Genomic DNA, 57,671 nt, shown 5'->3' on the forward strand with positions numbered 1-57,671 from the left:
AGATTTTAGATTTTAGATTTTAGATTTTAGATTTTAGATTTTAGATTTTAGATTTTATCATAAAAAAACAGCTAAATTTTAATAAAATTTAAGCTGTTTTTTTATTCAATCTTTGCCGAATAACTCATAACTTATAACCCATAACTCATAACTCATAACTCATAACTCATAACTTATAACTTATAACTCATAACTTATAACTCATAACTTATAACTCACAATTAAGAAAGATTAATATTTCCTTCTACCCAGTTCAGGGCTTTGTTGAAATTTTCTTTTTTAAATCCATGGAATTCGCCAGGCACAACAAAACTAAATCCGTTTGTGAAAGATATAATATCTTCGGAGTCTGAGATTATCGCTGCTCTATTCCACTTTCCTAAATGTTTTATTCCAAGCAATGCGTCCTGAAGCCAAGCTCCCGCAGTAAAATTTTCGATATCTGTATCTAGAACTAACAAGAAATTAATTTCGTTGGTTTGTTTTACCAAATGTTCCACCGCAGGAACAACCACGCGCAAAAAATCTTCTTTTGTAACTTCCGCCAATGCTCTAAATGCAACTATATTATCAGTAGTGTCAATTTGATGTATCATGATAGTATTAATTTTGAATGTTAATTAATGTTGCGTTTTCTATATAAAATGCATGTATAAAACTCCAATCAAAAATACTTCTTGAACCTCGTTTAAGTATTATAACATCTCTTTGGAATTTTATAAAATAACGATGTTATAGTGTGGCTATGCATTTTTCCAAAAATAGCCATTGCTTAAAAACAATAAAGCGATAATAAATTATTATCGCTTTTCTTTATTTATGCTTTTGTCAATTTTGTTTTATCTATTTCATCAATAAAAGGAATCTGATCTTGAATCGCCGCTCTTATTGTCACTTGAAGATATTGCTCAATTTGAACAAATTTTGCTGCATTAAGTCCGCCAACTGCTTTTTTAAGCTTTCCATAAGTTTTAGCTAGCAATTTGTCATAATCACCAACATTTTTTAAACTTGCTTCTGTAAGCTGCGCAGCTTTAGCATCATCAAGAGTAGCATAATTATTTCCATAATCGTTTATGATTTGAACTTTTTGTTGCCCTAAAGCTTTTCTTGAAACTTCATATTCATCATAAATCTTTTGAAATGCCGAAGCTTGTGGTTCAGACAAATTCATGTATTGTCTCACTAAATCTGCTTTAGACTTTCCATAAATAGATTGTATCACTTCAACATCTTCTTTTAAAGTAGATTGTGCAAATGATTGTACCGAAATCAATATAATTGCGAATAAAAATACTCTTTTCATGAGTTAAATTTAAAATTGAGATTTGTTACTTTTTGAAATCGTAGCTTATCACAGCTCCTAGACCAAATTGAAATGTTGATGCATAATCAGTAACAGCAATAGGTCCCCAGTAGTAATCCCAATAGTAATCATATCCAACAGCAGCCGACATCGATTGCAAGTAAGCATTAAAATTAATTGAGAATGCTGAATCAGTTTTTACCTTTACACCTGCTTTAATTTCCCATGCAAAATAAGTTCCGCTTCCACTTTTTGGCGATTCAAGAATGGCAACCCCTAAACCTCCACCAAAATAAGGAAGCGCTTTTTGAGAACTTGACCCAAAATAATAAGTATAATCTGCTAAGATGTAGTTAATAGCACCTTTATCATCTCCAGCATTAACTTGACCTCCAGCAGGAATACCTGCACCAGGTAATGCAACTCTTGTGTATAAAGGCATACGAGTATCTAGTCTGTTATATTTTAATTCTACAGATGCATTATCCATTACAAAATATTCAAAACCTACTCCATACTCAAAACCGTCTTCAACTTTTGCATATGAAGAATCGAATTCTACTTTGTCTGAAAAGGTATAACCTCCATATAAATTAAGCAAAAACGAACCACTACTTTGTGCCGACAGTGTCAGCGAAAATAAAAAAACAACGAATAATAAATGATACTTTTTCATAATTTGATTTTTTTAATTGGTTTGTTAATCTGGTTTTCTTTTTTAAGATCTCTAAGTCCACATATATTCTCAGAACCTATTCTATTTATTTTGTTCAAAATTATCCAAATTGGCAACGGCGACCCCTAAATTGAAGGGTGATATTGGTTGCAAATTATAATTTGAAACCAAAAAACTCCTTAAAAAGCAATAAAACGTTAATTTAAAAACACTTTTTACAAGTACATATATTTCTGATTTACATATATTTACATACAAAATAACGCAGAAAAATCTGTAATTATTATATCAGCAACCAAAGTCTAATCATTTTATTCAAAAAGTATGGCAGACATTTACAAAGTAGTTATCAGTCTTTATGCCGATGTTTATAAAAGCATTGGTCACGATGGAAAACCTAAAGGAAAAAACAATACAATCCTGATGGGTTCATTTGTAAAAATTTTACCAGAAGAAAACAATAACTGGCAAAAGATTTTAGCTTTTGGAAAAGAAAGTTGGATCGACAAAACCTGTATTGGACTTTCTGCTGCATTAAAATGTTTTTATGTTGATGTCGGTCAAGGCGATGGCGCGCTTCTTGAAGTTGGTAATGATGAAAACGGACTCAAAATAATTATCGATGGAGGGCCAAATGATAACTTAAGTCGATACTTGAGTAAATGGCAATACAAATATTATTTTGACAAAAACAAAAAAGTACATTTAGATTATATTTTTGTTAGTCATTTTGATAAAGATCATTATCAAGGTTTGATTGACATCATCAACGACGATCATTATACCATTGGCACAATTTATCATAACGGAATTGCTAAATTCAACAATGAAAAAGTGAATTTTCCTGATGAATACAACACAAAACTGGGGAAGAAATTCAAATATGAAAGCGAATATTATCTTGAAACCTCTTTCAACACATTGGCCGAATTTAATGCTTTACAAGTCAAAGGCGGCATGCTGGATTTACAGGAAAAATTTCTGAATGCAGTTAATACTGCCACAAGTCAAGGCCGAATTTCTAATTTTATCCGTCTGGATCATACCAGTACAATTCCATCCAAAATAATCAATAATAGAGAATTTTCGATTGAGGTTTTAGGCCCTGTTACTTCAAAAATTGACAACAAACTGGTTTATAAATACTTTGATGACGAAGCACATACAATTAACGGCCATAGCATTGTTTTGAAAATCAAATATGGAAACCGCTCTTTTTTATATGGTGGCGATTTGAATATTCCTGCAGAAGATCATTTGTTAGCACATTACAATACTTCTAATCCATTTGAGGTTGATGTGGCAAAATCTTGTCATCACGGAGCATCGGAATTTACAACCGATTTTATGGAAAAGGTAAATCCGTACGCCACTGTAATTTCATCAGGAGATAACGAAACCTATTCTCATCCGCGTGCTGACGCCATTGGCTGTGCTGGAAAATATACAAAATCAAAAAGACCATTAGTATTTTCAACTGAATTGGCTCGATCATATTCAGAAGGAAGTACCAGAGTCAAATACGGAATGATCAATATGCGTTGCGATGGCGACAATATTATTATGGCACAAATGAAAGAAGCCGTAAGCAGTGGAAGCGTTTGGGATTTATATGAACAAAGTTTTTTTAATGTTTGATTTGTTTCAGGTTTCAAGTTTCAAGTTTCAAGTTTCAAGTTTCAAGTTGAAATGCGGCTTGGATTGAGCTGAATTTAACCGCAAAGGTCGCAAGGTTTTTTATCTCAGTTTGTCTACAATAAGCGCAAAGTTCGCAAAGCTTTGCGTTTGTAAACACAATCTGTGTAAAAAACCTTGCGCCCTTTGCGGTTAAACTACAACGAATAGCAAACCTGAAACCTGAAACTTAAAACAAAAAAAATAGAAGCCTGTCTTTTTCAAGACAGGCTTTTCTAAAAAAATAAATAAAAATAAACTAACACAAACTTAATTATATCCTTGATTCTGTGTGAACTGTTTTGTAACATCAATTGTAGATTGCGGAATTGGGAATACTCTTCTGAATGGCTGTGAAGCTGGTTTTGCAGTTCCAGGCAAATCAAATTTCCCAAAACGAATCATTTGTGGTCTTCTATATAATTCCCAATACAATTCAAAACCAATTTCATTATACAATTGCGTTGCATCAAGTGAGGTAAGTGCTTTTCCGGGAACACTTCCAAACAAAGCTTCTCTCTTTCTGCTTGTACGCAATTTGTTTAAATCATCCATTGCAAGGCCTACACTTCCTTTTCTGAAGTAAGCCTCAGCTCTCATCGTATAAATTCCACCTAAACGGAATAATGGAATATCAACATTACTGTTACCGTTTCCTCCTTCTGGATCAAATTCATATTTAAATACACGAGCACCTTGATTGATTTCGTTTTGAGCAAAAACAGCTTGAGCTGGATTTTTAAATGTTAAAGAAGGCGTGAAATCCATTCTTGTCGTAGTACTTTTTTCCATATATAATGGAGAAACTTTTATACGTCCGTTAATCATTTCTAAAGAACCTGAAGATAATAATATTGGTCCGTATTGTGGTCCGTACTCAATTCCTCTATTGAAGTGAAACCAAGGCAAATTAGCACTTTTAGGAACAATATCCGTTGCTGGAACACTTACGTCTGTTCCGTCATTTTTAAACCAAGTCCCGTCAGAATATTGGTATTTTTGCTGAAATCTTGGATCATCATGGTTTCCGTTCCATGTTGCGAAAAATTCTGGAGTTGTACACGCAGCGTTTGTTCCTCTGTTTGCTGAAGATGTTCTTTGGTTACGCTCCATACATACGTAAGCAAAACTGTTTGAACCATTTCTGATGTAATCAATCTTTTGAGAAATCGCAAAAATCAGTTCTTTTCCTTTATCATTATCTCTTGCAAAGTTTTTGAAATAATCGCTTTCTAAAGAATATTTCCCAGAATTGATCAATAAAGATGTATAATAAATTACACGATCCATATCAGTTCCGCCACCCGAAACCGCTGCTTCACTAAAATTAAAGTTTGAAGTCGCATTAAAACGATCTTTGAATACAGCACGGTTCAAATACATTGTTGCTAAAAATCCGTAAGCCGCTTCTTTAGTAAAACGCCCGTGGTGTGTTTGCTGTTCGCCCATACTTGCCAAATCAGGAATCAAAGCTTCAACATCTGTAATCAATTTATCAATTTGAGTATCGGCTTTTAAAATTTGCAAAGGCGCGTTTGGATTCATTGGATCTCTAAAAGGCGCTTGTCCGTACAAATCCAAAGTCGTGTACAAATAATACGCTAAAAGTCCTTTAGCTTCAGCCAAAAATAATTTTTTCTCCGGAATTGAACTTTCTTCAACCGATTGAATTGCAGTCAACGAACGTGTAATTCCGTTTGTCAATTTATTCCAGTTGTCACCAACAATTGCATTATCAGGTTTCCATGTAAACTCATGCATGTCTCTCCATTTTCCACCATCACCCCAGTCACTTCCACGCGTTGGCAAAATTGCTTCATCTGTTGTGTATTCCTGCAAAGAGAAAACACCACCATGATCTACAAAAGTTCCGTCTCCTAATCTGTCATATGCGGCCGCAAGTGCTCCTGCAGGATTTGAAGCATTGTCTCCTAAAACTTCGTCCAAAACCACTTCATCAAGATCTGTACAGCTGGCAAACAACCAGATAAACGAGAATAATGCGATTATTTTTATACTAAAAAATGTATTTGTCTTCATAATAAATTATAGTTTTAAAGTTGCTCCAAAACTGAATGTTCTAGAAGTTGGATAAGCAGCATAATCAATACCAATTGACTGATTTCCTCCATTTGATTTTGGACTGTTGATTAATGGGTCAAAACCTGTGTAATTTGTAATTGTCACCAAGTTTTGTCCTGTAACATAAAGTGTCAAACCATTAATCCAATTGATTCCTTTTAAGTCAAAATTGTAACCAATTCGCGCCGTATTCAATCGAATGAAATCAGATTTTTCTAAGAAAAGTGTCGACAAAATTGGTGAGTTTGTTGGATTTGCACCTGATTCATAATAACCTGTTGCCACGTTTCTATCAGAAGCCAAGTTGTTAATATTTAAAGCATTCAACCCTGTGTTGTTCAATAAATAACCACCTGTTTGACCAATGATTGAAAAAGAGAACGTAAAGTTTTTATATCTCATATCACTGTTGAAACCGTAATAGAATGTTGGCAATGCACCTTCAATAATGATTCTGTCGCTGTTGTCGATTTTTCCGTCTCCATTTTGATCTTTAAAAATATTTGCTCCGTTGGCATCAAAGCCAATGTGTTGCAATAAATAGAAAGAACCCGCAGCATAACCACTTTTATAAATATTAGCATTAACTCCAGATTGTCCAGGACCTGAAATTGTTCCTGTCAAAATTTCTGAAACCGGTAAATCTTCAATTTTGTTGTTCAAAGTCGCACCGTTCATGTCGATGTTCCAAGAAAAATCTTTTTTATCAATAATTTTTGAACCTAACATAAATTCAAAACCTTTATTGATGATTTTTCCGTCGATGTTTGTCCAAATTGTTGTTGTTGGGCTTAAAGCTTGAGACGGAACATTCAAGATCGCATCGGTAGTTGTTTTATTGAAATAATCAAAAGTTCCGTACAATTTGTCATTCCATAAATTAAAATCCAAACCTAAGTTATATTGCGTAACCACTTCCCATTTCAAATCAGGATTTGGCGTTCTGTTTACTGAAACTCCATTTACCAAATTCAAATCGCTGTATAAATAATATCCATCAGCTCCTGAAAGTGAATAACTTGCTTGTGTAATTTTGTTTTCAACTTCCTGATTTCCTGTTTCTCCCCAGCTTGCTCTTAATTTCAAATTGTTAACCGCTGTAACATCTTCTAAGAATTTTTCTTTAGAAATATTCCACCCCAAAGCAAATGATGGAAAATAACCGTATTTATTGTTTTCTCCAAAACGAGTCGAACCATCAGCTCTCATCGAAGCAGTCAAAAGATATTTATTGTTGAAAGTATAGTTTAATCTTCCAAAATAAGATTGAAGTTCATTTTCCTGCGCATATCCTGAAACTCCAGATTGTGTTCCTGTAAAACCAGGATTTACTGATGGAGGAACTCCAACACCTTGATTTGAGATTCCGTCAACACTGAAAGCTGTTCCTGATCTTTCAAATTTTTGGTATGAAAATCCACCTAAAGCCTCAATTTTATGTTTATCCAAGTTTAAATTATAAGTCAAATAATGCTCGATCAAAGAGTTTCTTGAATCTAAGTTATTTTGAACATATTTCCCTTTCGGATTCAAATCGGTCAAGTTTGGAAAAATGGTCGTATTTCTTTCTGATGCCGAACGGTCAAAACCAATGTTTAATTTGTATTCTAATCCGTCAACAATTCTTAATGAAGCTTCTAAATTTCCTAAAACTCTCAACGTACGCGTTACGTCATCATAAACGCTTAACAAGTAAGCTGGATTATAATGCGCATTCATGTTGAAGTTGGTGTAATTGCCTTTTGAATCAAAAACCGATCTTGTTGGGTTTGCCATCAAAGTATGAACAATCAATTGTCCGTTAGAACCTCCGTCATCACTTGTTGGAACGCCATTATCTTTAGTCTCACTCGCTGTAAGATTCATTTTTACTTTCAAACGTTTGTTATCCAAAAATGATTCTGCCGCATTGATTCTTCCCGACATACGTTTGAAATTACTTTTGTTGATAATTCCCTCCTGATTCATTTGTGCAATCGAAGCATAGTAATTTCCACTCTCCGTTTGTTTTGAAAAAGCCAACGAATTATTTGTTGTAATAGCAGTTCTAAAAATTACATCTTGCCAATCTGTATTTCCTCCGTGATCAAAAGCTGGATCTTTGATGGCTTTTCTATATTGGTCAGCATCTAAAACGTCTAATTTATGTGCTACATTTGAAATTCCAGTATAAGAGTCAAATGTCAATGTCCCCTCGCCTTTTGATCCTTTTTTAGTCGTAACCAAAACAACTCCGTTTGATCCTCTTGCCCCATAAATTGCGGCTGCCGAAGCATCTTTCAAAACGGTAATCGACTCGATATCACTTGTATTCAAAAAGTTCAATGGATTCTTAGCCGATGAATTTCCGAAACCAACATTGCTTCCAGACGGACTCACATCATCATTTGACAATGGCACACCATCCACAACAAACAAAGGCGTACTGCCGCTTCTGATCGATCCAACACCTCTAATCGTAACATTTACTCCTGCACCTGGCTCACCACTTGTATTCACTACACGAACTCCGGCAACTTTTCCCTGCATTAAATTATCTACAGAAATATTTACACCCTGTTTGAAATTTGCTGCTTCAAGTTGTGTAACTGCGCCCGTTACATCTTTCTTGGATTGTTTTCCGTAACCAACAACTAAAACTTCACTTAATTCAGAAGTATTTGGTTCTAACTGAATGGTCATGAAACTTTTTTGTACGGCAACCACTTTAGTTTTGTAACCTAAATATGAAACTTCGATTGTTTTTCCGTCGCCCACCGTAATTTCAAATTCACCGTCAAAATTAGAAACCGCGCTGTTTGATGAACTTGTTTCCATAATTGTTGCACCTGGAATTGGCACGTTGTTTTCATCAACTACCTTCCCTTTTACCTTAACTCTGTCTGCCGTTTTTGTACTAGAAATTTTTGGCGCAGCAGTTTTCTGAATCAAAACTAATTTTCCGTTGATATTATAATTGAAATTTGCTTTTTTTGAAAGATCATTCAAAATTGTCGAAACGGTTTCTCCCGCAAAATTTACTGTATAGGCTGTATTATCAGCAATTACAGCTTGCCCGTAGCTGAATTTGTAATCGGTTTGTTGGCTTAATTTTGAAAATATAGAAACAAGAGTTGCTTTTTCTATTTTATTTTCTAAATTTGATTTTTTTACTAAAACTGTTTTACTGTAACCTGTCTGCAAGGCCAGTAAAGCCAGAACTAAAAAGAAAAGACTCTTTAGATTTAAATAAGAAGTTTTAAAATACATGATTTAAGTTATTGGTTTTTTACGATACTTAATTTATTCAAAGGCAGTTGTTCTCAGCAACTGCTTTTTTGTTTTAATCCACTTTTACTATTTCGCCATAAACTCTGAATTTAAGGTTGGTGATATACTTTATTTGCTCTAAAACATTCTCTAATGTTGCGTCTTTCTTGATAAATACCGTTAACGGCGTTGCTAATACGCGTTCATTATCATATTCAAATGAAACTCCGTATTTATATTGTAAAATCGTAATAACTTGTTTAAGTGTGGTTTGATTTAGCGTAACATCAGTGTTGTACCAATTCACTAAAAAAGATTTGTCGGCCTGTTGTCTGCTCAGTTTATTTGATTCGAACAAAGCTTCTTCATTCGGAACCAAATCAACGCTTTGTTCTTTTGAACTCACGTTTACTTTTCCAGTTACGACAATCACTTCACATTTTGATTTCGAAAGCTGAACGTGAAATGATGTCCCAACTACTCTAGTTTTGATTTCCCTTGAAGTAATAATAAAAGGATGCTTTTTGTCTTTGGCGATTTCAAAAAATGCATTTCCTTTTAAAAGAGAAACTTTTCTTTCCTCTCCCTCAAATTTTTCAGGATATTGGAATAATGAGTTTGCTGCCAGATAAATTTTCGAGCCGTCACTTAATTGGATAGATTTGGGAATCGATGACGTTTTAAATGTTAATTGCTTTTCTGAAGCAATTTCAGGTTTAAACCAAAAGCCTAAACCGACAAGAAAAAGAATACTGGCAGCAGCTATATATTTTAAGTAAGGATAAAAGCTTTTCTTTTTTCCTATTCGAAGCTGAATTCCTTCGTATATATTTTGAGAAACTTCATCAGAATTTCCCATTGAAACTTCATCCCATTTTGATTTTTGATATTGATTGAAGGCAAAATCATTCAGCAGATTTTCTTCTGCAATTGAAGTTTTATTTCGTGAACTTTTATCGATAAGATATTCTAAACTATGCTTGATTCTTTTTATCATACTACTTTGTGTAATTTTTTCAACACATAGAAACATAGTTTTACTTACTTATTAAAGGCGTTTCACTTTGCATTAATAATCATAACATTTTGCTATGTGTAAAAACTAGTTTTTCTAAATCTCCTTTTTCAAAAAAAAATACTATGTTTCTATGTGTTAAAAAAAACCGATTCAATTAAAAAGGTTTGTTATTACAAGTAAGTACCAGAATCCTGAAATCGTACTATCCGGAAATATTATGAAAACGTCAACTGAAGGTTATCTTAAAAGTTTTTATGAAAAATAATAAACGGCGCCAGCCAAGCCAAGTCTTTCAAGCCTTCGCGTAATTGTTTTATTGCCGATGAAATTTGGTTTTTCACGGTTTGTTTCGAAATTCCGAGTTCGTCTGCAATCTGGTCGATTGACATATCTTGAAACTTGTACATCAATAAAACTTCTTTTCTTTTCTCTGGAAGTTTATCTAATGCTGCATAAAGCAGATCCATCAATTCAGGATCAATCGACGCAAAATTGTCTATGATGTAATCCTCAAACTGATCTTCTAAAATTGTCTTGTCAAAACGATTATTTTGATAATGTTTGAAAACCTGATTTTTTACGGCACGAAATAAATAAGGTTCGATCGCATTAATATTAAGGTCGTCTTTTCTTTCCCATAAATCAATAAAAACATCCTGTACAATATTCTGTGCCAAATCTTTGTCCTGAGTCATCGTATAAGAGAAAGCATTAAGCTTTTTCCAGTATTGCGTATACGTTTTTTCAAAAATTTCAGGATTCTTCATGGTGCCTTTTGGTAGTATTTGGAGATGTAAAATAAGGAAATACGGCACCAATATTTTTTTCCTCAAAGTTATCTTTAAATTAAATTACGAATGCATTTGCTTTATTAATACTACTATTTTCGGGCAAAAATGATATTTGGTTTGAAATTTCTTTTCGTTTAGCTAACACAAAAAATAAATTGCAATCCTACTTTAGTAATCTCTAAAAAAAGCAAATTCTCTTTTTGCTGCGTCCTCTTAATTCCAAATCTTAATTTCATCAAAATCATGAAACAAATTCTGTTTGCAATACTATTTGCAGGAACTTTTCAATTTAGTCAGGCGCAAAATGACAATTTAAAAATCAACCAAATTCAAGTTATTGGCTCGCACAACAGTTATCGCCACGCCATCGAAACTGATTTATACAATACCATTCAGGCAAAAGATACTTCGCGTTCTTTAAAAGGCTTACAATACACGCACATCAGTATCACAGAACAATTAAATAGAGGTTTGCGCAACTTAGAAATTGATGTTCAAGCTGATTCGAAAGGTGGAAAATTTGCGCATCCAAAAGGTCTTGATATTGCAAAATCACAAGAGGCTTACGATCCGAATGGAGAAATGAAAAAACCGGGTTTTAAAGTTTTTCATATGATCGATATCGATTTTAGAACTTCTTGCTACACGCTTCAAAGTTGTCTTGCAGAACTAAAAAAATGGTCGAATGCAAATCCTGATCATGTTCCGGTTTTTATCACTTTAGAACCAAAAGACGACGATAGTTACTTGGGCACAAAAGCCGAAAAATTCACACCTGAACTTTTTGATGCTTTAGACAAAGAACTTCGCAAAGGTTTAGGAAATAAAATCATCACACCAGACATGGTTCGCGGCAAATACAAAACACTTGAAGAAGCCGTTTTGAACAATAATTGGCCAACTCTAAAAGAAGCGAAAGGAAAATTTATATTCTTATTAGATAATAACGGCGCAAAAAGAGATTTGTACGCATTGAATCATCCGTCCCTTATGGGACGCGCCGTTTTTATTAATGCCGAACTAGGAAAACCAGAAGCCGCTTGGATGTTTAGAAATAATTCTGAGGATCCATCAATTTCTGATTTGGTAAAAAAAGGCTATATCATAAGAACTAGAGCGGACTCTGATACAAAAGAAGCACGCGCCAATGATTATTCGCATTTCGAAGCCGCGAAAAAATCAGGATCGCAAGTCATCAGCACCGATTATTATTTGCCGAGTACTTTCTTCAATTCTCCTTATCAAATTAAATATAATGATGGAACTTATGTGAGAACGAATCCTGTTAATGTAGAGTAAATTTTAGTTTTCAGTCACGGTCACAGTTTTCAAGATTGTGACTGTGATTTTTTTAACGCAAAGTTCGCAAAGCTAAAGTATAAAGCTTTGCGGACTTTGTTGCTTAAATTTGCTCGCAAAGACGCAGAGTCGCAAAGCTTATAAAAACTTTGCGACTCTGCGTCTTTGCGAGATTAAAAAATCTGAATAATATTTTAAAAAGACTTTGCGTGCTTTGCAGTTAAAAAATCACTTCAAACTTTTAACTTCTCCACTTTTCAAATCAACGGTAAAATGATCTGCAGGAACTTCATGCATGAATTTATTGAAGATTGTAAAGAATAATTTCATCTGTTTTTTCAAAAGTTTTTCATCAGAATTCTCCAAAAACATTTTATATAAAACTTTATATTGTTTTGCTCTTTCCAAACCAACATCGGCAAGAGCCAATTCATCGGCGCTTCTAAAACGGTAAAAATCGATTAAAAGATCATTTCCTGTCCAATTAAAATCTTCTTTCTTAAGGTTGCTTTGAGCTAAAATTTGTTCTGATTTCAATTCTGCTTCTTTCCATTCTTTTTCAAATTGGGATTTATTTTTCAATATAAAATCAAAATCTTTATCCGATTTAATATTGGCTAAAACCAATAAATCTTTGGCAGAAACATTCAGAATAAAATCTTTAAAAGCAGAAGGCCAATCGTCTTTTAAAAACCGAAGACGCACTAATTCTTTCAAATAAAAATCGGTAAAATCGTGGTAATTTTTAGTTTTCAGAATATCACTATTCCAAATATCTTTTGCGTTTTGACTTTCCAAAAACTGATATTCCATTTTATACAAATCAAAAAGTTCATCAAACCTCGGAACATTACCAATTGTTATCGTTTGAATATCGACAAGATTATCTTTTTGAATCGTTAGTAATTTGTAAGCCGGAATGTACGCGGCAAGTGAAGGCGTTTGAATATTAACTAAAGTATTTCCGTTTTTGGTTGTTCGCGTTCCAGTATCATTGATATGCATATGACCGCCAAAATGAATTTTCAAACCAGCATCAGCAAAAACTTGCGCCACTTCTTCAACCGGAACTCGGTTTAACTGCCATTTATTTGGCCCCAGAAGCTCTTTAATTTCTGCGGAAGCATCATCATTAAAATCGATCATAGGGAAATGACTGAAAGCCACTAAAGTTTTTCCTCGAAGTTTGGCTTCCGCCGAAACATCCTGAACCCATTTTATCAAATGTTTTTTGTTGGAAAGTACATTATTATAACCTGTACTTGCTTCAGAATAGCTTTTAGAATCTTTTGGATCTTCTCCATTCTTCTTCGGAATATAAACATTTCCGTCAATCGCCATCAACCAAAGTCCGTCGATGGGTTCTACTACATAACTTACATCTGGAACTTCGTAGCCCGGGGCAACTTCATAAACTCTGTTTTTTAGAACCGAAGCTTCGAGCGCTTTTAAATAATTGTAGTCTTGGCTATTATATGACGAAAAAGGAGTCGCCCAAAACTTGTAGTTTTTATTCGGATAAAAACCGAAGTTTTTTAGATCATTTGTAATGCCTAAATAACCCATTTTAGCAATATCGGCTGTTATGACAACTGGCTGTTCGATATTCATGTTTGGCTTATACATGCCGTCTTTGCTAAAAATGGGTTGGCTTTTTCCTTCTTTTCCTAAAAAATCTTCTTTTCCCGATTCCTGAGCAAATGGTCCAACCGGATCGTGATTTCCGGTAGTTATAAAAAATTCAATTCCGTATTTCTTTTGGTACTGATCTAAAATTTTCTGCAATCCTCGCACGTGAATTGGCTGTCCGTCATCGGTGTAATCGCCTGGAAGTGCAACATATTTTATCTTTCTTTTTGCAATATCTTCCAGCGCCGCGATGAAGGCAAAATAATTTTCATTGAAAATTCTCGTCGAATGCAACTGCGAGGCCATCGTTCTTATTAACGTGTATTTTTTTGTTTTGGTATTCAAAACACCTTTAAAATCATTATCTGAGAAAGTTCCGTACAAATCTTGAAGATGAACATCAGACAAAAAAGCAACCTGAACACCTTCTAAATTTTTTGTTTTTTGAGCTGAAATGGTATAATTAAAGAAAATAAAAAACAGAACTGCGAGCCAGCTTTTATAGTGGGGAAAAGTTTTAAAATTCATAATGAAATTCAGATTTTGGAGCATTTAAAATAACTCCGCAATTTTAGGTATTAAAACCTAAAGTTTCTTTACCGTAGTGTTACGGAATAATAATTTTTATTGCCTGTTTGCTGATTTAACCGCTAAGTTCGCAAAGGTTTACGCAAGGTTCGCAAAGGTTTACGCAAGGTTCGCAAGTTTTTTTGCCACAGATTGAAAGGATTAAAAATGATTTTTAAAATCTGTGTAAATCTTTTTAATCTGTGGCATTATTTTTTAATCTTTGCATGCTTTGCGTAAACCTTTGAGAACTTTGAGGTTAAGGAAAATCTAAATCTGAAGCAAAGAACACAGCTCTTCATAATCATTAAAAAGCACTGCGCCTTCTTCTTCTAAATCAGAATTATTATAGCCGTTTGCAAAACCGTAGACTTTAAATCCACCGCTCATTCCGGCTTTTACACCCGCTTTGCTGTCTTCCAAAACAATACAATCTTTTACGTCAAAACCCATTTCTTTTGCGGCATGCAAAAATATTCCCGGATCGGGTTTCCAGCTATTGATTTGATAGGAACTGAAAATTTTACCTTCGAATTTATCCAACAATCCCGCTACTTCTAAATTCAAACGGATTTTCTCCAGCGGTCCACTTGATGCGACACAAAACGGAATTTTCAGTTTTTCAATAAAAGCAACAACGCCTTCCATTGGTCTTACTTCTGTTTTAAACGCTTCAAAGCTTTTTTGGCGATACTCGGCTTCAAAATTTTCAGGAAGTTTTTGGTCAATCGCTTCTTCAATATGTCGGAAACAATCTTTTAAATTTCGTCCATTAAAATTGCGATAAGCATCTTCAATTTTCATTTCAAAACCATGTTCAGATGCCATTTCAAGCAAGATTCCGTTCCCGATTTTTTCGGTATCTACCAAAACTCCGTCGCAATCAAAAATTATACACTTAACCATTTTATTGATTTTCATTTAATTAAAATTCATACTTGCACAAAAGGCAAGTATTGAAATTTACGAAAAATAATCCAAGCCAAAAAGTCATTGAAATGCAAACCCTACCAGATATTCAATACTTCTGTACAAAATTACCCTACTTCTGTATTGGTATGTGGCATTTGATTTGTAATTTTATAATCCTATCGAACCTATTAAAAATAAAAAATACAAATTGTGAAAAAACAACTTTTTCTAATAACCCTTTTGACTGGCACACTTGTGCTACATTCTCAAAACAAAACAATCACAGTAAGCAATCTTCTTAAAATTGACCGCGAATTTGAAACAGTAGAACTGACCAAAAAATCTCTCGGATTGGATGCCACTGCTAAACTGGAAAATTACGCCATAAAAGACAAAAGCAATTCCTTTCTAGAAACTCAAACGGTAGATAACGATGGCGATGGAACGGCAGATGTATTATTATTTCAGCCAAAAATCAAAGCTTCTTCAAAACAAGATTTTGAAGTTTTTGTGGGAACAAATCCTTCGGCTTCAAAAGTAATTAGCTGTTATTCTCGTTTTGTGCCAGAACGAACAGACGATTATGCATGGGAAAACAACAAAGTCGCTTTTAGGACTTACGGACCTGTAGCGCAAAAAATGGTGGAAGATAAAATTCCCGGGGGTACTTTGACCAGCGGTATGGATGCTTGGCTAAAAAGAGTCGATTATCCAATTATCAACAAATGGTACGAAAAAATGACTTCTGGAGCTGGAACTTATCATAAAGATACTGGCGAAGGCTTAGATAATTTTCATGTAGGCGATAGCCGTGGTATTGGTGGAATTGCTGTAAATGTAGATGGGAAATATTATTTCTCTAAGAATTTCATCAGCTGGAAAACCATTACGACTGGACCAATCCGAACAAGTTTTATTTTGACTTATGCGGATTGGGATGCAAAAGGAAATAAAATAACCGAATCAAAATTAATCAGCCTCGATTATGGAAGTTATCTTTCTCGTTTTGAAACTACTATTACAGGAGCAAAAACAATTTCAGTTGGATTGACGCTTCATGAGAAAAAAGGAACTATTGGAACTAACTTAAAAAGCGGTTGGTTGAGTTATTGGGAACCAATCGATGATTCTGAAATCGGATTAGGATTAGTCGCTCCAAAAAACACTTTGGCAAGTTTTGACAATCACGTTACAGATGAAAAAGATTTGAGCAATCTGTACGGAAATATTTCCCTTAAAAACAACAAAGCAGTTTATTACACCGGTTTTGGATGGAAAAAAGGAAGTCCGTTTCAAAATAAACAAGAATGGGAAACGTATTTGACTTCTTTTGCTGAAAAAATCAATAATCCGCTTGTTGTTAAGGTGAAAAAATAAGTTTTTTGTTTCACGCAGATTTGGCAGATTGAGCAGATTCTATCCTAATCTTCATCTGCATACATTCAATTAAATCTGCGTGAAACATCACTTTCCAGCCGGAAAATAATTCTCTTTTAATATAATTTCTAGAGGAATATAATGCGTGTTTTCAACTGCTTCTTTAAGTACTAATTTTTTGTACAAATAATTAATCCCTAAATATCCTTGTTCTTCCGGTCTTTGATTAATCAAGAAATCAATTACGTCCTTATTCAAATATTCGACATTTTCTTTCAGTAAATCGAAGCCAATAATTCGCACGCCTTTGATATTGTTTTCTTCTAAAAAACGAGCGACAATATAAGCTCTGGAATTTGGCACAAAAACACTGTGAATATCTTTAAACATATCAAGATTTAGCTGGTTGGTTCCAGAATCTTTCACGGTAATTTCCGAAAACGTAAAATTGGTAAGATCATTATTATCTTTAAAATAAGAATAAAAACCATCTATTCGCTGCAGATAAACAGATGTACTTTCAATTTCTCTTGCAATTTTAAAAATCAAAACTTTTCTTTCATTTTTCACTGCAAAACTAATCAGTCTTCCGGCAAGATAACCACTCTGAAAAGCATTTTGACCAACATAAGCATGCTTATTTTCTTCAGAAATATTTGAATCAATCATCACAACAGGAATATTTTTCTTTTCATATTCCTTTAAAAACCGAACAGAATCTTCATAAAAAATGGGAGCAAAAAGCAATCCGTCGCAATCAAATTCCAACACTTTATTGATTTGCTTTTGAAAAGATTCTGTATTGAAATCGTAGAAAAAATAATCCAATACAATTCCGAATTTCACAAATTCTGCAGCTGCTTTTTCTACTCCAGAAATCTGGCTTTTCCAATATTCTAAATTTTCATACTTAGGAAGAAAAACGGCAATATGAAATTTCTTATTTAATGCTAAATTGCTCGCTAAAATATTTCGTTTATAACCATATTCTTCGATAATAGCATTTACCTTATCAACATTCTCCTGAGCCACTTGCCCACGATTGTGAATAATCCTATCAACCGTTCCTGGCGAGACATTAGCAAGTTCTGCAATTTTTTTAATCGTTATGATATCGTTTGTTTTTAAGTTAAAAAATTCTATTAGCCCTGTAAAATTATTATTTTTTTTATCAAATATAAGTTGTTTTGCATCACTTTTTATATACATTTGCAAAAACCGTGTGCGTACACGCAAAAATACACAAACCAAGAAAACAACAATATTTTTTTGTATTATTTTTTTTTGATTTCATGCATCATAAAAGGGTTTCAAATAAAACTTTATTTAAAAACATATTTATTTGATTATAAAGCGTTTTAAATAAGTTTATTAAAGCAATACTATAAATAATAAAAAAACACAAGATTCATTATTTCAGATTATTAAATCTGCATTAAAATCAACAAATAACAATAAAATTATATTTAATATTTAAAATATTAAAAACCAGTATTTTACAATAATTTATTTAAACAAAAAAACGAACAAAACTCGATTCAAAAAAGTAGACAAAAACAGAACATAAAAACCAAATAAAATGATAATAGATTCATTACACAATGCAAAAAAATATTACAGCTTGCATGCGAATTTCAAAAAAGCTTTTGAATTTGTAAATCAGAATGACATTAGCCAACTTGAAGAAGGCGTTATCGAAATTACTGATGGATTAAAAGTAATTGTAATTGCAGGACAAGGTACAACCAAAGAGGAAAGCATAAAAGGTTTTGAATGCCATGACAAAAATATCGACATACAAATTGTTGTAAAAGGTCCAGAAACTTATGCATGGAAACCAAGAGAAAAATGTATAAGTCCAAATGGAGATTATAACGATGAAAAAGATGTACGTTTTTTTCATGATAAACCAGATATGTTTTTTCAACTACAGGAAAAACAGTTTACCATTTTATTTCCAGAAGATGTTCACGCCGCTATGATTGGTGATGGTCAATTGAAAAAACTTGTTTTCAAAGTAAAAATATAGTCATGAAATCTATTCAAAATGCAATAGAAATTATTGCAAACCAAGGTGTGCTACCTTTGTATTTCAATACTGATGAAATGATCAGTATTGAAGTGCTTCGTGCTTTATACAAAGCTGGAATCAGAGCAGTCGAATATACAAACCGTGGTTCAGAAGCTTTATCGAATTTCAAAAAAATGGTTGAAGTACGAAATGCCGAAATGCCCGCAATGCTTTTAGGAATTGGAACCATTAAAAACGAATTGCTAGCAAAAGATTTTCATCTTGCTGGCGCTGACTTTTTCATCAGTCCTGGCTTTGTTCCAGAAGTTGCGTCTTTTTTAAAAAGCAACAACTTATTATACGCGCCTGGATGCATGACGCCAACAGAAATTATTGCGGCCGAAAATGCGGGCGTTTCATTCATAAAACTCTTTCCGGGAAATATTCTTGGGCCAGATTTCATGAGCAGCATCAAAGAGGTATTTCCTAATTTGACTTTTATGGTTACTGGTGGTGTTGATACAACTCATGCAAGTATTCAAAGCTGGTTTACAGCCGGCGTTGCTGCAGTTGGATTGGGAAGCAAATTAATTACTAAAAAACGTATGATCGAAGAAGATTATGCAACAATAGAAAAGGAAACAAGAACTGTTTTAGATATTATTCAGACTACTAGAAAACAATTATAACTACATGGATTCAATATTTAATTTAAAAGGAAAAATTGCGCTTATAACTGGGGGTGCCGGCGTACTTGGAAGTAACTTTGCTAATGTTTTGGCTAAACAAGGCGCTATTGTCGGAATCGTTTCTCAATCGCTTCAAAAAGCAGAAAATACAGTAAAAACAATCGAAGAACACGGCGGTCAAGCTTTTGCTTTTCAAGCTAATGTTTTAAACAAAGAAGAGGTAGAAAAAGTAAGAGATCATATCGTTGAAAAATACGGCCGTCTGGATATATTGATCAATGCAGCTGGCGGAAATATGCCCGGCGCAACTATCCAGCCAGATCAAGCGGTTTATGACATGAAAACGGAAGATTTACAACAAGTAATTGATTTGAATATCATTGGAACAATACTTCCATCTCAAGTTTTTTCAGCCCTTTTTGCGAAACAAAAACAAGGGAATATCATCAACATTTCATCAGCATCGGCACAAAGACCTTTGACAAGAGTTGTGGGTTATTCAGCTTCAAAAGCGGCAATTGACAATTTCACACAATGGATGGCGGTTGAACTTGCCTCAAAATATGGGGAAGGCATTCGTGTAAATGCTATTTCTCCTGGTTTCTTCATTGGCGAGCAAAACCGTGCCTTGTTGCTTACTCCAGACGGAAACCTTACGCCAAGAGGCGAAAAAATAATTAGTCAAACGCCAATGGGACGGTTTGGAACTCCAGAAGACATTGACGGCGCGCTTTTATATTTATGCAGCGACATGTCAAAATTCGTTACTGGAACTGTATTAAAAGTAGATGGCGGTTTTGCTGCAACTAGCATCTAATATTTCTCTGCTCCTGCAAGGTTTTCAAAACCTTGTAGGTATTTTAATTTATAAAAGTTACTAATTAAACCTACAAGGTTTTGAAAACCTTGCAGGGAAAAAACAATAAAAGATGGAACAAACATTAAGATGGTTCGGGCCAAATGATCCAGTTTCTTTACAAGATATTGCACAAACAGGAGCAACCGGAATTGTGACTGCTTTACATCATATTCCAAATGGCGAAGTTTGGAGTATCGAGGAAATCATTAAACGAAAAGTTGAAATTGAACACGAAGACGGTGATCCTAAAAAAGGGCCTTCGGGCTTAACGTGGTCTGTTGTAGAAAGTATTCCGGTTCATGAAGACATCAAAAAACAAACTGGAAGATATCTAGAATATATTGAAAATTATAAGGAAAGTATTCGCAATCTGGCTCTATGTGGCATCAAATGCGTTTGCTACAATTTCATGCCGGTTTTAGATTGGTCGCGAACTGATTTATCCTATACTGTTGAAGACGGCTCTAAAGCTTTGCGTTTTGACATTAATGCTTTTGCCGCTTTTGAATTGTTTATTTTGAAAAGACCCAGTGCAGAAAAAGAATATTCTGAAGCGCAGATTCAAAAAGCAAAAAGCTATTTTGAAGCCATGACTGCAGAAGACAAAATCAAATTGCAACAAAACATTTTGGCTGGACTTCCGGGTGCGGAAGAGGCATATACGGTTGAAGATTTCTTGGTTACATTAAGTGCTTACAATCATATTGACAGACAAGCTTTAAAAAATAATCTTTTTCATTTTTTAAAAGAAATCATTCCGGTTGCGGAAAGTAAAGGCGTTTTGATGGCCATTCATCCGGACGACCCTCCTTACCCGATTTTAGGTTTGCCAAGAGTTGTGAGCACCGAAGAAGATTTGATCGAATTAATGAATGCCGCTCCTTCAAAATCAAACGGATTTACAATGTGTACAGGTTCATACGGCGTTCGTGCTGATAATGATTTGCCGGAAATGGTAAGACGTCATGGTGATAAAATGAATTTTATTCACCTAAGAAGCACGCAACGCGATGAAGAAGGAAGTTTTTACGAAGCCAATCATTTAGAAGGCGACGTTGATATGTACGAAGTTGTAAAAGCGATTCTCGAAGTTGAAAAAAGAAATAACAGCAAATTGCCAATGCGTCCAGATCACGGACACCAAATGTTGGACGATTTGAAGAAAAAAACAAATCCAGGATATTCTGCAATTGGCCGTTTGAGAGGTCTTGCAGAGTTGCGTGGACTTGAATTAGGGATTAAGAGATCTTTATAATAAGTTTGCCACGAAGGCGCTAAAACACCAAGTTTTTTATTTTTTGTTTCACGCAGATTTTAGCAGATTTAATATATATCTGCGGAAATCAGCTAAAATCTGCAGAATCTGCGTGAAAAAGTTTTTCTAGATCCTTAATGAAAAAACTTTGTGTCTTAGCGCCTTATCGGCAAAACCACAAAAAAAAAACTAACTAACAAAAAACCACAAAAAAACCATGATTCGTTCAGCCATTTTTACCTTTTGCAGTCTGGTTGTAAATATTACAATGGCTCAGGAATTACCTCAAATCATTACCTCAAAAACAAATTATCTGCCTGATTTTAGTTATGCGGGTTATCATTTCGGCGAACGCCAAATTCCTGAAGCAAGCGGAAAAATTATCAACGCAGCAGACTTTGGAGTTAAAGCAAATGATAATTTAGACGATTCAAAAGCGCTTTTAAAAGCTTTCAAAGCAGCAAATGATGTTGACGGAAATGTGATTCTGCAATTACCGGCTGGAAGAATTATCCTAAGCGAAATTCTCTATATCGAAAGAAGCAATTTTGTGCTTCGCGGTGCGGGTTCTAATGAAAATGGTACTGAGATTTATTGTCCAAGACCAATGATGTACCTTAAAGATTCTGGTGCTTTGGCAGAATTGCGTGAATATCTTACAACTCTGGACAAAAGACAACGCGAACCTGAAAACAATATTGACTTGCCTTTTTCTCAATATGCTTGGTCTGGTGGATTTATTTGGACGCAAGTTCCGGGCGAACGTGTAAAATCTTATTTGGACAAATACGAACCTGAATCGGATCCTTTGGCGAAAGTTAGTTCTGGAAAAATGGGCGAACATATTATTTCAGTTTCGGATATAAAAGATTTGAAAGTTGGCGATGTTGTCGAATTGCAATTGTTTAATAAAGATGGAGAAAATGGCGAAATTGTAAAAGACTTGTACCAAGGAGCAAACGTAAAACCGGGTTCTCATCATTGGAAATACCCAAAACTTCCAATTGTGAGGCAACAAGTTGAAATCACAAAAATATCGGGTTCAAAAATCACTTTAAAAACGCCTTTAACCATTTCGATTAAACCAAGTTATCAAGCGCAATTGGTAGAATGGAAACATTTAAATGAAGTTGGAATTGAACATCTTAGCTTTACTTTTCCTGATATTCCAAGAGTTGCGCATCATGTTGAACCGGGAAATAACGGAATTTTCTTGACGCGTCTTTTTAACAGCTGGGTCAAAGATGTAAAAATTACCAATGCTGACAGCGGTATTTTGGCAGAAGAAGTGGCCAATACCACAATTCAAGACATCACGACTGACGGAACACATTTAGCGCATTATACAGTTACTTTGGGAGGTGTACATAATATACTGGTAAAAAATCTTAAAATTTATAATGCAGCTGTTCATACTTTGAGTTTCAACACTTTTGCAACTAAAAACGTTTACCAAAACTGCGAAATATTTACTGATCCCGTTTTAGATCAGCATTCTGGAGCAAATCATCAAAATTTATTTGACAACATCATAGTTCACTTAAAAACCAATAAAAACAATAGCTACGCCATATTTGGCGGTGGCGGTGCCGAATATTGGAAGCCATCGCATGCGCCTTTCAGTACATTTTGGAATTTAAATGTTCAGGTCGAAAATCCAGATGCATCAAAACCAGTTTTATTGTACGGAATGAAAGATGGTGCTTTTGCAAGAATTATTGGTGTTCACGGAAATACAAAATTTGAAATCAAATACGACGTCGATCCCTATATTGAATTTTTAAACACCTCAATAGAAAAAGCACCTTCGTTATATGATTATCAATTAAATAAACGCTTAAAATAGGTACAAAGGCACAGAGCTACAAAGTGACAAAGGTTTCTTTACTTGAACTTGGAACCTCTGAGCCTTTGCCACTTTGCCACTTGAACCTTTCTAACTCTAACCTAAAAATAAATGCTATGAAATACACGAGCGTCTTTCTAGTTTTAGTTTTTATTTCAGGAAATTTATTTTCCCAAAATAAATACCGTCTTAAAAATTTCTCAACCACTGATGGGCTTTCGCAGAGTTCGGTTATTGCCATTCATCAGGATAAATTTGGGCAAATGTGGTTTGGAACGCGCGACGGTCTTAATAAATATGACGGAAGCCGATTCACGATTTTCCGAAATGATGTTTCTGACAAATATTCAATCAGCAATAATGATATTTTAGCCATTGAAGAAGACAGTTCAGGAAAAATCTGGGTAGGAACTTACAACGGTCTCAATTGTTATGATCCGGTTTCAAACCGTTTTACAAGATATCTTCATACAAAAGCCAATCATACAATCAGCAATAATGCTGTTTGGACCATAAAAGAAATTGATGGCGAAATGTGGTTTGGAACTTCAAAAGGCTTAACAATTTACAACAAAAAAACGGGTGCTTTTACTTCAGTTTTTCATTCTGATAATGATGCTTCTACCCTGCCCAGCAATAATATTTTAAGTATTCTAAAAACCAAAAAAGGCGAAATCTGGATCGGAACGACAAAAGGTTTATGCCAATTGACAAACCGAAAAAACGGAAAATTAGCTTTTAAAAATTATCCTTTAAATCCTGTCGATTTATTGACTGTGCAATCGGTTATAGAATCTCAAGATGGCAATTTATGGGTTGGAACTAAAAATAAAGGACTTTTGAAGTTTGATCAAAAGCAAAAGTCTTATATTCCTTTTTTATCAGAAGAAAAATTCCGTGAAATAAATACGGACATTCGATCTTTAGTAATTGATAATCAAGGTTCTTTATGGATTGGCGCCTATGACGGAATTTACATTTTAGGAAAAGATAAAAGTCTGCAGGAAATCAATAACAGCAACAATAGCACCGGGATCGACAAAGTAAAATCAGTTTTTATGGATCGAAAAGGTTCGATTTGGATTGGCTGTTATTACAAAGGAGTAAATCTTTGGGACATTTCAAATGTGAATTTCTCCAATTACAATCAGACTTCCAAAAAAATCCCGATGGGTTTTGATGTTGTGAGTTCGATAATTGCTGATAAAAACCAGAATATTTATTTTGGAACCGAAGGCGGAGGTATAACCATCTACAATAAAAATAGTGAAGCTGTAAGCTACATCAATAGCAAAACGGGACAATCTAATAAAAATGACATCAAAGCCATGTGTCTATCTGATGATCATATTTTATGGATTGGAACTTTTTCAAAAGGTTTATCGGCTTATAATACGATTTCAAAAAGAATTGAAGACAATCGAATTTCTTCGGATTTAATGGCTTCATTAAAAGAAACTGGTGTCTATTCACTCAAAACCGAAGGTTCAATTTTATGGATTGGAACTTTTGGGAAAGGCTTAATTCGATACAATACATCAGACAAGACTTTTGAAACTATTGGAAATGACAATACAAAGCCTGTTTTTCTGACCAATAATATTGTTCGCACCATTTTGGTTGACAAACAAAATTCGCTTTGGGTTGGAACACAAAATGGGCTCAATCGCATACCGCTTCAAAATTTCAATCCGCAAAAATACGCGATTCAGCATTTCTTTTACAATCATTCAGCTTTAGCAGGCGATGACATTTTGACTTTGTTTCAGGACAGCCAAAAGAAAATTTGGGTGGGAACAAAAGCAAAAGGATTGCATTATTTTGACGGAAAAAAATTCAACCACGTTAATCTTAAAGTTGGAAATACGGTCATTACTTCTATTCATTCTATTTTAGAAGATGCTGATAAAAACTTATGGATCAGTACGAATCAAGGAATTATAAAATACAACCAATTAAAAAAATCGGTCATGATTTATGACCAAAAAGATGGTCTGGCAAGTAATGAGTTTAATGATAATTCGGCTTTAAAATTAGGTTCACATCAATTTTACTTCGGAAGCCCATCTGGCGCAACATTCTTTGATGCATCGAAAATTTCGCTAAATCAGCATGCACCGCAAGTTTTAATTACCGATTTAAAAATTAAAAACGAAATAATCAATGCACATGACAAAGACGGGATTTTAGAACAAAGCATCGGATTTACCAACAGCATTATTTTGGATTATGACAAAGCCAATTTCTCGATCAGTTTTGCAATTCCAAATTACATTCGATCAAAAAACAATCAATACAGTTACCGTTTGGTAGGTTTAGAGAACAACTGGACCACCACAAAAAACAGTGAGGCAAATTTTGCTATTCAAAATCCGGGAACGTATACTTTTGAAGTCCGAGGGGCTAATAACGACGGTGTTTGGAATCAAAATCCTACTACGCTTACCGTTGTTGTAAATCCGGCTCCATGGCGAAGTATTTGGGCATTTTTGTTATACGGAATTGTAATTGGTTTAGGGTTATATGGATTGATATGGATCATGAAATCGAAAGCTCGACTAAAACAAAAACTCGAATTGGAATACTTGGAAACACAACGAATTGAAGAAAACAACAAACTAAAATTAGATTTCTTTACTAATATTTCGCATGAATTCAGAACGCCTTTGACTTTGATTTTGGGGCCTTTACAACAAATTCTAGCTGATTATAATGGCACTAACGAGATGTACAAAAAGCTTTTGGTCATTGAAGGCAGTGCCAATCATCTTTTGAGTTTGATTAACCGTTTAATGGATTTTAGAAAACTAGAGAATCATCAAGTTGCCCTGGAGTCGGCAAACGGAAATATTGTCAAATTCACTAAAGAAATCTTTTTGTCATTTATAGAATACGCCAAAGATGGTGGTTACGATTATACATTTGAAGCTGAAAACGAAGAAATTCCATTGTATTTTGACCGCTACAAACTCGAGCGAGTTTTCTATAATTTGATTTCAAATGCCTTTCGATACACTCCAAAAGGTGGCTCCATAAATGTCAAAATCAATCAGGATCAACAGCATCTATTTATCGCAGTAGAAGATTCAGGAGTTGGAATTTCTGAGGAACATATCGCCAAGATTTTTGATTTGTTTTTTGAAATTCCGATGCACAATCAAGTTCAGAAAAACTATAATAAAGGAACCGGAATTGGACTTTCGATTGTGAAAAATATTGTCGAACTGCACAAAGGAAAAATTGATGTTACAAACAAACCAACTGGCGGGGTAATCTTTAAAGTGAGCTTGCCACTTGGACGCGAACATCTTTTAGACAGCGAAATTATTTCTGATTTCAAGATTAGTGATGATATTGAACAATACAATGCACAACTAGAATCTTCAGAAATCGCAGACAATGAAGATATCGAAGATTTAATTGTAAACGCAGAAAAACAGACAATCTTGATTGTTGAAGACCATAAGGTTTTGAGAAAGTTTATGAAAAATCTGCTCAAAAAAGATTACAATATTATTGAAGCTGAAAACGGTAAAATTGCTTTAGAAAAAGCATTAAAATTTGTTCCAAACTTGATTATCAGCGATGTAATTATGCCTGAAATGGTAGGAACTGAATTGTGTTCAAAAATCAAAGAAAACATTAAAACCAGTCATATTCCGGTTATTTTGCTGACTTCCAGATCTTCATTAGTTTATAAATTTGAAGGATTAGAAAGTGGTGCCGATGATTACATCAGTAAACCATTTAATTTAATGGAATTCAGGCTTCGTGTAAAAAATCTTTTGAATACGACTGAACGTTTGAAAATCAAATTTTCGAGTGAAGACAGTTTTATTCCTTCAGAAATCACAGTTTCTTCTTTGGATGAAGAATTATTGAAAAAAGCTTTTAAAATTGTAGAAGAAAATATTTCGAACGAACAATTTGACATTCCGTTTTTCTGTACCGAATTAGGAGTAAGCCGAACCATGCTATTTTTAAAAATAAAAGCATGGACCAATTGCACGCCAAATGAATTTATTCATGAAATCAGGTTAAAACGCGCAGCACAATTATTAGAACAAGACAAGTTAACAATATCTGAAATCAGTTATAAAGTGGGCTTCAACAACCCAAAATATTTCAGTAAATGTTTCCAGAAAAAGTATGGCGAAACGCCATCACAATATGCCGACAAATTTTACAAATCTTCGGCCATAATTTAACAATCCTAGTGTTTTAAAGGGTTAAAAAAGGGTATCTGTATTTTTAGATACCCTTTTTTGTATTTCTATATCGTTTTCGGCATATACATTTGCGATATGAAAATCAAAAAAACAAATTTCTATTACTGCAAATCATATTTGTTGCAATCATAATCGGAATGAGTCTTTTGCTTTTCTACTTTATCTAACCTAAACCTTAAACCAAAAAATGAAAATTCACCAACCGAAAAACCAAATCCTCGAAATGATGTGTTTTTGATAAGTGTATTTTTGACACATAGACACATAGGAGCTTATATAGTTTAATTATATTTAAATAAAAAAAAAGAAATGATTCCAAACCCAAATTTAAAACCAAGTTATTGTGGTTTTTTTAAAAAGATTAATTAGTAGTATGAATAAAGTTAGTTTCATTTCTTTGATTCTAGGGTTTGCATCCCTGACAACAGGATGCAAATCCGGAATTAATCCTCAAAAAATAACTGTCTCTCCAGCGACCGAAAAATTACTGGAAACACGCTACAAAATGTTGCTTGATTATCCTGTCGATTCTTTATCGATGCCTCGAAGCATGAACGTCAAAACAAATGAGATTCGCAAAGTGCCATCGAGAGATTGGACAAGCGGTTTTTTTGCCGGAAATCTGTGGCAATTATACCGACTTACAGGTGATTCAAAATACAAAGAACAAGCTCAAAAATGGACACCTTTCAGCAAAAAAGAAAGCGTCAATCGTAATTCCCACGATGTAGGTTTCAAAGTATATTGCAGTTTTGGAGAAGCCTTAAAAGTAGAAAACAAAAAAGAATACGAAGCCGTGATCATTAAAGGTGCCGAAACTTTATGCACAAGATTTGATCCAAAAGTAGGCTCAATTCGTTCTTGGGATTTCAACAAGGAAATTTGGGACTTTCCTGTAATCATCGACAATATGATGAATTTAGAATTGCTTTTTGAAGCTTCAAAACTATCAGGAAATCCAAAATATCGCGACATCGCTATCAAGCACGCTAATACCACTCTGAAAAACCAATTTAGAGAAGACAATAGCTGTTTTCATGTTGTTGATTACGATCCAAAAACGGGCAATGTTAGAAAAAAAACAACGCTTCAAGGATATAATGATGATTCTGTTTGGGCGCGCGGACAAGGCTGGGCTGTTTACGGCTTTACAATGTCGTACCGTTATACAAAAGATCCTGCTTATCTAAAACAAGCCGAGGGAACCGCAAAGTTTTTTATGACCCATAAAAACTTGCCTGAGGACGGAATTCCGTATTGGGATTTTAAAGACCCTAGTATCCCAAATTCGGCCAGAGATGTATCAGCCGCAATGGTTATGGCATCAGGATTATATGAATTGTACAGTTACACCAAAAATGAAAGTTATTTGGCTTTTGCCGATAAAATAATGACTTCTGTACAATCTGAAAAATACATTTTGAATGCCAATATCAAAGCGCCTTTTGTGCTCGATCACAGTACAGGAAACTGGCCCAAACACGATGAAATTGACGAACCAATAATTTATGCCGATTATTATTTTCTGGAAGCTTTGCTTAGAAAAAAGTAACGGAAAAAAGTAACAAAGGTACAGAGGTACAAAGTGACAAAGGTTTTCAGCCTTTGAACCTTTGTCACTCTGTCACTTTGAACCTAAAAAAAAGTTTTACAATCTATGAACTATCAACCAAAATACTACAATACATTTTTACACTTGACGCTTTTTGTTTTTTTTCAGATTTGTCTGAGCAGCAGTTTTGCTCAGACAAAAATGAATATCAATGACAATTGGCTTTATTTAGAAAACCACACTTCAAACCTCAGCGAAGCCCAAAAAAATCAAAATTGGGTTTCACTAAACTTGCCTCATACATGGAATGCCGAAGATGCAACCGACTTAAATCCGGGATACAGACGCGATGCCAGCTGGTATCAAAAAAAATTAACAATTCCTCAGATTGATGAAAATCAGCGTTATTCTTTATATTTTGAAGGTTCAAATGTCACCACAAAAGTATATGTCAACGGCAAAGAAGCCGGATCGCATATTGGCGGTTATATTGGCTTTTCAATAGATATTACCAATTTGATCAAAGAAGGAAATAATGACATTTTTGTTCGTGTTGACAATAGCTATGATATCGAAATCATTCCGTCTCAAAAAAGTGATTTCTTTATTTATGGAGGCATTACGCGCGATGTTTGGTTGGTTTCCAAATACAAAAATCATATTGAAAATTTAAAAATCACAACCCCAGAAGTATCAGCTAAAAAAGCTTCGGTACAAATTATTACTTCCATTGTAAATCCAGACAATTCAAAGGATTTATCATTAACCGTAACTTTAAAAACTCCGAAAGGAAAAAAAGTGGCCAGTAAAACAATTTCAGTTTCAGGCAAAACTTCGACAATCACTTTTGAAAACATTAAAAATCCAGAACTTTGGGATACAGATAATCCAAATTTGTATAAACTGACGGCTTCATTATCTGAAAAAAATCAGATAAAAGACAGCGTTGCAGAGAAAGTAGGATTCAGATGGTTTGAATTCAAAGATCACGGCCCTTTTTATTTGAATGGAAAGCGTCTTCTTATTCGTGGCACACACCGCCATGAAGAACAAGCTGGTGTAGGCGCTGCGATGACAAACGCGCAACATTGGGCAGATATGAAATCTATAAAAGAAATGGGCGCAAATTTTGTTCGTTTGGCACATTATCCGCAAGATCCTGAAGTTTACAAAGCTTGCGATGAATTAGGATTATTAGTTTGGGACGAATTGCCTTGGTGTCGTGGCGGGATTGGAAATGAGGTTTGGAAAACAAATGCCAAAAACATGTTGGCCGAAATTATCAATCAAAATCACAACCATCCTAGTATTATAATTTGGTCTTTAGGAAACGAAATGAACTGGCTTCCTGATTTCCCTGATGGCGATAATCCAGAAAAAACAAATGGTTTTTTAACCGAATTGAATGATCTTGCACACAAACTCGATCCGACGAGAAAAACTGCCATCCGAAAATATTATGAAGGTTCTCATATTGTAGATGTTTTCTCTCCTTCTATCTGGTCTGGTTGGTATTCTGGCAGTTATAAAAGCTATCAAAAAGCAATTGACGTTTATAAAAAAGAATACAAGCACTTTATCCACGCTGAATATGGAGGTGACAGCCACGTAGGCCGTCACAGTGAAAATCCAATCACTGGTGAAAACATCATAAAAGCCGAAGGTTGGGAAGAAGCAATAGTACAAACCAAAGTTGCAAATATTGCTCAAATTGGTGATTGGAGCGAAAATTACATCGTTGACTTATTTGACTGGCATTTGCATATATCCGAGAATGACCCAACTTTTGTGGGAAATATTCAATGGGCATTCAAGGATTTTGCTACGCCATTACGTCCGGAAGATGATATTCCGTACATGAATCAAAAAGGTTTGACTGACCGAAATGGAATGCCAAAAGATGCTTATTATGTTTTTAAAAGCTATTGGGCAAAAGAACCATTTGTATACATAGAATCCCATACTTGGACAGACCGTCAAGGGCCTGAAAACATGCCAAGAACAATCAGCGTTTTTAGTAATTGTGAGAAAGTGACTTTGTATCAAGATGGAAAATCATTAGGCGAAAAACAACGCAATCTAACTCTTTATCCTGCAAATGGTTTGACTTGGGATATCAATTTCAAAAAAGGAGAAAATATTTTAGTTGCCGTTGGAAAGACTAAAGAAGGAAAAACAGTTTCTGATACCTTAAAAGTGAATTACCGTTTCAAAAAGAATGAAGCAGCAACATCGCTGCAATTATCATCAGAAAAACTAAAAAATGGTAATTATTTGGTAACAGCAATCGCGATTGACAACAATAATTTACGATGCTTAGATTATGAAGAAAGTGTTTATTTCCAATGCCTGAAAGGCGGAATAACATTGAAAAATCAAGGAACACCAACAGGAAGTGAATCTATTAAAATGGCAAATGGAAAAGCATCTATCGAAGTGATTCCTGACGGATCTAATAATCCTATTGAAATGACAGCATTAAACCAGAGTTTTAAAGGAGAATATTTAAAGATTCCAACACAGTAAGTCATTAGTCGCAAAGGCACTAAGACACAAAGTTTTTTTCGCCTTAGTGCCTTCGGGGCAAAACAAAAACAATAAACAAATTACAAAAATGAAAAAACTATTAACCGCACTACTCCTAACCTCATCCTTATACAATTTTGCTCAAGGCTTGATTTCAAACGTTCCAAATCGAAATACTACTTCTTTAAACGGTGTTTGGAATTATATTATCGATCCTTACCAAACTGGATTTTACAGCTTTCATCTCGATCAATATGACAAACAAGGAAAAGCACCAAAATCAGCATTTTACAGCAATTATCATGCAGTGAATAAGCAAGAATTAGTTGAATATGATTTTGATAAATCACCAACAATAAATATTCCTAGTGATTGGAATTCGCAGATTTCGGAACTAAAATATTACGAAGGAAATGTTTGGTTCAAAAAATCTTTCGATTACGATTTAAAAGACAAAAAACGTTTGTTTTTATATCTGGGAGCCATCAATTACAAAGCAGATGTGTATTTGAACGGAAAAAAACTAGGAACACATGAAGGCGGATTTACTCCGTTTAATTATGAAGTCACTTCCATCGTAAAACCAAACGACAATTATTTGGTAATAAAAGTTGACAATACGCGTCACAAAGAAGATGTTCCAACAGTAAACACAGATTGGTGGAATTACGGCGGAATCACGCGCGATGTGACTTTGATCGAAGAAGACGCTTCTTTTGTAGAAGATTATACTATTCAGTTGAAAAAAGGCAATGCATCAATTATTTCAGGTTTCATCAAAATAAACAACTTAGATACATCACAAAATGCAATTTCATTTTCAATTCCGGAATTAAAAATCAATTACAAAGGAAAAATTGGCGCTGACGGAATCTTAAATTTTGAAATTCCTGCTAAAAAAATCTCCTATTGGTCGCCAGAAAATCCAAAATTGTACGATGTTACAATAGATTTTAACGGGAAAAAATTAAAAGATAATATTGGTTTCAGAACTATTGAAACGCAAGAGGACAAAATTCTGTTAAACGGAAAACAAATCTTTTTAAGAGGGATTTCTATTCATGAGGAAAATGCAAAAGGCGGGCGCGCAAATTCACAAGAGGATGCATTGCGTTTGTTGAATTGGGCAAAAGAATTAGGCTGTAATTATGTTCGTTTGGCACATTATCCACACAACGAAAACATTATCAGAGAAGCCGACAAAATAGGATTAATGGTTTGGGAAGAAATTCCGGTTTACTGGACTGTTGATTTCGCTAATAAAAACACTTATCAAAATGCCCAAGATCAATTAACTGCTGCGATGACAAGAGATAAAAATCGAGCTAGTATTATAATCTGGTCAATGGCAAATGAAACTCCAATTTCTGATGCCAGAAATACTTTTATTCAAAATTTAGTAGCGCATACAAAATCGCTTGATAATACAAGATTGATCAGTGCGGCTTTATTAACTCGTCATGCAGATGGATTCGGTATTATTGATGATAAAATTGGCGAATCACTTGATATTATTGCTTTTAATCAATATTTAGGCTGGTATGGTGGCAAATTAGAAGATGCAGAAAAGAATCTTTGGAAAACACCTTATAACAAACCCGTTGTTGTTTCTGAATTTGGAGGAGATGCAAAAGCAGGTTTCCATGGAGAAAAAAACGAACGTTGGACAGAGGAATATCAGGAATATTTATACATCCAGAATTTGAAAATGATTGAGAAAATTCCACATTTAAGTGGAACAAGCCCTTGGATTTTAGTAGATTTCAGATCTCCAAAAAGATTACTACCTGGCATCCAAGATGGCTATAACCGTAAAGGCTTGATCTCAAACGAGGGCGAAAAAAAGAAAGCTTTTTACATTATGCAGGATTGGTATACAAAGAAGAAAAAGGAGCAATTGAATTATTCTTCAAGCAAATAAGCCATTACCAATTCATTAACAAAAAAAGCAACCATAATTATATGATTTTTCTTCATTATTAACTTACTTTGTAGTTATTCTAAAAATTGTAATCCTATGAAAAAATTTTATTTAATGGCAGTTACATTGTTTGCTGCTTTTACAGTTCAGGCGCAAGATGTGGTGAAATTCGCTCCGCTTGATGCAAGTCCGGTTGATATTTCTTATTTCCCAAACAGAGCTGTTAAATTCAAAAAAACAGATACTCCTAACCCGGTTGTTAAAGTAATTTATGCAAGACCTTCTGTAAAAGGAAGAACTATTTTTGGAGATGTTGTGAAATTTGGAGAAGTTTGGAGAGTTGGTGCCAACGAAAATACAGAAATTAAATTCTACAAAGACGTAACAATTGGCGGGAAAAAAGTTGCTGCAGGATACTACAGCTTATTTGCTATTCCAGAAAAAGACAAATGGACCATCATTATCAATAAAGAATTAGATTTATGGGGTGGTTATGCTTACGATGAAAGTAAAGACGTTGTAAGAGTTTCAGTACCTGTTAAACCAGTTTCTGATGTTATCGAAGCTTTATCTATTGCTTTTACAACTAAAGACAATGTGGCTAATTTAGTTATTGGATGGGATAAAACTACGGTTGAATTGCCTATCACTGTGAAATAACAAATTGACTATTTTAAATAAAAAAAGAGACATTTTTCAATGTCTCTTTTTTTATGTTTAAACCTTTACGTTTTCTATAATCTTATCCAACGTAATCGGCAAATCTCGTACACGCTTTCCTGTTGCGTTAAAAACAGCATTTGCAATTGCAGGCGCCATTCCAACTAAAGCTGTTTCTCCTAAACCTTTTGTTCCCATTGGGTTACTGATTGGATCTTTTTTATTGACGAAAAAGACTTCTTGTTTTTCAATATCAGCATTTACAGGAACATGATAATCGGCGAAATTATTATTGATTGGACGTCCAAAACGATGGTCAATTTCCAATGCTTCCATCAGCCCCATTCCGATTCCTCCTACCGCTCCGCCAAACATTTGCCCCGCCGAAGTTTTCTGGCTGATTACAGTTCCTATATCAGCGCAAGAAACCACATGGGCCAATCGTATTTTTCCAATATTTGGATTAACCAAAACTTTTACAAAGTGGACTGAAAACGAATAAATAGAATATTTTCTCGCTTCTTCAGTACCTTTCGATTGATTTTCAACAGCAAAATCTTCCAATTTATTTGTCGCCAATAACGAAGCTAAAGAAACTGTTTTTGAATTATTTTTCGAAGAAATTACGCCATTTGCAAAAGTCAGATCCGTGATTGGAGTTCCTTTAAAAGTTGGTGTTTCATTAGCCAAACCTAGTATTTTACTGACTAATAAATTACAAGAATCATGCACTGCAGAACCCACAGATGAAGTCGTCGCCGATCCTCCTTGCGTTGGACCTTTCGGAAGACCGCTTTTTCCCATTTCAATAATTACATTTTCAACTGGCATTCCCATAATTTCAGAACCAATTGCCGTCATCATGGTTGCCGTTCCTGGCCCCATATCATTTACACTGCATTGCAGTACTAGGTTTCCGTCTGCTGAAAATTTTGCTTTTACTGAAGTTGGACTTCTATAACAGCCAAAAGTTCCAGTTCCCATTCCATATCCTACTAACCATTCACCTTCACGAACTGATCCCGGTTTATTTTTACGGTTTTTCCAGCCAATGCGTTCCATTCCACCTTCATAGCATTCCAAAAGATATTTGCTGCTCCAAGGTTTATTTTGTTCCAAATCCTTTTCAGCATAATTGCGTTTACGAAATTCGATCGGATCCAAATCTAATTTATAAGCCATTTCATCCATTGCAGATTCCAAGGCAAAAGACCCCGTTGCCTCTCCTGGTCCACGCATCCAAATTGGCGTACAAGTATCCAACGGCACAATTCGGTAGCGTGTTGAAACATTGGCACAATCATAAATAAAACGTGACATGTTTACGGTTCCTTCCATGAAATCTTCATAGCTTGAAGTCATAGCAACAGCTTCATGCGTCAAACCTGTCAGTTTACCATCTTTGGTTGCGCCTAAACCCATTTTTTGGATTGTATAAGGTCTGAAACCAACATTGGTAAACATTTGTTCACGATGCAAAACCAATTTCACTGGACGATTAAGTTTTTTTGCACCAATCAAAGCCGCTATTTCATACGGCCATGTATGCAGTCCCATTCCGAATGCACCTCCAATATATTCTGCATGTACCTCAACATCTTCAGCAGGAACATCAAAAACCCCAGCCACACTTCGGCGCGTTCCTTCAACACCTTGACTTTTGGTATATAAAATTGGTTTATTTCCTTCCCATTTTGCTATAATATTGGCCAATTCCATTGGATTATGAACTTCCGTCGGAATCGTATATTCGGTTTCTAAAACGACTTCAGCATTCTTGTATCCATCGTGTTCACCACGGTGATAATCATTTCCTTTATCCGTTTCTACCTTCTTTTCTTGATTTGCTGCTTTTTTAAGTTCAGTCGAATGCTCATCTTTCAAATAATCCGCTTTAATCAAGCTTGCAGCATATTGCATACGTTCAAAAGAATCCGCAATTACAAGTGCAATGGGTTGATCGTAATACAGTATTGAATCATCTTTGAAAATTTGGAGCGGTTGTCCAAAATTATGTTTGTCTTTTGCTTTTTGATATCCAGACGGCTTGTCAACATTCAAATGTGTAATAACCGCCAAAACTCCCGGAGCCCATTCTGCTTTTTTAGTATCAATCGTTTTGATTCTTCCTTTTGCAATCGTACTTCCCACCAAACAGGCATAAACAACACCATCAATTTTATATTCAGCCGAATAAGTAGCAGAACCTGTTACTTTAGCAAATCCATCTACTCTATTTATATTACTTGTCTTGCTCATAATTTAATCTATTTAGATGATGCTATAGTTAATGCTTCTACAATAGCGTTTGGTCCAAGAGTCAATTTGAAATCATTATCTCCGTAACTTTTTGCACCTTTCATCGCTAAATTCGCCGCTTGTCGAAAAGTAGTTTCTGAAACCGTTTTTCCTTTCAAAAATTCTTCAGCTTCCGTCAATCTCCAAGGTTTGTGCGCTACACCGCCCATTGCTAAACGGGCATTTTGAATTGTATTGTTTTGAATATTTAAAGCAGCCGCAACAGAAACCAATGCAAAAGCATAACTGCTTCTATCACGAACTTTTAAATAATGTACATTTTTATTGAAATTATTGTCTGGAATTTCAACCGAAGTTATCAGTTCTTTGTCCAAAAGCGTATTGTCTTTTTCAGGCGTGTTTCCCGGCAAACGGTGAAAATCAGTAAATTTGATTTCTCTTTTTCCTTTTGGTCCCTCTACCAAAACTGTTGCGTCAAGCGCTGCTAAAGCCACGCACATATCGCTTGGGTGAACTGCAATACAGCTTTCAGATGCTCCAAAAATCGCCGCCATTCTGTTTGAACCACCTATTGCGCCACAACCACTTTTCGGAGCTCTTTTGTTGCAAGGCATATCAGGATTATAAAAATAAGAACAACGTGTGCGTTGCATCATATTCCCCCCAACAGTCGCCATATGTCTTATTTGCTGTGATGCACCAGCCGCTAAAGCCAATGCCAACAAAGGATGTTTTTCTTTTATAGATGAATCTTCAGCCACTTGACTGTTTTTTGCCAAAGCGCCAATAGATACTTTTCCACTTAAAAATTCAATCTTTTTTAAGTCTAGTCCAGTAATATCAACCAACTTATCTGGCGTAGCAATATTTTTTTTCATTAAATCAACCAGATTCGTTCCTCCAGCAATGAACTTAGCTGAGTTTTCTTTGTTAATGCTTGATATCGCTGAATTTGTTGACAAAGCCTTAATTATTTGGAAATTTTTCATGACAGCATCCCTCCTTCCTTCACTTCTGTAATTGCATCAACAATATTATGATAAGCACCACATCTACAAATGTTTCCACTCATATATTCTCTAATTTCTTCTCTGCTGTTGGCATGACCTTCTTTAATACAAGCAATTCCAGACATGATTTGTCCAGGCGTGCAATAACCGCACTGAAAACCATCATGTTTGATGAAAGCTTCCTGCATCGGGTGAAGTTTTTTACCTTTCGAAAGTCCTTCGATTGTAGTCACTTGGGCATTCTGTTGCATGGTTGCCAATGTCAAGCAAGATAAAACTCGAGTTCCGTTTACGTGTACAGTACACGCGCCACATTGACCATGATCACAGCCCTTTTTGGTTCCCGTAAGTTGCAATTGTTCTCTTAACAAATCAAGAAGCGTCGTTCTTGGCTCAATGTTAAGATTGTGTTTTTTGCCATTTACTTCAATAGAAAGTGGCACTGTTTCTAAATATTCAGCAATTTTTTCATCCCATTTATTCTCCGATGCCATTACCAATGAAGGCGGTGTAAAGGCGAGAGCGGTAAAAAGTCCTGATTTTTTTATAAAGTCACGGCGGGAACTTGAATTTTCCTGAGTTTCTTTACTCTGATTTGTTTTTTTAGAAGCCATTCAGTCTATTTTTAAAATTAGCAGAAACACCTTAGTTATTCTAACAAATTTAACAATCTTATGCCACATAAAATTATAAAATTCAAACATTAGCTTTATTTAGAATAATTACAATTTTCATCTTTATTTTAACTATACAAACTATTCTCTACTTTGCTTGTGCTATTTTTTCACACAGATTTTTATTGGGCCGAAAGATTTACGCAGATTTTTTGCCATAATAAAAAAAGAATCTGCCCAAATCATTTAAATCTGCGTGAAAAAATACTATTCTGATTCAAGCGGATTTTATTTTTTGTTATTATCGGAGAATGTTTTCAAAATTGTATTTTTACTGAATTAAGTCCAAATTATGTCTCAACAACAAATCATCTATCTTGATAATAATGCTACAACCTGTGTAGATGAGCGAGTTTTGGACACAATGCTTCCTTATTTTACTCATTTTTATGCCAATGCTTCAAGTTCTCATATTGCAGGATTGACAGTAAATGAAGCTGTTGAAAATGCTGCATGGCAAACCGCAGAACTTATCGGAGCGCAGGAAGATGAAATCATTTTTACTTCGGGCGCAACAGAATCAATTAATCTGGCTATTAAAGGTTTGGCAAATCAAGACCGAAAACATATTGTGACGGTTTCAACAGAACATAAAGCGGTTTTAAAGACTTGTGAGTTTATGGAATCGATTGGTTTTGAAGTTACTTATTTGGCTACTGCTTCAAATGGCATTTTAGATCTTACCAATTTAAAACAAGCTGTAACAGACAAAACCTTGTTAGTCTGCATTATGATGACGAATAATGAAACGGGCGTTCAGCAAAATATAAAAGCAATTTCTGAGCTTGCTCATTCTAAAAAAGCGCTTTTTTTGTGTGATGCAACACAGGCCGTTGGAAAAATCCCGATTGATGTTAAAGCACTTGGAATTGATCTTTTGCCTTTTTCTGCACATAAATTTTATGGCCCAAAAGGCGTTGGCGCGCTTTATATTTCAGTGAAAGCCAAAATTAAACTAATACCGCAAATTCATGGAGGCAATCAACAACGCAAATTACGAAGCGGCACTCTGAATGTTCCCGGAATTATCGGTTTAGGGAAATCGTGCGAAATCGCTTTAAGCGAAATGAAAAGCGATCAGGAACGAATTTCACAATTAAGAGATCAATTAGAAAAAGGATTATTGCAATTTGAAGGTTCTTTTGTTAATGGAAATATTTCTGAAAGAATTTACAACACTACAAACATCTGTTTTCCGGGCGTGAATTCAGAACAACTGATTTTGGCTCTAGGAAATATTGCAGTTTCAAATGGTTCTTCCTGTTCTTCTGTGACTTCAGAACCTTCACATGTTCTAAAAGCGATGGGATTATCGAATGAAAACGCTTTGAGTTCTATACGATTTAGTTTAGGAAGATTTACAACCTCAGAAGAAATTGATGAAACTATTGAGCGTGTTTTGGGTTTAGTTCGCAAGATAAGTCAATAGATTTATTGCCACAAAGTCGCTAAGACGCGAAGTTTTTTGTTTCGTTTGCGCAAAAAAATTCACGCAGATTCTTCAGATATAAGCAGATTATTATAGAATATCTGCGCATATCAGCTTAAATCTTTTTAAAATCTGCGTGAAAAAATCTTATCGTCTTTTGACAACAAAAACTCAAAACTCAGACATCAATTTATTGTAATCCTCTTCGGTATCTATGTCAATGTTTCCTTTTTCAAATAAAACCGAAACGACATCCTCTGAAAATTTGCTGATTATTTTTTTTGCGCCTTCTTGACCTTGCAATTCTAACAATTCGTTAAAGTATTTTTTATTGAAAAGAACTGGCGTTCCTAATGTTTCTGAATATGCCGAAGCCACAATTCCCTTTCCGGTTTTATAATGTTCCTGGATCAAATTTTCAAAAATCAAGCTAGAAACATACGGCTGATCGCAAACCGCAAAAATACAATTTTCAATTTCGGGATATAAGTCTACTATTTTTTTAAGTCCGCAATTAATTGAAGATGACATTCCAGATTCCCATTCTGGATTAAAAACTATTTTAATTCTTGACGGATCAAGTTCTTCTTCTACCAGATGATGATTAGCGCCTGTAACAACAATAATTATCACATCTGGAACTAAAGAAGCTTCCGCAATAGTGTTTTTAAGAAGCGTCGAATCTTTATAGCCCAAAAGCTGTTTTGGCTGTCCTAATCTTGAAGAATTCCCAGCAGCTAAAATCACTATCCCTATTTCATTTTTATGCTTCATAATAAATTTCGTCATGAATTTTGCCCGACTTATATTTTAAAGAAGTTCCAATCTTTCCTGATTCGAAAGCTTTGAGTTCAGAAACAATTGACAAAGCAATTTCTTCTGAAGTTTCAGCTCCAATATCAAGCCCAATCGGACTATGAATTCTCTGCAGTTGTTCTTCATTAACTGCAATTCCTTCCAATTGTAAATCATCCAGCATTCGGTTAAGTTTTGATTTTGGGCCAAGAATTCCAATATATCGGCAATCTGTCTCCAGTAGCAATTTTAAAACAGCCAAATCATATTTGTAATTGTGCGTCATCAAAACAAAAAAAGTTTGATCGTCGATATTTACATTTTCCAAAAAATCCTCTGCCTTTACAACAGTAACTTTATGTGCAGCTGGAAAACGTTTTTTTGTAGCATGAGCATTTCTTCCGTCACCAATAGTTACTTCCCACCCTAATAAAGCGGTCATTTTTACCAATGGTTGCACATCATTTCCAGCTCCTGCAATTACTAATGAAACGGGAGGTTTTATGTATTCTATCAAAGCTTCATCTTCCGAATTTTCTTGAATTTTCTTTACCGAAGTCATTTTGGTCAGAAGTACTTCTTTTGCTTCTGTGATTAAATTTAATGCACTGTTATTGTGATGCAAAACCGGACTGTCTTTTCTGAAAAACAAACTTGTCCCAATTTGATTTGCTCTTTTATTTAATGAAAAAATCGTAATAATTACCGCTTCTTTCCTTTCTGACTTTAATTGGCTCAAAAGCTGAATTGGATTATTTTCTAATTCATCATCAATGTATTCGAATAAAATATGGACGATTCCGTTGCATCCTAATTGAAGACCAATTTCAGCATCGTCTTCATTGCTTGTATTGTAAGTAACTAATTTATTTTGCTTTTGATTGATGGAAAGAAGCGCTTTTCGCAATGCATCGCCTTCCAGACAACCTCCACTTATAGCGCCGGTCAGCAAGCCATCTTCCGTAACCAACATTCGTGCGCCTGGCTGTCTGTATGACGAACCTTCTACTTTAACGACTGTTGCCAAAGCTGTTTTTTTACCCTCTGATTTTGCTTCTGAATACGCTTTTAAAATTTCACTGATTTCCTTCATAAAATAATTATTCACCAGCAAAATAGACTGCCGATGATTCTTTAACAGCCTAAAAGTAAAAAATATTATAAACTTAAAAGCAGGAAACCTACTTAAGTTTATAATATTCTTGTTTCTAAAATTTGCTAAATGCTGTCTTCTTGCTGTCTTATTTTTTTAATTGCAAAGCATAATTCAGTTTAGATTTTATTATTTTTTTATCTCTGTCTAAAAAATAAATTGTTTCAGGTCTTGCACTATAATAGCCATAATAAATTTGTTTTTCAGTTGGTTGATCCCAATTCAACACATATATTGTTCCGTCAGGATCGTTTTCTAAACCTCTTTCTGTATTCAATTTTCCTTTTTCGGTAAATTCTTTTTCAGGCGATTTTCCTTTGTAAATACTTGAAAGTTCAAATTCATTGGTTTTCAAATTAATTTTAAGAACAGTCTCAATTCCGCTACAATCTGCACACGGCAATAAACCTTCATAAACTGAAATAGTATTCCTTTCTTCACTTTTAGTTACTGTAGCGACTGAATCTTTAGCAACTTCTTTGCTTTCCATTTTAGTATTTTTAGAATTACAAGCCAAAAAATGTACTGAAACTATTGCTAGCAAAAATATTTTTTTCATGATTATTGAGTTTTATATTCATAGCAAACATACAGATAATTCTTATTTTTTCGTTTGAAATAAATTTGAAAGTTCACTAAACAAAAGCATAACAATTATTTTTTCTTACAATATTATTTATATCGCGAAGTTTTGTATTTTTATAGATAGCAAAAAAATATTACCTAACCTTAATAAAAAGCTACATGGGAAAATTTGTAATTACTAAGAGAAACAACGGAGAATTTCAATTCAATTTAAAAGCTGGAAATGGTCAGACAATTTTGGCAAGTGAAGGTTATACTACAAAAGCAGCTTGCACAAACGGAATTGAATCTGTTAAAACAAATTCGCAAGATGATGGTCGTTTTGACAGAAAAGAATCAAGCAACGGAAAACCGTATTTCAACCTAAAAGCTAGCAACGGCCAAATCATTGGAACAAGCGAAATGTACGAAAGTGTTGCTGCTAGAGAAAACGGAATCGAATCTGTAAAGAAAAATGCTTCTGACGCTGAAACTGATGATCAGACAGCCTAAGGCTTATTATTTATACTAAAAAAAAAGCTGTTTCTAAATGTATAGAAACAGCTTTTTTTATTTAAAATGCACTATTGAAATTTATTTTTTCAAAGCAGAAATTCCCGTATGCGTTGGAACAACCTGCTTAATACTTCCGTCAGCATTGAATTCTAATTTATCCATGCAAACTTCACGATGAAAACCTCCAGCATCGCCCATTTTGATTCCGGTTGGATAAGAGAATCGGTGATATGTAATATACCATTCATCTTTATTTGGAATTTGTAAAACCGAATTATGACCTGTTGCATAAATTCCCTGATCTGGGATTCCCTGAATTACAATGTTGTTTTGCGGAATTTCAATTGGGCCAAGAGGCGATTTTGAAGTTCCATATCTTACTTTATAATTTGGACTTCTTGTATCGTCTTCGCTCCAAAGGAAATAGTACGTTCCTTTTCTGTAAATGATATACGTTCCTTCACGGAAAGTTTTATCTACTTTAATTACTTGGGTATTTCCTTTAAGCGAAATCATGTCGTCATTCAACTCGGCTACAGCCATATATCCGTTGCCCCAATACAAATAACTTTTTCCAGTTTTTGGATCTGTAAAAACATCTGGATCAATTTCCTGACCACCTTTTATGCCTTCTGGACGAGTGCTTACCAAAGCTTTTCCGCTATCCGTAAATGGCCCAGTTGGATTATCTGAAGAAGCCACACCAATTTTCTGAGCCGCCGTGAAATAATAGAAATACTTATATTTTCCTTTTATTTTTTTCTCTACAATACATGGCGCCCACGCATTTCTGTTTGCCCACGTAACATCTTTTTTAAGATCGATAATAATTCCTTCATCTTTCCAATCAGTCAAATTATCTGATGAAAATGTTTTGAAATAATAACCTGACCAGCCATCAAAACCGTCGCTTGTTGGGTAAATGTAATATTTCTTGGTTTTGTTTGAATACAGAATTTCAGGATCGGCATAATAACCTTCTAAAACCGGATTATTATTGATTTTTGGAAATTTTTCTGGTGTTCCCCATTTTGCAGTCAAACGTTTCAATTCTGAACGTGTAATTGGCAAAATAGTTCCATGACGTGGATTAAAATCCATTGAAATATCATTATTGATAACCGCAAAATTTTCTAAATCTTTAGTTTTAGTAAACTCATATCTTCCTTTTGTATAAACATCATACATCAAAATATAATCGTCAGAATTGTTTAGTTTGAAAACACTTGAGCCTTCAACGCCATCGTTTGTTTGTTGCAGATAATTATCATTTTCTGTCCAATTTCCCGAAGTTAAATCGGTTGTTGTGGCGACTTTAATTCCTGCTTTTCCACCTTCAGTTTTATAAAAAAGATGATAAACGCCGTCTTTTTCAATAATATCTCCATCAATACAAGCTCTTTCCGACTTTGGAACAAATAATAATTTTGGCGCACTTTCTAGAGCTGTAAAATCTTTATTCGCGTAAGCGTAATAAATTTTATCTGGTCCTCCGGCATGCTGTAAACTAAAGTAAATTAAATACTTTCCTGCTTTTGCATCGTAAATAGTCTGAGGCGCCCAAACGCGTTTTAGGTTTTCATTTCCTGGAAAAGTGGTCTGAATATTAACGACATTACTTGTCCAATTTACCAAGTCAGTACTTTTTAGCAAAATCATAGCACGATTGCTGTCCCAACCTTTTGACGAAGTCATATCGGTCAAAACCATATAAAAAGTCTTTCCGTCATCACCACGCAAAATATGCGGATCACGGACACCTCCGGTAGAACTGATTATTTTGCTGTCTAAAACGGGTTTATTGTCATTTAAGTGATAATAATGATAACCGTCTGAACTTACGGCGTAACGAACCGCTTCTTCTTCAACTTTATTTCCTGTAAAATATACAAATAAATAAGCTGTCAAATCTTTCTCAGCTACAGGCGGTGGTGTTCCTTTTTGGTTATTCTGAGCTTGTAAAACACTAAAAAATGATGCTAGTGCAACAAGACTTAATTTTAATTTTTTCATTCGATATTCTTTTTAATTTACTGCTTTTTTCTTTTAAGAACGCATTTATTTAAACACATAGAAACATAGCTTTTCTTTGTCTGTAAAAGGCGTTTCACTTATTTTAAAAAAAAATAGCTATGTGTGAAAAATGTGTTTTCTTTTAATCCTTTTAGATTAAAACTATCCCGAAACTTCGAGACTATGTGTTTACTATTTTTATGAATTCATTTAATTAAAAAGCAATACGGTTTATTTTGTTTTAACTCGCATTACGACAAATGAATACGGTGGCAACTCTTTTGAAAAAGCTTCCTTTACTGTTAGTTTCTCAGTTAAAGGTCTTGCTGTTGTATTTTCTGGCGTTCCAGTCAATAAAGTATAATCAACATTTTCAGTCAAATTGAAATTTGTTGTTTCAATAGATGGCGTTACCGCGACTGGAAGTACGTTTACTAATTTGATTATCAAATCGCCAGAAGCATTGTCTTTAACCACTGAAGCTCCAATTCGTTTGCTTACTTCAGGATTTGCATCTGATACTTTAATTGAACTTTCAATATATTGATTCCCTGGATTTTGTCCATATAACTTTTGAACGAAATAATTTACTGTTGGCTTTACTTCATCATTATTGAAATAAATCAAATCGGGATTCCATTGCGTGTGTTTTTCTTTTGCCAAAAGCGGCGCATAAGAAGCCATTTCAACAACGTCTCCATTTCGTTCTACTCCTGTCAAATATAAAGCTTCCGCCAAAGCGTTGTAAAACTTATTACCACGAGAAGCATATTCGCCTAAATATACTTTAGATTTTGAACGATCGTAGCCATCATAAAAATTTTGGTTGTTGATAAACCAACCTGGCGTTTGATAATAATGTTCGTCAACAATTGGCAATTTCATATCATCTGCCAATTTCCATCCTTCATTATAATCTGTTCCTTCAAAAAATGGTCCAACAGTTCCAATCACAATTATCTCAGGATATTTTTGCTGAACGGCTTTTACAATCATTCGGTAACGTTCTTCAAAAACATCGCTGATTAAATCTTCATTCCCAATTCCGATATATTTTAAATTGAAAGGTTTTGGATGACCTGCTTCGGCACGTTTTTTACCCCAAGTTGTATTTACGCTTCCGTTGGCATATTCGATCAAATCCAAAACATCCTGAACATATTCGCCCAAATCTTCCATCGGGATTCCGAATTGCTGTCCAGAACCGCCATCAGATGAATTTTGGCACGGAACTCCAGCCGCTAAAACCGGAACTGCTTCGGCACCTAAATCTTCACAAAATTGGAAATATTCAAAATATCCCAATCCCATTGATTGGTGATATCCCCAAATATTTCGCATCGGGATTCTGCTTTCCAAAGGTCCAATCGTATTTTTCCACTTGTAAATATTATGTAGTCCGTCGCCGTGCGCCACACATCCGCCTGGGAATCTTACGAATTTTGGATGCATGTCGGCAATCGCATCAGCAAGATCTAAACGAAGTCCGTTTTTACGATTTTTGAATGTTTTTTGCGGAAAAAGCGAAACCATATCAACAGCAGTTTCGCCATTGGTACTAATTTCTAAATGTGCATCTTTAACCGTTTTCGCCGATTTCAAAACCAAATTTACTTTCTTCCAAGAAGCTGAAGGTGTAAATGAGGCTTCCGCCAAAGTTTCTCCGCTAGCCGATTTCAAACGAACAACTGCTTTTGAACCTTTTGCAAAAACACTAAAATCGTATTTTTCATTGGCTTTTAAAGCAATTCCATCGAAACCCGAATTGCTGATATTTCCTTTAGAAACTATGGCATAATTTGGATTATTAGTATGAATTGGATTTTCTTTAGCAATTTTAAAATCACCGCTCCAAGCCATTGTTGCATTCCATTTTTCGTCTCTTTCTTTTTTGTCGTGAAGCGCATATTCAAAATCACGATTTTGGATTAATTCTCCATACAAACCTCCATCTGCAGCATAATTAATATCTTCAAAAAATACTCCTGTCAGCATATTGCTGATTTTTTTTGATTGCTGTCCGTTTACCGAAATTTGAACTTTTATCGGTTTTAAATTCGCAAAAAGCAAACTGTCGCTCTTTGGAGTAGAACTATCTTGCTTATCTCTAAATTTAGCCGATTCCATATTGCGAATCATGTTATCGACCAAACTCCAATCGACATGAAATAAACTTCCTTGAGCAACTTCGCCTTGAATCGTAATTTCGTTTCTTAATTTTAAAGTGGAATTAGCTTCAATTACTGACGGACTGTAATTTTTAAAATCTTTCGTCGTGCTAAAATAATTTTTTCCACTTTCGCTAAAGTGAACCAAATATTGACCGTCTTTTTGCTCCACTTGAACATTCAAAATAACCGATTTATCTTGACCTTTTCCAACAAAATTCTTCATTCCCTGAATGTAATTTTGTCTTCCCCAATTCACTAAATCATTGCTTTCAGAATGTGCAAAAACATTGTCTTTCACACTCCAATAACAATGAAAAATTCCAGCATTATCACGAATTAAAAATGGCTCTGACATGCTTTTCCCTGTTGGTCCCCAGCTTCCAAAATCTGATTTTAAGAAACTATATTCAGGCCCGATGGAAAACCAATTTTTCTGATCGGCGCTCCATGCAAAATGAAGTCCATTTTTTCCATTATTTTTTAAAGTAGAATAGGCAAAAAGATATACTTTATCTGGCTTTACTTCATTCGATTTTATCCCAAATGCCGAGAATATAAAGAGAATTGAAAAAAGCAGTACTAAAGCCAAAAGACTATTTTTTAAAAATCGTACCATTATTTTTTACCTTTTAATTGATATAAAACAGAGGCATGCGCTTTTAAAACTGCATTAATTTCTTTTGAAGAAACTTTCGACTTCTCACCTGTCCACATATTCAAAACTTCTACTGAACCCGTAAATCCGAGGTCAGAAAGATTTACAGAAACATTCTGTGATGCAGTATCTGAAATATTGAACAAAGCCAAATAAACACTTCCATCTTTAGGATTTTTTGAAGTCACTGCAATTTTACCGTCTTTCTGGAAAAGCTGTTTTACTGCTGTACTTTCATTGTGCATTTTTACAACGTCCTTATTCGTCAATAATGATAAAGTGAAAGCGTCATTACTTGGCAAATCTCCTCCAAAAAATAATGGCGATTTTAAAATATTGAAAAAGGAAATCAAAGTATATTGTTCGTCTTTTGTCAAACGTGTCATACGATCCTCACCACGTTCTCCCCTTACTGAAATACGTCCAAGCGGAATCATATCGCAATCCGGCCATGTTCCCGGCGCAATGTATGGGTACCATTTTTGTGCAACATCCATTAAATGTGTAATGTGTGGCCAAGTGTCCCAAACGTCGTCAACCATTCTCCACATATTGGCATGTGTGCTTACGTGCGGTGCAGCAGAAATTGGCGTTTCACCAGGTGAAGTACTCAACACAATTTTACGTCCGCATTTGTCGATTGCATTTCTTATCAGGTTGATTTCGCCTTCGTGGTATGGTCTTGACAAATCGTCAATTTTGATAAAATCAACACCCCATTGTGCGTATAATTCAAAAATCGAATTGTAATATTCTTGCGCTCCCGGTTTATCAGCCACAACCGTATAATTGTCTCTTAACCATTCGCATTGCAAAGCTGTAGAATAAACTTGATCAGCCGTGATTCCGTTTGCGCCTTTAATTGGTAATTTGCCTTCAACCGCTTTTTTAGGAATACCGCGCATAATATGGATTCCGAATTTCAATCCTTTTTTATGGATATAATCGGCTAAAGGTTTAAAACCTTGTCCATCCTTTGCTGAAGGAAAACGATTAACAGCTGGCAAATATCTTCCAAATTTATCCATCACATAACGTGGATCTGTCTGATTGTAACCGCCCGCTTTATCATTTTCTACAAACCATCTGATATCAACCACTACATATTCCCATCCATATTTTTTAAGCTCTTTTGCCATATAATCGGCATTGGCTTTTACTTCGTGTTCTTCTACAGTTGGTCCGTAACAATCCCAGCTGTTCCAACCCATTGGCGGTGTTTGCGCCCATTGCTTAAATTCTTCTTTTCCAAATGTTTTGTTTTGTGCATTAGAACAAATTGATACCAAAACAACTCCTAAAATAAGAGTAATTTTATTCTTAATTTTCATTATAATGTGGTTAGATGTTAATAAATGTAAAATTTACACTTCAAATATAATAAACTTTATTCGTAAAATGCAATTAACCTGCCTGTAAACCAAAAACACAGACAGGTTAATTGAAAAATTAAAATAACTAACTAATAATTTTTGTGTTCAATTAACAGCTCCAGAGGAGCAAAATATTTATAGTTATAAATTCATTAGAGAAATAAAGCTCCAGCGGAGCGATATATCTAGCTCAAATCATAAATTAAATTTCACCCCGATGGGGTTTTCTAGCTCCTTTTTTTTAAAATCTATAAATATATCGCTCCTATAGAACTGTTTGAAAAACTTTTATTTCACGTTAATCGTCACTTCTACAGGCTTTAACCACTGGCTTGTAAAAGTTACTTTGATAGGTTGCGCATCGCCAGTTGCCTGAATGTAAGCCGCAATATGTCCGTGAAAAACTCTTTGTACATTATCTGTATAATCAGTCATGTCGCTATTATTTCCTGCTTCAAGACCTAATAAAGTTCCTGGACCGCTAATAGTGCAAGTCACTTCATTGTCTGAAAGCATCACCGGAAGACCATTTTGATCTTTCACTTGAACCATGATTTTAGCAACACCTTTGTCTTTACTGATTGTGATATCTTTTTCAGCAATGGTCAATTCTACTGGTTGTTGTGTTGAATTGATAGCATAACGGCTTACTTCTTTATTGTTTGCATCTAAACCAACCGCCTCTAATTTTCCTGAAGCAAATGGAATATCCCAATAAATGATTCCCGTTTTTTCGTCGTAGGCCTTAGTTTCGCCAACTACTTTTCCGTTCAATTCCAAACGTGCTTTTGCAGCATTGGTATAACATACCACACGGATTTTTTGACCCGCTTCATAATTCCAGATTGCCCACGCATCTTTAGAAACATCTTTATCATTTACTAACGGATAAGTTCCAAGGTATGCCATCGGTTTATCTGACCATAATGATTGACGGAAATAGCCTCTAGGTTTGATTACTCCAGCAAAATCAACTAGACCTGAGTAAAATCCTCTTGAAGGCCATCTTCCAGATTCTCCTAAATAATCAATACCCGTCCATAAGAATTGGCCGAAAATATGTTTGTTGTTTTTAACCGCTAACCAAGGTTCCATATCATGAACGTTCTCGCTTCCGTAAATCACTCTTTTTGGATATTTCTCGTGATCAGATTTGTATTTGCTTTCTGTATAATTATAACCTGTAATATCTAAAGCGCCAGGATATTCTGTTTCGTTAGACATGGCAACACCTGCTAAACCAGCTGTTGTTGGACGCGATTTATCGTACTTTTTAACGGCGGCAACCAAACGTTTTGCAATTGCTCCAAGACGCATTGCATCTGGTGCATCTGGTTTATAGCCTCCATAAGCAGCTTGACCGAAACCGTCTTTCCCTTTGTCTAAAACTGGATGCGAATAAGGATCATTTGGATAGTCGACTTCGTTACCAATACTCCATCCGAATACAGAAAGATGGTTTCTGTCACGACGTACAAAATCTTCCAGATCTTTTTCGGCATAATCAGCAAAAATGTCAAATGAGCCTTGGAAACCAGGAGTTCCATAATTCCATCCCTCTAACCATTTGCGTTTTGGGAATTCCCATTCGTCATACGCTTCGTTTAATACCAATAAACCTAATTCGTCACAAAGTTCGTAGAAATCTGGTGCTTGTGGATTATGGCTTGTACGGATGGCATTTACACCAATTTCTTTCAATGTTTTCAATCTGGTTTTCCAAACTTCTCTTGGAACGGCAGATCCTAAAACTCCAGCGTCGTGGTGCAAACAAACCCCTTTCATTTTCATCCATTTTCCATTAAGGGCAAAACCATTATTTGGATCAAATGTGAAGTTTCTGAAACCTGTTTGTGTAACGGTTTTATCTATTTCTTTTCCGTCTTTTAAAACTGTTGTTTTAAGTTGATATAAATTCGGATTGTCTAAATCCCATATTTGTGGATTTTTGACATTTAATTTTGTCGAAATTTTACTGCTTTGTTTTGCTGCAACATCAATTTTAGAAGATGATTTAGCTACCGATTTTCCATCTTTAGAAAACAACTCATTGATAACGGTTAAAGATGATTTTGAAGAAGAACCGTTCTCAACATCAACCTCAACATTTAAAGTTCCTGCTCCTTTTTTTACTTCTGGATAAGCGTAAACGCCCCATTGCGCAATGTGAACTGGATTAGCATATACAACCCAAACATTTCTGTAAATACCAGAACCTGTGTACCATCTTGAATCGGCGCTTTGACTGTGATCAACGCGAACAGAAATCGTATTTTCTCCTCCGAATTTTACAAACTCAGTTGCATCATAAGCAAAAGAAATATATCCGTTTGGACGTTTTCCTAAAGAATGACCGTTGATGAAAACTTCGCTTCTATTGTAAACGCCTTCAAAATACAAATAGACTTTTTCGCCAGACTTGCTTTGCGGAATATTAAGCGATTTTCTGTACCAAGCAATTCCACCCGGCAAATATCCTGTACAACTTGCCAATGTTGGGCTCAATTGTCCTTTTACGCTCCAATCGTGAGGAACATTTACAGTTTGCCATTTGCTGTCGTCAAAAGCGGTGTTTTTTGCATCTGGTGTTTCCTGTAGATTGAATTTCCAGCTGTCATTAATTTTCTTTGAATCTCCAAACGATATCTGACTGCTCGCAGACAAACACGAAAAGAGTAAAACGGGGATTAAGATTTTTTTAGTTAACATGTTTTTTAGTTATTTTTTGTTTCAGGTTTCAAGTTTCAAGTTAGGTTTGAACGTGAAACCTGAAACTTGAAACAATTTTTAATTTTTTAATTCTCCCACAAACGTCACAATTGACCTTGCTGGAATTTCTATATTATCGATTTTCTGAATAGCACTTCTTTTTAAATTTGAAGTTTCAGATGTAATGTAAGGTGTAACCTCATTGTTTTTTAAAGCTCCCTTTGATAAATCGAACTTGTATTTTTGAGCTGATTTTCCGCAGTTTACAGCCACTACAATCAGTTTTTTATTTTGAACATCTTTGTAAGCTGTCAACATTACATCGTTTGCTGCATCCAATTCGTTTTGATTTGGAACATCCACTCTCAACATTCCCGGACGCACAAAAAGCGAATAATTTCCAAGAGCCCAAAGCAGTTTTGAATCATGAAATTCTCCATCGTTTCTCACATAATTCGGTTCCGTTCCTCCGTTGCTTTTTCCGTCATCCAAATAAATCAAACCGTCTTTGTAATCAACACGTGTAATCGATGTCCACCATTGCCAAGAAGCAGCATTTGCAACAGCAATATCATTATGAATTAAACGTGCTACAAATAACGCCGTCTGCATTCCTAAATCTCTTCCGCCTCCAGAACCACCCGGAATTTCATTTTCTCCCGGATTTTCTAGAATACAATATTCTGATTGCCAATATTTCAAACCAGGATTTTGTTTAATATTTGCTGCAATTAATTTTCTACTTAAAACTTGTTTTTCCACTGGCCAAGTTGTAAAATAACTGTGACCGAGAATCACATTTTTTACATTGGAAAATTTCAAAACGTTCGTTTTCGTTTTTCCGAAGAAATAATCAATCTGATTGTCTCTGTTTTCTTTGTTTACATTTTCATACAAATAATCGATTTGAGCGGCTTCAGCAATTACAATTTCAGTGTTCATTTTGTTAGCTTTCAGTTTTTCTGAAAGTGATTTGGTCAAATCATAAATTTCCTGATTGGTTGCCGGAGTTCCTTCCTGACTATTGGTATCACCATGTTTTGGCATCCATTCCCATTGTGGTTCGTTTATCGGACTCACGTAATCGAATTTAATTCCTTCTTTTTTCTCCAACCCTTGAATACTTTGAACTAAGAAATCGGCAAATTTTGGAATTGCACCATCTTTTAGATTCAGTTTATTCTTTTGAGAGGCAAAAGACAAACCGTTGTTTGTCATATGCACCGGCGGACTATTTGTAAAAATCAAGAATTTTTCGACACCGCGTTTTTTAGCGGCCTGCAAAAACCATCTTTGTCCTTCTTGTTTTGAGAAATCATAAGTTCCGTCAGCATTCAAGAAACATTCGCTTCTTCTCCATTCATCAGAAACTTTACTGTTTTCGCCTTGCTCAACACTTCCCGCACCAAGATTAAATCTCCAGATAGAAAGCCCGATACCTTTAGGATTTCCCTGCGCATCAATTTCTTTGCTGAAAAGCAAATCGGCAATGGCATTCTTTTTCTGCTCCGGCCACTTTCCAACAAACTGAGTTCTCCACGCGTCAGACCCGCCAAAACCCTCCATCGTTTGTACCACATTATCTGTGCTTATAGTAGCCGTTCGTTGTGCAAATGACATCGAGCAGGTTGCTAATAAAAGCAAGATATATACTTTTTTCATTAAATTCTTTTATTATCTATTATCCTCAATTTTGTCATTTCGACGAAGGAGAAATCTTCGCAAGTAACTCCGTAATCTAAATCTCCAATCTTTGGCGAGCTACTCGTGGAGATTCCTCGTTCCTCGGAATGACAAGATTGCGGTAAAACCTTTGCAACTTTGTAACTTTGTCCCTTTGAACCTTACTTATAAGTTCCTACATAAGTCACCACTGATCTTGCCGGAATTTCTAAACTCCCCGCATCAACAGAAGTTCCTTTCTTCAAACTTAAAGTTTCAGAAGTTGTATAAGGTGTTAATTTGCCGTCTGTCAAAGCTCCTCCAGCAAGGTTTAATTTATAGGCTTTCGCCGATTTGCTGATGTTTACCGCAACAATTACCAGTTTTTTATTAGCTGCATCTTTATAAGCCGTAACCATTACATCATTCAAAGCAGTTGCATTATCAACACTCGGAACTTGAACTCTTACCATTCCCGGTTTTACGAAGAATGAAAAGTTTCCTAAAGCCCATAATGTTTTTGAATCTCTGATATAACCGTCGTTTTTGCAATAATCAGCGTTTCCAGCTCCATTGCTTGCATTGTCATCAACATGAATCAAACCGTCTTTATAATCACCACGGCTTATTGCTGTCCACCATTGCCAAGAAGTTACTCCTCCAAGCGCAATGTCAGTACTAATGATACGTGCTGTCCAAAGTGCAAGTGGCATTCCTAAATCTCTTCCTGCTCCAGCTCCGCCAGGCAATTCTGATGTTCCCGGACTTTCTAAAACACAATATTCCGAAGACCAAAGACTAACACCACCAACTGACTGAATTCTTGAAGCGGCGGCTTGTCTAGACGAAATCATTTCGCTCAACGGCCATGCTTGCCAGTAACTGTGTCCTGAAATAGTTTTCTTAACATTGCTCAGTCCAGTAATTTTCTTAGACGAATTAGCAGCGAAGAAATAATCGATTTGATTTGATCTGCTTTCTTTTCCAGAAACTGTTTTGTAAAGCGGTTCATAAGCTCCTGCTTCTCCAACTACGATTTGAGCAGTCAAACCTTTAGATTGTAATTTTGGAGACAACACATTTACGAAACTGTAAATATTCGCATTTGTTGCTGGAGAACCTTCCTGACCAGAACCGTCCCACTCGTATTGTGGTTCATTAAACGGACTCACATAATCAATTGTCAAACCGTGTTCTGTTTTTAATTTATCTAATGACGTAGCCCAGAAGTCAGCCAATTCAGGCATTTTTCCATCTTTCAAATTGTAAAACTCTTTGATGCTTGCGTGCGCTTTTCCGTTTTGAGTCAAGTAAACCGGTGCGCTGTTGGCAAAAGCCAATAATTTTTCAACACCACGTTCTCGTGCCGCTTTCATAAACCAAACTTGACCAGCTTGTTTGTTCATGTTATAACTTACACCATCCGTTGTAAAACATTCAGTACGTCTCCATTCGTCAGTAATATCACTTGCCTCACCTTGTTCTGCACTTCCAGCACCAAGGTTAAAACGCCATAATGACAAACCAATTCCTTTTGGGTTTCCGTCGGCATCAACTTGTTTGCTGAATAATAAATCAGCTATTTTATTTCTTTTATCTGAAGGCCAATTTTTTCCAATAAAATTAGCTTGCCAAGCATCAGAAGCACCAAAACTTTCCATCGTCTGAAGATTCATGTCCAGATTTACGTTTAATTCGGCTACCGTATTTTGTGAATCTGAATTTTCAGATTTTTCAGAATCGCAGCTCACAAACATCGTGCTTGCGAAAAGTAAGCCTGCACACAGCAGACTTACCCTATTTTGACTAGCAAACTTCATTTTAGTATCCAGGATTTTGAGTAATCAATCCACCGCTTAAGTCAATTTCCAATTGAGGTATTGGCCATAATAAGTGTTTAGAAGGATTAAAGTTGATCCCTTTGTCTTGAGCTTCTCTCAAGTTAGTAGTTTCGTAAGGATCTGTAGAGCTTTGGTTGTATTTCACAAAAGTTCCGTTTGGTCCCATTAAAGATTCGATAACTGGTCTTCCTGTTGTTGGATCTTTTTCACGACGAATATCATATAAACGCAATCCTTCGAAAGCTAATTCTAAACGACGCTCTTTGTAGATTTGTCTCAATAAAGTTGGCCCAGAAAGTCCCGTTTTTGGTTCAAGCTTAACACGAGCTCTTAAGATGTTGATATCAGCTAAAGCGTCACCACCAGTGTGGAAGCTTGCTTCTGCTCTTGTCAAATACATTTCAGCCAAACGAATCAATGGCACATTCAATGGCAAGTGACCATCTTTTTTATCTAATGCACGACGAGTTGCAATTGGAATATAATATTTACGGCAGATACGTCCTGATTTGTTGTCATTTAAACTGAATTTATGTGTTGGGTTTAAAACCTCATCTCCATAAGCCGCTTCACCCCATTTTGTAATGGTACTTCTACGACGAATTACATCATTTTCAGACAAATAAGCATTTTCTAAATCACTTGTTGGCATACACCATCCCCAGCCATCGATAACATCAGCAGCATCATTGCTTGGGAAATTTTTCTTGTCTTCTCCTCTAGCACCTGAGAAAGTAGGCAGCATAGATCCTAAATTTTTATCCTGAACAGAAGAAGATTGTGCTTCAAGAATAGACTCAACCCCGTTGTGATTGTTTACATTCCAGATATTCAAGAAATCAGCTTCAAGAGCAAATGGCCCTTCAGTGATTACTTTGTTTGCATATTGTTTTGCTTCAGCCCATTTTTCTTGGAACAGAGATACACGTGCCAACAAAGCATAAGCAGCCCATTTGTTGATTCTTCCATTTCTGTTTACTGCAACCGTTTCTAATTTTGCAGCCGATTCTTTAAGATCTGCTTCGATTTGTTTGTAAACATCAGCTTTTGGACTACGTTTTAAACTCAAATCTGCTGTACCAAGTGATTTTGTATATAATGGAACATCACCAAAAAGGTTTACCAATTCATAATAGCAGTAAGCACGAACGAATAAAGACTCTCCCATGTATTGATTTTTCTGAGCTTCTGTAAGTGGAGATTCTGCCATTTTTTCCAAACCAATATTAGCCGACTGAATCGTATAATAATGAGCGGTATAAATACTGTTCATCGATCCCATATTATCAGAAGAAACAATGTACTGCGCGCAAGGTCTAAAAGCGGCAGGGTCTTGTCCTGTATTACCCATCCAAGCATCATCAGTAGCAGTCTCATTTGTTAAACGAGGCGCTAAAATGGTATACCAGTCATTCGTAATCAACAATCTACGCGTTAATTCGTTGGTATAGTTTTCAGACTCTTGTGCCGTTTGAAAATAATTTTCTAACGTTTGTGTTCCTCTTTCCTCTTTTTCGATAAAATCGCTGCATGAAACTGCCAAAAGAGAAAAAGTTAGTATTGATATGATTGTTTTTTTCATGTTCTTTTTAATTAAAATGCTACATTAAGCCCCATCAAAATTGTTGGCTGTACTGGATAATTCCATCCACCAAAACCTGATCCTTTTACTCTATCTCCTTTGTCAGGATCTCCTGCACCAACTTCAGGATCTACACCTGAGTAGTTTGTCCAAGTCCATAAATTTTGTCCAGATAATGAAATTCTTAATTTATCTAAACCAAATTTGTTATAGAAAGAATAACCTACTTGCAAGTTTTTCATACGAACAAATGAACCATCTTCAACATATAAAGAAGAGAACTTTGTGAAGTTTTCGTTGTTGTCATCTTTAGACAAACGTGGAATAGAATTCGAGGTTCCTTCACCGTGCCATGCTAGTTGTTGCAAATCGCTTACTTTATTTGTTAAACTTGCACCATTGTATAAATCTGAAATATTTTGATTTACGATGTCATTTCCAATACTAGAATAGAAATTAGCTACTAAATCGAAATTTTTGTAACCAAAGTTGAAATTCAAACCAATGTTGTAATCTGCCCAAGGCGTACCAATTTTAGTTCTGTCTTTGTCGTCTAATTTTCCATCACCATTTACATCTTTGAAACGAACATCACCAACTTGTGCATACGGCTGTAATTTTGTTCCGTGCTCGTCTGTGTGTGAGTTTAATTCCGTTTGATTTTGGAACAATCCATCAGCAACATATCCGTAGAAATATCCTGGCTCTTCACCTTTCACCGTTAGTGTTCTGTTACCTGCACCGTATAATTTTTCATCAGCAGAAGAAAGAGAAAGCATTTCAACATTTACAGTTGTGAACGTTACGTCAACTCCATAAGAGAAATCACCTTTTTTATCTTTATAAGAAACCAAAAGATCGATACCGCTAGATTGCATAGAACCAACGTTTGTCCAGATTGTAGAATAATTTGGGAATCCGCTGTATGTTGGGAATTGTTTCAAGAACAACATATCGTGCGTTTTCTTTTGGTAGTATTCTAAAGATCCAGAAACTCTGTTCTTCCATAATCCGAAATCAAGTCCGAAAGAGATATCTTCCACAGTTTCCCATTTGATATCTTTATTAGCCATAGAAGATGGGAATGAAGTATCACCAATTACGTCTCCAATTGGGTAAAAACCTTGCCCGATGTTT

Annotated in this window: 39 protein-coding genes (1 of these 39 only partly in view); 15 read left to right on the plus strand and 24 right to left on the minus strand. The window is 35.1% G+C overall.

The window, feature by feature from the left end:
- Window positions 1-221 precede the first annotated feature (221 nt).
- The 3 genes from H600_RS0116920 to H600_RS0116930 form a co-directional block, all read right to left on the minus strand.
- Window positions 222-596, minus strand: a complete 375-nt coding sequence (locus tag H600_RS0116920) for a SpoIIAA family protein (protein WP_026729898.1) — start codon at window positions 594-596, stop codon at window positions 222-224.
- A gap of 221 nt (window positions 597-817) precedes the next feature.
- Window positions 818-1,306 carry a hypothetical protein gene (locus H600_RS0116925; RefSeq protein ID WP_026729899.1) on the minus strand — a complete coding sequence of 163 codons (489 nt, stop codon included), beginning with the start codon at window positions 1,304-1,306 and terminating at the stop codon, window positions 818-820.
- Between the two features lie 25 nt (window positions 1,307-1,331).
- Window positions 1,332-1,982 carry a porin family protein gene (locus H600_RS0116930; protein WP_026729900.1) on the minus strand — a complete coding sequence of 217 codons (651 nt, stop codon included), beginning with the start codon at window positions 1,980-1,982 and terminating at the stop codon, window positions 1,332-1,334.
- Between the two features lie 324 nt (window positions 1,983-2,306).
- On the opposite strand from H600_RS0116930, the gene H600_RS0116940 reads away from it, so the two are divergent.
- On the plus strand, window positions 2,307-3,620 hold the full coding sequence (locus H600_RS0116940; RefSeq protein WP_026729901.1) for a ComEC/Rec2 family competence protein: 1,314 nt from the start codon (window positions 2,307-2,309) through the stop codon (window positions 3,618-3,620).
- A 306-nt stretch (window positions 3,621-3,926) separates the two neighbouring features.
- Here the strand turns inward: H600_RS0116940 and H600_RS0116945 are convergent, their stop codons facing one another.
- From H600_RS0116945 to H600_RS0116960, 4 genes are all read right to left on the minus strand, one after another.
- Window positions 3,927-5,696 (minus strand): RagB/SusD family nutrient uptake outer membrane protein, encoded by a 1,770-nt coding sequence (locus tag H600_RS0116945; RefSeq protein ID WP_026729902.1) that lies wholly within the window; start codon window positions 5,694-5,696, stop codon window positions 3,927-3,929.
- Window positions 5,697-5,702: 6 nt separating this feature from the next.
- Window positions 5,703-8,987 carry a SusC/RagA family TonB-linked outer membrane protein gene (locus H600_RS0116950; protein WP_026729903.1) on the minus strand — a complete coding sequence of 1,095 codons (3,285 nt, stop codon included), beginning with the start codon at window positions 8,985-8,987 and terminating at the stop codon, window positions 5,703-5,705.
- A gap of 73 nt (window positions 8,988-9,060) precedes the next feature.
- Complete coding sequence (locus H600_RS0116955; protein ID WP_026729904.1) at window positions 9,061-9,984, minus strand: FecR family protein; 924 nt, start codon at window positions 9,982-9,984, stop codon at window positions 9,061-9,063.
- 263 nt (window positions 9,985-10,247) lie between these two features.
- Window positions 10,248-10,772, minus strand: coding sequence for an RNA polymerase sigma-70 factor (locus H600_RS0116960; protein WP_035108728.1), 525 nt, complete (start codon window positions 10,770-10,772; stop codon window positions 10,248-10,250).
- A 267-nt stretch (window positions 10,773-11,039) separates the two neighbouring features.
- Here H600_RS0116960 and H600_RS0116970 point away from each other — a divergent pair, with 267 nt between their 5' ends.
- Window positions 11,040-12,095 (plus strand): phosphatidylinositol-specific phospholipase C1-like protein, encoded by a 1,056-nt coding sequence (locus H600_RS0116970; protein ID WP_026729906.1) that lies wholly within the window; start codon window positions 11,040-11,042, stop codon window positions 12,093-12,095.
- A 228-nt stretch (window positions 12,096-12,323) separates the two neighbouring features.
- Here the strand turns inward: H600_RS0116970 and H600_RS0116975 are convergent, their stop codons facing one another.
- Both H600_RS0116975 and H600_RS0116980 read right to left on the minus strand, forming a co-directional pair.
- A complete protein-coding gene (locus tag H600_RS0116975) occupies window positions 12,324-14,252 on the minus strand; it encodes a metallophosphoesterase family protein (RefSeq protein ID WP_026729907.1) in 1,929 nt (642 codons plus the stop codon).
- 309 nt (window positions 14,253-14,561) lie between these two features.
- Window positions 14,562-15,197: an HAD family hydrolase gene (locus H600_RS0116980; RefSeq protein WP_026729908.1), complete on the minus strand. Its 636-nt coding sequence runs from the start codon at window positions 15,195-15,197 to the stop codon at window positions 14,562-14,564.
- Window positions 15,198-15,413: 216 nt separating this feature from the next.
- Here H600_RS0116980 and H600_RS0116985 point away from each other — a divergent pair, with 216 nt between their 5' ends.
- Window positions 15,414-16,580, plus strand: a complete 1,167-nt coding sequence (locus H600_RS0116985) for a DUF4861 family protein (protein ID WP_026729909.1) — start codon at window positions 15,414-15,416, stop codon at window positions 16,578-16,580.
- An 87-nt stretch (window positions 16,581-16,667) separates the two neighbouring features.
- On the opposite strand, the gene H600_RS0116990 is transcribed toward H600_RS0116985, so the two are convergent.
- Complete coding sequence (locus H600_RS0116990) at window positions 16,668-17,789, minus strand: LacI family DNA-binding transcriptional regulator (protein ID WP_084157397.1); 1,122 nt, start codon at window positions 17,787-17,789, stop codon at window positions 16,668-16,670.
- A gap of 370 nt (window positions 17,790-18,159) precedes the next feature.
- Between H600_RS0116990 and H600_RS0117000 the strand changes: the two genes are divergently transcribed.
- From H600_RS0117000 to H600_RS0117050, 10 genes are all read left to right on the plus strand, one after another.
- A complete protein-coding gene (locus H600_RS0117000; RefSeq protein ID WP_026729911.1) occupies window positions 18,160-18,609 on the plus strand; it encodes a NanQ anomerase/TabA/YiaL family protein in 450 nt (149 codons plus the stop codon).
- Between the two features lie 2 nt (window positions 18,610-18,611).
- Window positions 18,612-19,280, plus strand: a complete 669-nt coding sequence (locus H600_RS0117005) for a bifunctional 4-hydroxy-2-oxoglutarate aldolase/2-dehydro-3-deoxy-phosphogluconate aldolase (RefSeq protein WP_026729912.1) — start codon at window positions 18,612-18,614, stop codon at window positions 19,278-19,280.
- Window positions 19,281-19,284: 4 nt separating this feature from the next.
- A complete protein-coding gene (locus H600_RS0117010; RefSeq protein ID WP_026729913.1) occupies window positions 19,285-20,097 on the plus strand; it encodes an SDR family oxidoreductase in 813 nt (270 codons plus the stop codon).
- A 112-nt stretch (window positions 20,098-20,209) separates the two neighbouring features.
- Window positions 20,210-21,394 carry a mannonate dehydratase gene (uxuA, locus tag H600_RS0117020; protein ID WP_026729914.1) on the plus strand — a complete coding sequence of 395 codons (1,185 nt, stop codon included), beginning with the start codon at window positions 20,210-20,212 and terminating at the stop codon, window positions 21,392-21,394.
- Between the two features lie 217 nt (window positions 21,395-21,611).
- On the plus strand, window positions 21,612-23,240 hold the full coding sequence (locus H600_RS0117025) for a hypothetical protein (RefSeq protein ID WP_026729915.1): 1,629 nt from the start codon (window positions 21,612-21,614) through the stop codon (window positions 23,238-23,240).
- A gap of 116 nt (window positions 23,241-23,356) precedes the next feature.
- Window positions 23,357-27,448, plus strand: coding sequence for a two-component regulator propeller domain-containing protein (locus tag H600_RS0117030; protein ID WP_026729916.1), 4,092 nt, complete (start codon window positions 23,357-23,359; stop codon window positions 27,446-27,448).
- A 394-nt stretch (window positions 27,449-27,842) separates the two neighbouring features.
- Window positions 27,843-29,021 (plus strand): glycoside hydrolase family 88 protein, encoded by a 1,179-nt coding sequence (locus H600_RS0117035; RefSeq protein ID WP_026729917.1) that lies wholly within the window; start codon window positions 27,843-27,845, stop codon window positions 29,019-29,021.
- A gap of 105 nt (window positions 29,022-29,126) precedes the next feature.
- On the plus strand, window positions 29,127-31,547 hold the full coding sequence (locus H600_RS0117040; protein ID WP_035108729.1) for a glycoside hydrolase family 2 protein: 2,421 nt from the start codon (window positions 29,127-29,129) through the stop codon (window positions 31,545-31,547).
- Window positions 31,548-31,635: 88 nt separating this feature from the next.
- Window positions 31,636-33,468 carry a glycoside hydrolase family 2 protein gene (locus H600_RS0117045; protein ID WP_035108763.1) on the plus strand — a complete coding sequence of 611 codons (1,833 nt, stop codon included), beginning with the start codon at window positions 31,636-31,638 and terminating at the stop codon, window positions 33,466-33,468.
- A gap of 96 nt (window positions 33,469-33,564) precedes the next feature.
- On the plus strand, window positions 33,565-34,128 hold the full coding sequence (locus tag H600_RS0117050; RefSeq protein ID WP_026729920.1) for a DUF2911 domain-containing protein: 564 nt from the start codon (window positions 33,565-33,567) through the stop codon (window positions 34,126-34,128).
- Between the two features lie 57 nt (window positions 34,129-34,185).
- Here H600_RS0117050 and H600_RS0117055 read toward each other — a convergent pair whose 3' ends face one another.
- From H600_RS0117055 to H600_RS0117065, 3 genes are read right to left on the minus strand one after another with little or no spacing between them, the layout of a single operon-like run.
- Entirely contained in the window at window positions 34,186-36,387 is a 2,202-nt protein-coding gene (locus H600_RS0117055) for a xanthine dehydrogenase family protein molybdopterin-binding subunit (RefSeq protein WP_026729921.1), read from the minus strand.
- A gap of 8 nt (window positions 36,388-36,395) precedes the next feature.
- A complete protein-coding gene (locus H600_RS0117060; RefSeq protein ID WP_026729922.1) occupies window positions 36,396-37,376 on the minus strand; it encodes an FAD binding domain-containing protein in 981 nt (326 codons plus the stop codon).
- Entirely contained in the window at window positions 37,373-38,011 is a 639-nt protein-coding gene (locus tag H600_RS0117065) for a (2Fe-2S)-binding protein (RefSeq protein WP_026729923.1), read from the minus strand. Before H600_RS0117065 ends, H600_RS0117060 begins: the two co-directional genes overlap by 4 nt.
- A 352-nt stretch (window positions 38,012-38,363) precedes the next feature.
- Here H600_RS0117065 and H600_RS0117075 point away from each other — a divergent pair, with 352 nt between their 5' ends.
- Window positions 38,364-39,500: a cysteine desulfurase family protein gene (locus tag H600_RS0117075; protein ID WP_035108730.1), complete on the plus strand. Its 1,137-nt coding sequence runs from the start codon at window positions 38,364-38,366 to the stop codon at window positions 39,498-39,500.
- 171 nt (window positions 39,501-39,671) lie between these two features.
- Here H600_RS0117075 and H600_RS0117080 read toward each other — a convergent pair whose 3' ends face one another.
- From H600_RS0117080 to H600_RS0117090, 3 genes are all read right to left on the minus strand, one after another.
- Window positions 39,672-40,289, minus strand: a complete 618-nt coding sequence (locus H600_RS0117080; RefSeq protein ID WP_051234458.1) for a nucleotidyltransferase family protein — start codon at window positions 40,287-40,289, stop codon at window positions 39,672-39,674.
- Window positions 40,264-41,388: an XdhC family protein gene (locus H600_RS0117085; protein ID WP_035108731.1), complete on the minus strand. Its 1,125-nt coding sequence runs from the start codon at window positions 41,386-41,388 to the stop codon at window positions 40,264-40,266. Before H600_RS0117085 ends, H600_RS0117080 begins: the two co-directional genes overlap by 26 nt.
- A 148-nt stretch (window positions 41,389-41,536) precedes the next feature.
- On the minus strand, window positions 41,537-42,007 hold the full coding sequence (locus tag H600_RS0117090) for a copper resistance protein NlpE (protein WP_026729927.1): 471 nt from the start codon (window positions 42,005-42,007) through the stop codon (window positions 41,537-41,539).
- Between the two features lie 185 nt (window positions 42,008-42,192).
- On the opposite strand from H600_RS0117090, the gene H600_RS0117095 reads away from it, so the two are divergent.
- Window positions 42,193-42,525: a YegP family protein gene (locus H600_RS0117095; protein ID WP_026729928.1), complete on the plus strand. Its 333-nt coding sequence runs from the start codon at window positions 42,193-42,195 to the stop codon at window positions 42,523-42,525.
- A gap of 81 nt (window positions 42,526-42,606) precedes the next feature.
- Here H600_RS0117095 and H600_RS0117100 read toward each other — a convergent pair whose 3' ends face one another.
- From H600_RS0117100 to H600_RS0117135, 8 genes are all read right to left on the minus strand, one after another.
- Window positions 42,607-44,541 (minus strand): glycoside hydrolase family 43 protein, encoded by a 1,935-nt coding sequence (locus tag H600_RS0117100; protein ID WP_026729929.1) that lies wholly within the window; start codon window positions 44,539-44,541, stop codon window positions 42,607-42,609.
- Window positions 44,542-44,772: 231 nt separating this feature from the next.
- Window positions 44,773-47,328 carry an alpha-L-arabinofuranosidase C-terminal domain-containing protein gene (locus H600_RS0117105; RefSeq protein WP_026729930.1) on the minus strand — a complete coding sequence of 852 codons (2,556 nt, stop codon included), beginning with the start codon at window positions 47,326-47,328 and terminating at the stop codon, window positions 44,773-44,775.
- On the minus strand, window positions 47,328-48,698 hold the full coding sequence (locus tag H600_RS0117110) for a glycoside hydrolase family 27 protein (RefSeq protein WP_026729931.1): 1,371 nt from the start codon (window positions 48,696-48,698) through the stop codon (window positions 47,328-47,330). The genes H600_RS0117105 and H600_RS0117110 overlap by 1 nt, the downstream gene beginning before the upstream one ends.
- A gap of 330 nt (window positions 48,699-49,028) precedes the next feature.
- Window positions 49,029-51,449: a glycoside hydrolase family 2 TIM barrel-domain containing protein gene (locus H600_RS0117115; RefSeq protein WP_026729932.1), complete on the minus strand. Its 2,421-nt coding sequence runs from the start codon at window positions 51,447-51,449 to the stop codon at window positions 49,029-49,031.
- A 78-nt stretch (window positions 51,450-51,527) separates the two neighbouring features.
- Entirely contained in the window at window positions 51,528-53,111 is a 1,584-nt protein-coding gene (locus H600_RS0117120; protein WP_026729933.1) for a glycoside hydrolase, read from the minus strand.
- A 182-nt stretch (window positions 53,112-53,293) separates the two neighbouring features.
- Window positions 53,294-54,931 (minus strand): glycoside hydrolase, encoded by a 1,638-nt coding sequence (locus H600_RS0117125; protein WP_026729934.1) that lies wholly within the window; start codon window positions 54,929-54,931, stop codon window positions 53,294-53,296.
- A gap of 1 nt (window position 54,932) precedes the next feature.
- On the minus strand, window positions 54,933-56,534 hold the full coding sequence (locus H600_RS0117130) for a RagB/SusD family nutrient uptake outer membrane protein (RefSeq protein WP_026729935.1): 1,602 nt from the start codon (window positions 56,532-56,534) through the stop codon (window positions 54,933-54,935).
- A gap of 11 nt (window positions 56,535-56,545) precedes the next feature.
- Window positions 56,546-57,671, minus strand: the end of a protein-coding gene (locus H600_RS0117135; protein WP_026729936.1) for a SusC/RagA family TonB-linked outer membrane protein. 1,907 nt of this gene lie beyond the right edge of the window; only the last 1,126 of its 3,033 coding nucleotides appear in the window; its start codon lies off the right edge, out of view — the gene reads right to left on this strand; it ends in the stop codon at window positions 56,546-56,548.

Origin of the sequence: Flavobacterium denitrificans DSM 15936 (genome assembly GCF_000425445.1) — a bacterium.
GTDB lineage: Bacteria > Bacteroidota > Bacteroidia > Flavobacteriales > Flavobacteriaceae > Flavobacterium > Flavobacterium denitrificans.

Excerpts from the sequence above, each read along its gene's own strand:
- H600_RS0116920 (WP_026729898.1), bottom strand. The coding sequence starts at position 596 with ATGATACATCAAATTGACACTACTGATAATATAGTTGCATTTAGAGCA.
- H600_RS0116925 (WP_026729899.1), bottom strand. The coding sequence starts at position 1,306 with ATGAAAAGAGTATTTTTATTCGCAATTATATTGATTTCGGTACAATCA.
- H600_RS0116930 (WP_026729900.1), bottom strand. The coding sequence starts at position 1,982 with ATGAAAAAGTATCATTTATTATTCGTTGTTTTTTTATTTTCGCTGACA.
- H600_RS0116940 (WP_026729901.1), top strand. The coding sequence starts at position 2,307 with ATGGCAGACATTTACAAAGTAGTTATCAGTCTTTATGCCGATGTTTAT.
- H600_RS0116945 (WP_026729902.1), bottom strand. The coding sequence starts at position 5,696 with ATGAAGACAAATACATTTTTTAGTATAAAAATAATCGCATTATTCTCG.
- H600_RS0116950 (WP_026729903.1), bottom strand. The coding sequence starts at position 8,987 with ATGTATTTTAAAACTTCTTATTTAAATCTAAAGAGTCTTTTCTTTTTA.
- H600_RS0116955 (WP_026729904.1), bottom strand. The coding sequence starts at position 9,984 with ATGATAAAAAGAATCAAGCATAGTTTAGAATATCTTATCGATAAAAGT.
- H600_RS0116960 (WP_035108728.1), bottom strand. The coding sequence starts at position 10,772 with ATGAAGAATCCTGAAATTTTTGAAAAAACGTATACGCAATACTGGAAA.
- H600_RS0116970 (WP_026729906.1), top strand. The coding sequence starts at position 11,040 with ATGAAACAAATTCTGTTTGCAATACTATTTGCAGGAACTTTTCAATTT.
- H600_RS0116975 (WP_026729907.1), bottom strand. The coding sequence starts at position 14,252 with ATGAATTTTAAAACTTTTCCCCACTATAAAAGCTGGCTCGCAGTTCTG.
- H600_RS0116980 (WP_026729908.1), bottom strand. The coding sequence starts at position 15,197 with ATGGTTAAGTGTATAATTTTTGATTGCGACGGAGTTTTGGTAGATACC.
- H600_RS0116990 (WP_084157397.1), bottom strand. The coding sequence starts at position 17,789 with ATGTATATAAAAAGTGATGCAAAACAACTTATATTTGATAAAAAAAAT.
- H600_RS0117000 (WP_026729911.1), top strand. The coding sequence starts at position 18,160 with ATGATAATAGATTCATTACACAATGCAAAAAAATATTACAGCTTGCAT.
- H600_RS0117005 (WP_026729912.1), top strand. The coding sequence starts at position 18,612 with ATGAAATCTATTCAAAATGCAATAGAAATTATTGCAAACCAAGGTGTG.
- H600_RS0117010 (WP_026729913.1), top strand. The coding sequence starts at position 19,285 with ATGGATTCAATATTTAATTTAAAAGGAAAAATTGCGCTTATAACTGGG.
- uxuA (WP_026729914.1), top strand. The coding sequence starts at position 20,210 with ATGGAACAAACATTAAGATGGTTCGGGCCAAATGATCCAGTTTCTTTA.
- H600_RS0117025 (WP_026729915.1), top strand. The coding sequence starts at position 21,612 with ATGATTCGTTCAGCCATTTTTACCTTTTGCAGTCTGGTTGTAAATATT.
- H600_RS0117030 (WP_026729916.1), top strand. The coding sequence starts at position 23,357 with ATGAAATACACGAGCGTCTTTCTAGTTTTAGTTTTTATTTCAGGAAAT.
- H600_RS0117035 (WP_026729917.1), top strand. The coding sequence starts at position 27,843 with ATGAATAAAGTTAGTTTCATTTCTTTGATTCTAGGGTTTGCATCCCTG.
- H600_RS0117040 (WP_035108729.1), top strand. The coding sequence starts at position 29,127 with ATGAACTATCAACCAAAATACTACAATACATTTTTACACTTGACGCTT.
- H600_RS0117045 (WP_035108763.1), top strand. The coding sequence starts at position 31,636 with ATGAAAAAACTATTAACCGCACTACTCCTAACCTCATCCTTATACAAT.
- H600_RS0117050 (WP_026729920.1), top strand. The coding sequence starts at position 33,565 with ATGAAAAAATTTTATTTAATGGCAGTTACATTGTTTGCTGCTTTTACA.
- H600_RS0117055 (WP_026729921.1), bottom strand. The coding sequence starts at position 36,387 with ATGAGCAAGACAAGTAATATAAATAGAGTAGATGGATTTGCTAAAGTA.
- H600_RS0117060 (WP_026729922.1), bottom strand. The coding sequence starts at position 37,376 with ATGAAAAATTTCCAAATAATTAAGGCTTTGTCAACAAATTCAGCGATA.
- H600_RS0117065 (WP_026729923.1), bottom strand. The coding sequence starts at position 38,011 with ATGGCTTCTAAAAAAACAAATCAGAGTAAAGAAACTCAGGAAAATTCA.
- H600_RS0117075 (WP_035108730.1), top strand. The coding sequence starts at position 38,364 with ATGTCTCAACAACAAATCATCTATCTTGATAATAATGCTACAACCTGT.
- H600_RS0117080 (WP_051234458.1), bottom strand. The coding sequence starts at position 40,289 with ATGACGAAATTTATTATGAAGCATAAAAATGAAATAGGGATAGTGATT.
- H600_RS0117085 (WP_035108731.1), bottom strand. The coding sequence starts at position 41,388 with ATGAAGGAAATCAGTGAAATTTTAAAAGCGTATTCAGAAGCAAAATCA.
- H600_RS0117090 (WP_026729927.1), bottom strand. The coding sequence starts at position 42,007 with ATGAAAAAAATATTTTTGCTAGCAATAGTTTCAGTACATTTTTTGGCT.
- H600_RS0117095 (WP_026729928.1), top strand. The coding sequence starts at position 42,193 with ATGGGAAAATTTGTAATTACTAAGAGAAACAACGGAGAATTTCAATTC.
- H600_RS0117100 (WP_026729929.1), bottom strand. The coding sequence starts at position 44,541 with ATGAAAAAATTAAAATTAAGTCTTGTTGCACTAGCATCATTTTTTAGT.
- H600_RS0117105 (WP_026729930.1), bottom strand. The coding sequence starts at position 47,328 with ATGGTACGATTTTTAAAAAATAGTCTTTTGGCTTTAGTACTGCTTTTT.
- H600_RS0117110 (WP_026729931.1), bottom strand. The coding sequence starts at position 48,698 with ATGAAAATTAAGAATAAAATTACTCTTATTTTAGGAGTTGTTTTGGTA.
- H600_RS0117115 (WP_026729932.1), bottom strand. The coding sequence starts at position 51,449 with ATGTTAACTAAAAAAATCTTAATCCCCGTTTTACTCTTTTCGTGTTTG.
- H600_RS0117120 (WP_026729933.1), bottom strand. The coding sequence starts at position 53,111 with ATGAAAAAAGTATATATCTTGCTTTTATTAGCAACCTGCTCGATGTCA.
- H600_RS0117125 (WP_026729934.1), bottom strand. The coding sequence starts at position 54,931 with ATGAAGTTTGCTAGTCAAAATAGGGTAAGTCTGCTGTGTGCAGGCTTA.
- H600_RS0117130 (WP_026729935.1), bottom strand. The coding sequence starts at position 56,534 with ATGAAAAAAACAATCATATCAATACTAACTTTTTCTCTTTTGGCAGTT.